The sequence below is a fragment of the Streptomyces sp. NPDC004838 genome (assembly GCF_053600955.1).
The window spans coordinates 226,614-284,284 of sequence record NZ_JBSGAW010000002.1; the positions used below are offsets into that span (position 1 = coordinate 226,614).

The window sequence follows — 57,671 nt, forward strand, 5'->3', positions numbered from 1 at the left end:
CACCTCCTATCTGGCGGAACTCTTCGAGAAGGCGTTCGGCGACGAGGACTTCGGGCTTGAACTGGTGTACGTCACCGAGAAGGAGCCGCTGGGCACCGGGGGAGCGATCCGCAACGCCGCCGCGCACCTGACCTGTGACCCGGACGAGCCGGTGCTGGTCTTCAACGGCGACATCCTCTCCGGTGTGGACATCGCGGCCCTGCGCGACGGCCACCTCGCCTCCGGGGCCGAAGTCACCCTGCATCTGACACGCGCCCAGGACCCGCGCGCGTTCGGTCTCGTGCCGACCGACCCCGATGGCCGTGTGACGGCCTTCCTGGAGAAGCCGGAGAGGCCGGAGCAGATCGTCACCGACCAGATCAACGCGGGCTGTTATGTCTTCACCCGCTCGGTCATCGACCGGATTCCGGCCGGTCGCGTCGTCTCCGTGGAGCGTGAGACCTTCCCCGGACTGCTCGCGGACGACGCCCTGGTCAGGGGGGTCGTGGACGATTCGTACTGGCTCGATCTCGGCACCCCGGCCGCGTTCGTCAAGGGCTCCGCCGACCTCGTACGGGGCCGGATCGGCTCCCCCGCGCTGCCCGGCCCGACCGGTGAAGCCCTCGTGCTGCCCGGCGCCCTGGTCGACCCGGCGGCCGTCCTGCGCGGCGGCACCGTCGTCGGCGAGGGCGCGCGGATCTCCTCGGGGGCGGTCGTCGAGGGCACGGTCGTCCTGCCCGGCGCGCGCATCGCCGAAGGCGTCTCCGTCCGCCACTCGGTGATCGGCCGCGACGCCGAGATCGGCGCGGGGACCGTTCTGGACGCCGTGGTCGTCGGCGACGGCGCCCGCGTGGGCTCCGGCAACGAGCTGCCTCCCGGCGTGCGCGTCGGCTGCGGCGCGACCGTCGACGACGAGAGCGTACGCGTCTCCGCCGCACCCACGACCTGCCCTCCGCACGCTGCCCGGCCGTCAGGAGTACGCCATGCACCGTCAGCCGCCCGCTGACCCCTCGGGGCCGTACGACTACGAGCATCAGTACGGCGGACCGGCGGAGCCCGCCCCACAGCCGTACACCCAGGGAGAGCCCTACCCCGCCGAACCCGACCCGCAGCGGTACGTTCCGGGCGTTCCGGAGCAGCGGTACGGCGATGACCCGCAGGGGTACGGTCCAGCGGCTCAGCAGTACGTCGCGCAGCCGGAGGCGTACCAGCCGCAGCCGCAGCAGTATCAGCCGCCGACGCACGAGCCGTATCCGTATGTTCCGGGCGCTCCGGGCGTTCCGGGCGTTCCGGAGCAGCGGTACGGCGATGACCCGCAGGGGTACGGCCCTGCGGCTCAGCAGTACGTCGCGCAGCCGGAGGTGTACCAGCCGCAGCCGTACGTTCCGGGGGAGCCCTACCTCGTCGCCGAGCCGGAACCGCGGCGCGACGACCCGGAACCGCGGCGCGCACCCGAAGCGGCACCCGTCCCCGCGCCCGTGGCCGCCCTCGCACCCGAAGCGCCGTCCGCGCCCGAGCCGGATCCCGCGCCCGAGCCGGATCCCGCGCCCATGCGGTCCCGCTTCGCGGCCGTCGACGGCCTGCGCGGCGTCGCGATCCTCTCCGTACTGCTGTACCACACCAACTGGTTCACCAACGGCCTGTTCGGCGTGGACGCCTTCTTCGTACTGTCCGGCTTCCTCACCACCCTTCTCCTCATCAGAGAGGTCCAGCGCCACGGGCGGATCCGCGTCGGACGCTTCTACCGCCGCCGTTTCAAGCGGCTGATGCCCGGCCTGACGATCACGCTCGGGGCGGTCGTGGCCATCGCCTACTTCGTCAGCCCGCTCAAGGAAGCCCGTGCCGTCTCCGAGCAGGCGCTCGGCTCTCTGCTCCAGATCGCCAACTGGGCGCAGATCGCCCGCGGAGACGCGTACTGGGAACACTTCGGCAGCATCCGGCCACTGGCCGCCATGTGGTCACTGAGCATCACCGAACAGTTCTACGTGGTGTGGCCGCTGGTCCTGATGGCGGCGTTCGCGATCTGCCGCAGGCGTGTCCTGCCCGTCGCTGTGCTCACCGTTCTTCTCTTCGGCGCGTCCGCCCTGGTGGCTCCGCTGCTGTGGAACGGTGAGAACAGCGACCTGCTCTACCTCGCGACCCACACCCGCGCCGTGGCGTTCATGGCGGGCGCGACCGCGGCGTTCGTCGTCCACCTCGTCCAGGAACGGGCGAGCCGGAGTTCGGGGAAGGGCACTCGGGGCAACGCCGGAACCACTCTCGCCTCCGTCGTCTCCATCCTCTCGCTGGTCGGCATCCTCTACGTCAGCGTCAAGGTCGGCAGTTACCACGAACCGTGGCTCTACGAGGGCGGCCTCGCCGTCGTGGCCCTGCTGGTCGCCGTCCTCGCGGCCACCTTGTGCACGGACCGCGGCCCCCTGGCCAGGCTTCTCTCCTTCAAGCCGCTGATGGAGATCGGCCAGATCTCGTACACCCTGTACCTGCTCCACCTCCCCGTGTACTGGCTCCTGTTGATGGCCTGGCCGGACCTTGAGCCGTACAACCTGTTCATTCTCGGAACCGGCCTCACCTGGCTGCTGTCGATGATCATGCACTACTCGATCGAGCAGGTCCGGATCAAGGACTGGCGTCCGTCCCGCGCCGTTCCGGCGTTCACCGCCGCCGCCCTCGTCGTGGGATTCGGCGCGTACTACCTGCCGACGTACATCGCGGACAGCATGCGCAAGGACGGAGAGCACCTGGTCCTCACGCTCGGCGACTCGATGGCCGAGGACTTCGCCACGGCGATCAGCCGGCACGGGAAGGGCTACGCCGTGATCGACGGCGGCTTGCGCGGCTGCGGAGTCATGTCGCCCGACGCCGTGCGCGACCGGGAGGACAAGGAGCTGAAGAACTGGGACGAGTGCCGCGCCTGGCCCGAGTTCTGGAAGGACCAGCTGGAGAACGCCGAACCGGACGCGGTGCTGATCCACGTCGGCTGGGACGCGGTGGAGCAGCGCATCGACGGCAAGTGGCTGGACGCGTGCGACCCCGCCTACCGCACCCGCTACCTCAAGCAACTCGCCTCCGCGGTGGCGGTCGTCGACAAGGAGGCGCCCGAGGCCAAGGTGCTGCTCATGAACGAGCGCCAGTTCAACGGAGCCATCACCACCGAATGGGGCCAGTGCTTCAACGATGTGGTGGACGACTTCGTGAAGTCCTCCGCCGGCAAGGCGGAACTCGTCGACCTCGACGCGTTCCTCTGCCCGAACGGTGGCTGCCTGAGCGAAACCCCCGACGGCAAGCGCCTGTACCCGGTCGGTGACGGAGTCCACCTCACCGAGGCGGGCATGCGATTCGTGGCCCCTTGGTTGGAGAAGGTGCTCGGCTCTTCCCTGAAGTAGGCGGCTGAAGTGCGCGGCCTTGAGGTGGGGTCCTGAGCGCGGCCTTGATGTGCGCGGCCTGAAGTGCGGGCCTTGAAGTGCGGGCCTTGAAGTGCGACGCGACCCCCCTCGAAGGAAGGCGACGCACCCGCCCACCGGTCGCGACGCCCGGACGCCCCGGTTCCCGGCCGGACGCCCTGTGTGGGCGTCCGGCCGCGGGGATGCCCGGTGCTGTCCGGTGCTATCCGCGGAAGCGCCAGAAGAGCCATATGAGCGTGACGGCCGCCAGATCGAGCCCCAGAGTGATCAGCACGCTCATGCCGTAGCCGAACGCCGGAACGGAGGCCGCCACGCTGTGGACGGCCCCGATGGCGAGCATCACGATCCATGCCTCGAAGGCGAGAAGGGCCGGGACGAGGACCAGTACCGCCCAGCCGGCGACGGTCTCGGCGGCAGCCCTCGCGTCGCCCTGCCGCCCGGTGGTCCGCCCGCGGGTCACCGTCCTGCCCCTATCCGGTCCTGGGACAGGCGGGCTCGGGCGGTCGGCTCGGCGACCCACTCGGACGCTGTTCTCGGAGCGTCTTCACGTGTCACCGGATCTCTCCCCTTGTTCCTGTTCCACCGCTCTTCGGCGGCGTGAGCCGCCGGACGGAGCCGGATGTTCATGCGTTCCATGATCATCTGACCTCATCCTTCGCGGGAGCGAAAGGGGAATTCTGCCATTTTTTCCGCCACTTGCCGACGATACGGACGGACTCGGACTCCCGAGGGCAGCGCTCAGGGCCTGCCGGAGACGGCCCCGTCGGACCGGGGACGCGCCTTCGGCAGGCCCTGCGGAGGCCCTGGTGAACATGGCGTCCAACGCGCCATGCCTGGCCCGTTCACGGATCGCCGGCGGTGCCGAGGGCGACCGCCGACGGCGGTTCGGCCGGTGGCGGGGCCGGGGGTTCTTCCCCCGAGGCCGGAGGCGGGTGTCGATGGTCCGCCCCCGATCGGCGGCGGGGGCGGAGGACCGCCGCGCTCCGGTCCGGCCCGCCGCCGCCGGTGTCGTCGCCGTGCCGTCGCCGGTCAGTTCCCGAGGAGGTGACGCAGCCCCTTCGCGAACGCCCGCCGCCAGCCGGCCTGTTCGTGGCCGCCGGGGAACTCGTCGTACCCCAGGTCGTATCCCTTGGCGATCAGGACGTCGCGCAGATGCCGGTTGGTGCTCAGCATGCTGATGCCACCGGGGAGCGACTGCGTCTCCAGCGTTCCGATGCCGATCCAGAACCGGACCGGGCGCGGCGGCGCGGCGGCGATCTGCCGGGTGAGCCACGCCGGTTCGTCGTCCCGGCCCATGGCGTACCGGCCCTCGGCGCCGCCGAACATCTCCTCCATGCCCCACCAGAAGGAGGCGGACAGCGGCAGGGCGCAGCCGAAGAGGTCCGGCCTCGAGTAGGCCAGCCAGGCGCATCCGAGCCCGCCGTAGCTGACACCCGCGACGACCGTGCGCGCGGGGTCCTCGCCCGCGCCGTACCGGGAACGCAGCCAGGGCAGCAGCTCGTCCCCGTACTGCCGTACGAGATCGGGGTTGCAGCACATCTCCGCCATGCGCGACATCGCGTCCTTGTTGCGGACGAACGCGGCGACGGTCGGCGGGATGGCCCCGGCCTCGATCAGGTTGTCGAGAACGGCCGGGTAGTGATCCACGTGGTACTCGCCGTCCAGCAGCAGTACCAGGGGGTAGCCGCCCCGGCCCGGCTCGTATCCGGCCGGGGTGTAGACGGTCACCGTCCGCTCGTCGCCGAAGGCCGCCGAGCGCATCCGGTGATCGGTGAGGGTGCCGGGGGCGCGGCTCGGCCCGAACCACGTCTCGGGGTCCGCGCCCGGCAGGGTCAGCACGGAGTCGTAGGAGACCTCACCGGACGTGTCGACCGCGGAGTTGAGCAGCGAGGTCAGGCGGTCGGGGTTGAACGGGTCGGCGCGGGAGGCGCGTTCGGACTCTTTCAGGAGTTCGGGGCCCTTGCCCGCCTGCATGATGGCGATGATCTCGCCGACGGGCATCAGGGCGTACTCGTTGTCGACCGCGTAGGTGTACGTCACCGAGAGCCGGTCGTCGGAGACCTGGACGGACAGGTGCCAGACGTCCGTGCCGGCGATCCGCTCCATCGACTGCGCGCGGCCGTCCCCGTCCATGGTGAGCTGCGAGGCGACCTCGACGTGCTCGGCGGGCCCGATACGGACGAAGGTGACGCGACAGCCGCCGCCGGGGAGGCGTTCGAGCAGTGGGCCCCCGGCCGCGCGGAGCGCGTTCTCGAGGGCGTCGAGTGCGCCGTCCCGGTGCGCGGCCACGGCGTCGAGGAGTTCCGCTGCGGGACGGTCGATTGCTGAGGTGTCCACGGTCATGGACGTCTCCTTGGTTCGGTGCGAGGCCCGTTCGGGCCGCACGATCGGGGGCCGGGCCGTGGGCGGTCAGGCCGGGACGCCGGTGGCTCTGTCGGAGGCGGCCGGGGCGGCGGGCCCGGCGGCACGGCGGCCGGGCACGGCCCAGGTGAAGACAATGGCGACCGCGGCGATGGCGGCGGCCACCAGGAAGCTGTTGGTGTAGCCGGCATCGGTGGGCAGTCCGGTCGGTGATCCCTCCGCGGAGCGGGAGAGGACCGCGGCGGAGACCTGGAGGCCGAGGGAGAGGCCGACCGAGCGGGCGACGGTGTTCAGCCCGGTCGCCTTCCCGGTGTCGTCGGGGCGGACGGAGTCCAGGATCCCGTTGTAGAGCGCGGCGAGGCCGACGCCCACGCCGAAGCCGAGGAGCAGGAAGAGCAGAATCAGCTGCCAGGCGGAGTCGTGCGCCCAGGCTCCGACGAGCGACCCGGCCACGGCGATGCCGAGACCGGCGATCAGGACGGCCCGAGGGCCGACGCGGCGGCCGGCCATACCGGCCAGCGGACCGGCGACGGCCGCGATCGCCGCGCCCGGGAACAGATACAGGCCGACGTCGGAGACCGTTCCGCCCAGCCCGAAGCCCGTCTCCTTCGGCATGACGACCAGTTGGGGGATCGCCATGTAGGCGACCGCGTACCCCATGCCGAGCACGATGGCGACCAAGGTGGTGCTGATCATGACCGGGCGGCGCAGCAGCGCGACGTCGATCAGCGGGGCGCTCACCCTGCGCTCGACCAGCACCCACACGGTTCCGAGGACGAGCGCGGCGGCCAGCAGCCCCAGCACCTTCGGGGAGGACCAGCCGTCGGTGGGCAGTTCGGTGAGGGCGAGCATCAGGGAGAACAGGGTGCCGGCGAGCAGGACGAGGCCCGCCCAGTCGATCTTTCCGGAGGTGGCGGCGGCCCGGGGCGCGTTCCTCGGGAGCGCCCAGGCGGACGCGAGGGCGACCAGGGCGATGACCAGGGCGGGCAGCGCGAACATCCACCGCCACGACAGGTTCTCGGTGATCGGCCCGGCCAGCACCACACCGGCGCCGCCGCCGAGGGTGAACATCCCGGCGACGAACCCGACGGCGATGGTGCGCTTCTCCTCGGGGAAACGTTCCCTCACGAGGACCAGGCCCAGCGGCACGAAGGCCGCGCCGATGCCCTGGAGCGCCTGTCCGGCGACGAGGAGGGGGAAGGAGCCGGCCAGCGCGGAGGTGACGGCGCCGGCGACGACGAGCGTGGACACCCCCAGCAGCAGGACCCGGCCGCCGTAACGGTCGGCGAGGGAGCCCACGATCGGCGTTGCCAGGGCGCCGGTGATGACCAGGGTGCTGGGGATCAGCGCCGCTTCCGCGGTGGTGAGGGAGAGATCCGCCCCCAGAACGGGCAGTACGGGGATGGTCATGCTCTCCAGCGCGCCGATGACGACGGTGAGCAGACCGATCAGTCCGATGACCAGTCGGTCGGTTCGTCTTGACGCGACCGGAGATGTCGCGAGTCTGTCGGACATGGGTCCTCCACGGGGTGGGTGAGGGTGGGGCGGCTGGGGGGCGGCTCGGTGGGGCCGGTTCGCGGGGAGCGGCCGGGTTGGGACGTCCCCGTGTGCCGCGGTGGTGCGGAACGGTGGGCTGAATTCGCCCGCGGGAATCGGCGGCGAGGTCCCGCGGTGGAGTCCGGGGCGCCGGGAGGCCGGGTTCGGGAGGCGGGGTCCGGCGGCGGGCGGTCCGGTTGCCCCGGGGCGCCGGAAGTCGGGGCCGGGAGGCCGGGCCCGTCGGGCTCCGGAGCCAGGCCCCGGAGCCGGGCACGCGGCCCGGCCTTCCGGGCCGGACCACGCCGTGCGCCGCCGTAAAAGCCCGGTGGCGTACCCGTGCAGTGTCGTGTGGTGAGAGCGGGGCGCGGCCCCGGCGAACGGGAGGCGGTCGGCGTTCCGCCCCGGTCGCGCGGGCTCCGCGACCGGACGGGTCAGACGGCGGCGGCGACCCAGTCGCTGATCAGCTCGTCGAGGACGGCGAGCGGCAGGCTGCCGTGCCCGATGACCTCGTGGTGGAAGTCGCTGATGTCGAAGCGGTCCCCGAACCGTTCACGGGAGTGTTCCCGCAGCCGGAGGATCTCCCGGCGGCCGATCATGTACGCGGTGGCCTGGCCGGGCCAGGCGATGTAGCGGTCGATCTCGTTGCGGATGTTCGTCTCGGTGGTGGCGGTGTTGTCGCGCATATAGGCGATGGCCTTCTCACGGGACCAGCCGAGGTGGTGCATGCCCGTGTCGACGACCAGTCGGCAGGCGCGTACGGCGTCGAGGGAGAGCATCCCGAAGCGGGCGATGTCCGAGCTGTACAGGCCCATCTCGTCCGCGAGGCGTTCGGTGTACAGCCCCCATCCCTCCAGATGCGCGGTCGTGTTGCTGACCGTCTTCCGCCGGAACTCGGGGAGTTCGCTCAGCGTCTGCGCCACGGCGATCTGGAGGTGGTGGCCGGGAATGCTCTCGTGGAAGGCGAGCGCCTCGTACTCGTACCGGAACCGGGTCTCGGGACGGATGGTGTTGATCCAGTGTGTGCCGGGCAGCCCGCCCGGTCCGGGCGGCTGGTAGTAGGCGAGCGGTGCGGTCTCGGCCTCCAGGGGGTCGATCTCGCGCGTCACGCAGTCGGCGATGTCGTACGCGTGGAAGTAGCGCGGAACCGCCTCGCGGGCCCGCTCCAGCGCCTCCTCGACCAGGGCGACGATCTCCTGCGACCGCGAGAACCGCAGCGCCGGGTCCTCGCGGAGCGCGGTCAGCGTCTCGTCGGCGGTACGGACCCCCAGCACCCGGCCGCCCAGTTCGGCGAACTCCTCGCGGAGCGCCCGTACCGACTCCAGACCGTACGCGTGGATCTCCTCCGCGCCCAGGCCCGGCCGGGTGTGGCGGGCCAGCGCGTCCGCGTACCCCTCGGTCCCGCCCGGAACATGGCACACCCCGGCCTCCGAGTCCGGCCGGCCGTCCGCCGCGAGCCCGGCGACGCCGTCACGGAACCGGACCAGGGCCGGACGGACGAGGTTCCGTACGATCTCGCGTGCCCGGTCCGCCTCCGGCAGACCCTCCAGCGGGCGCAGCAGGGGATCGGCGTCCGGACCGGCGGCGAGATAGGCGTCGAGCTGCGCGACGGCGCCGTCCACGCCGCCGCGCAGCGGACGGCGGCCCTCCCCGGCGGCGTCGAGATTCCGCGCCAGCCACGCGTCGAAGAACCGGGGGAGCGCGGACAGCCGCTCCAGAAAGGCCGCGGGGCCCTCCTGGTCGACCGGAGTCATGGCGAGGGACTGGAACACCTGGTTCTGCGGTGCCGCGATGCTCGCCGAGACGACGAAGTCGTCGAGGCCGTGCGCGATCTCGCTCGCCCCGCTCTCGATCAGCCGGGCCAGCACACGGTGGGTGATCCGGTCCTCCCCCTCCAGCCCCTCCGCGGGCACGGCGGCCAGCCGGGCGCCGAGGGCCGACAGATCCGACCGGTGCTTCTCGGCCGCCTCGCGGGACGGGTCGGGGACCTCATGGGCATGGCCGGTGACACCGACGAGTGTCGCGGTGAACGGGTCGTACGCCATCTCTCCGGCGAAGTACTCCCCGGCCAGGGTGTCGAGTTCCGCCTGATGGTGCTGCTGAGCCACGGTCGCTCCTGGTGTCCGACGATGCGGTGCGGTGATTATTGAAGAGTGAGCATCGTTTGGTCAATAGAAAATGTAATTCAGTATTGATTGAACGACACTCATTGGTATGGTCCCGTCATGGCTCAAGATGATCGGAAGGCGCAGGGGGAACTGGAGTTCGCCGACGCACTGGCCGAACTCTTCTCCGGCCAGGTGCCCCGGATGGCGGGCAGGATGCTCGGCGTCCTGCTCATCGCCGACGAACCCCGGCTCTCCAGCAAGGACCTCGTCACCCGGCTCGGCGCCAGCTCGGCGACGGTGTCCACCATGGGCAGGCTGCTGATCCGTCTCGGCCTGGTCGAGCGAACGGTCTCGCCCGAGACCCGCCGCGACCTGTTCGTCCTGGCGGACAACGCCTGGGTGGGCGTCTACCGCGACGGCGAACGGTATCTCTCCAGCGTGCTGGAACTGCTCAAGGAAAGGCTCGCCGACCCCGATCTCGGCGACGCGCCCAGGGCCAGGATCCGCGAGATGCACAATCTGTACGCCTTCCTGTGGGCGGAGATCCCCGAGCTGGTCAACCGCTACGAGGAGTGGCGGGCCGCGCAGGGGCCGGACGCGATCTACCGGCAGGAGAAGGAGAAGGGCGCGACGGCGACGGAGTGACCCGTCGAGGGCCCCTGTCGGGTGCCCCTCGGCGCGTACGGGGACTCCTGCCGAGGAGCCGGCCCGAGCGGCGGGCGGCCCCGAGCCTTGCGCGTGCATGGCGGAGGCGGCCCGGCTGCCTCGCCCCCGACCAACCCGCCCGCTCCCGACTGCCCCCGCCCGCCCCCGCCGGTCCACTCGACCGGACCGCCGCGACCCGGCCCGTGCCCGACAGGGGCCTGCGCCCGACAGGTCCTGCGCCGTGCCTCGACACGCCTCCCACCGGGCCGATCGGATGTGACCGGTGCTGCTCCTGATGCCGGTGAGAGGCGTGATGTGATGTCAGGAGATTCCCGGACATGCGGGATGTCCCAAACCGGTTGAGCCCGGCACGATCACCGTGAATGCTGTCCGCCATGAACGTGGTATCCGCCCTCGACGGCCGTTCCTCCTCATCCCCGGCGCACGACGAATGGGCCGTCGTCGACGTCGAGACGACCGGGCTGAGGCCGCATCAGCACCGGGTGCTGTCGGTCGCGGTGCTGACGCTGAACGCGGCGGGCGAGCCGACGGGCGAGTACTCCACGCTCCTCGATCCCGGCGTCGACCCCGGACCGGTCCACATCCACGGGCTCACGCCCCAGCGGCTGCGCGGCGCACCCACCTTCGAGCAGGTCGCGGACCGGGTCGGCGAACTGCTCAGAGACCGCGTGATGGTCGCTCACAACGCGCAGTTCGACTACGACTTCCTGGCCCACGAGTTCGCCCGCGCCCGCTCCTGGCTCCCCGTCTCCCAGCGCCTGTGCACCCTGACGCTGAACCGCCGGGTCTCACCTCCCACCGGCGATCTGAAACTGGCCTCCCTGGCCGCCCACTACGGCGTGCCCCAGCAACGGGCGCACGACGCGCTGGACGACGCCCGCGTGCTGGCCGGGGTGCTGCGCCGCTCCCTGGACGCGGCGGAGGAACTCGGCATCGACCTGCCCCTGGTGGCCTGTCCGCCCAAGCAGGGCTCCGGCTTCCCGCCGCGCATCCCGAAGACGCCCTGTGCCTTCCGCAACCCCGGACGTCTCGCCCCCGGCGCACCTCTCGTCCAGGGCATGAAGATCGCCTTCACCGGCGAGATGCGGCTCTCGCGCGAGGAACTGGTCGCCCGCTCCGTCGCCGAGGGGCTGAACGTCATGAGCACGGTCAGCCGGCACACCAGCGTCCTGATCGCCGACGACCGGGACTCCGGCACCGCCAAGGCATCCGACGCACGGGCCGTCGGCACCCCCTGCATCACCGAGGACGTCTTCCTCGCGCTGCTCGCGGCCGTACGTCCGGGCGTACGGCACGAGGACCGCACCCCCTCGGTTCCCGCCCCCGGCCGGGCCGACGCGCGCCCGCACTCGGACGCCGAGGGACCGCTGTCCCGGCGGCGCGTCCTCGTCCTGGGCGGGCCGCACGACCACGCCTCCTCCCTGCGCTCCCGAGTGGTCGAACTGGGCGGCGCGGCGGCGGTCAACCTCTCCGCGGGCGTCACGGACGTGGTGCTGCTGCCCGGAGGCGAGGAGGACCGCAGGCTGCCCCGGATCACCGCCCGCCGCCTGCCCGTTCACGACGCCTCCTGGCTCGACGGTCCCGCCCGCTCGCCGCAGCGGCCCGTGCCCGGCGCCGTACCACCGGACCCCGCGTCCGGACGGGTCCTGCCGCGCGGCGGTGTCGCCGATCTGCCGGAGGACGACTCCGCGTGGACCGTGGGGGCGAGCTGGAGCCACCACACCGCCGGCGAGGTCGATGTCGTCGCCTTCACCGTCGACGACGAGGAACAGGTCCTCTGCGACGAGGACTTCGTCTTCTACGGAGCCCCGCAGAGCCCGGACGGCACGGTCCGCCTGGCCACCGACGGCCCCACCGAACAGGCCGTCACCGTCGATCTGGCGGCGCTGCCCGACGCGGCCCGCAAGGTCGTCATCGCCGCCGCGATCGACGGAACGGCGACCTTCGCCGACGTCGGCGCCGTCGAGATCACCGTCTCTCCCGGCACCGGCGAGAAGGTCCTGGCCCAGGCCACGCTGGACGCCGCCACCACCGAACGCACCCTGCTCCTGGCCGAGATCTACCGGCGCGGCGCGCAGTGGCGGGTCCGGGCCGTCGGCCAGGGATACGACCACGGTCTGGCGACGCTGGCGCGCGGTTACGGCGTCGACGTCACCGACTGAACAGGTTGGGGAGGCTCTTCCCTCGGCGGGGGCCGTTCGGGGCCCGGCGTGCGGCGTACGCCCGTTCACGCCGGGCCGGGGAACAGCGTGCCGGTAACGGGAAGGACATCGGACGGCGGAAGCCCGACTCTGTCGCGCGCGGGCTCGCGGCAATCGTCGGATCGGGCCAACTCCACTCCCTTTTTCTCTGAGTTGGTTCGATCGGGGGTTTCGGTGGGCTGGATTCAGTACGCTCGGCTCAGGTACGGGGATGGGGGACGCATGCCGTCACAAGTGGTGTCGTACGCGCTGGACGAGGGCGCCGTGGTCCGGTTCGAGGTCGACTCGCCGGAGGACTGGCAGCAGGCGAGCGCGGACGGAGCCGTGGGCCGGGTCCGTGAGGCTGTGGGGCCGGCGGTGGAGGCGGCGCGGACAGTGCTGGACCGCGTGTCCGAACTGGCTCCCGCCGCGGTGGAGGTGAAGTTCGGCGTCAAGGTGAACGGAACCGCGAACTGGCTGGTCGCGAAGACCGCGGCGGAGGCCAACTTCGAGATCACGTTGACCTGGCACCCCTCCGAAGCCGCCGGGGGACCAAACCGAGAGTGAACGACGCAGCGACCGGACGAGGGGCACGACCGGGCTCCGACGTCTGGGTGACGGCCATTCACCCGAGCGGTCGCGACGGGAAGCCCCTGGGCTCGGGATTCCTGGTCGATTCCCGCCGGGTCCTCACATGCGCCCACGTGGCCTGCCCGAGATGGGACCGGAACGAAGAACTGTGGGTCGCCTTCCCCAAGGCGGAGGAACTGTTCCACCGCCGCGTCCGGGTACGCGAGGTGATCGCGCCTCCGGATGAGCAGCGCGAGGTCCAGGACGTGGCCCTGCTGGTGCTGGAAGAGGACGTCCCCCACGAACTGGCCGCCCGGCTGCGTCAGCCGTCCCCGGACGACCTCGTCGGCCGGTCGTGGTGGTCGTTCGGGTTCCCCGACGGGATGCTGGGGAACTCTTCGGACGGCATCGTCGGGGAGGCGTTGGGCTATGGCTGGATACGCTTGGACACCGGATCTCGGTACCCCGTCCAGGCCGGCTACAGCGGCGCGGCCGTGTGGTCGCCGCGATACGAGGCCGTGGTCGGCATGGTCGGCCAGGCTCGGGGACAGACCGGCGACGCGCGCGCTCTGACCCTGCGGTGGATCAACCGGTACCTCGCGGAGCAGAAGCTGCACCAGCTCGCAGACTGGTCGGTGGAAGCTGCCGGAGAGAGCGCCTTGGCCGCCTGGGGGTGGTCACTGGAGACGGATCCGGAAGCGGATCGGCACTGGAGGCCACGGGCCCGCGGGGTGAGCGTGGACACGCAAGGCGGCTTCCGCTTCCGGGGCCGCACCGTCGCCCTCGCCGCCATCGTCTCGTGGATCACCGGTGATGTCCCCCGGCCGCGGGTTCTCGTGGTCACCGGCTCTCCGGGGGCGGGTAAGTCCGCGGTGCTCGGACGGATTGTCACCACCGCCGACCCGCACATCTCGGCGGCTCTTCCGCCGGAGGACACCGCGGAGCGGGCGCCTGTGCACTCCGTGTCCTGCGCGGTGCATGCCAAGGGTAAAACGGCTCTGGAGGTCGCCCGGGAGATCGCCCGTGCCGCTTCCGCCGCTCTGCCGGACGACGTCGGCGACCTGGTTCCCGCGCTGCGCGCGTCACTCGCCGACTCACCGGGACGAGGATTCAGGGTGGTGATCGACGCGCTGGACGAGGCCACCACCCCGGCACAGGCCCGCGTGATCATCAGGAAGATCGCGCTGCCCCTGGTGAAGACCTGCGCGGATCTGGACGTGCGCATCGTCGTGGGCAGCAGGGCCACGGACGACGACGGTGACCTGCTGGCGGTCTTCGGGGCCGGGGCGGAGATCCTGGATCTGGACGCTCCCGATTACTTCGCGCAGGATGATCTCACCGCGTACGCCTTGGCGACCCTGCAACTGACAGGGAACGAACGTCCCGGCAACCCCTATGCCGACCGGCATGTCGCAGTCCCGGTGGCGGAGGCGATCGCAGCGCGGGCGGACGGCAATTTCCTGATCGCCGGTCTGATCGCCCACTCCCACGGCCTGCACGACCGTCAACCGATCGCCCCCGCCCGCATCTCGTCCGCGCCCGCACCCACCGTGGACACGGCCCTGCGCGACTACCTCACGCGGCTGCCGCCGATCTGCGGTGTCTCCGCCGTCGACGTCCTCACGTCCCTGGCCTACGCCGAGGCGCCAGGTCTTTCCCCGGACCTCTGGCGCACCGCCATCGCCTCTCTGACCGGCACCGCGTTGCCCCAGGACCACCTGGTGGCTTTCGCCCGCTCCTCCGCGGCCAACTTCCTCGTGGAGGCCAGTGCCCCCGATAGCGCGTCCGGGGTCTACCGGCTCTTCCACCAGGCCCTGAACGACACGCTTCTGCATGCCAGGACCGAAGCCGGATCAATCCGGACCGATGAGCGTTCCCTTGCCCGAGGCTTCCTCTCCCACGGCCTGGCCGGAGGCTGGCACAGCGCACCGGACTACCTCCTGCGCTCCCTGCCACGGCATGCCGCCCGCGGGGGCGTCATCGACGAACTGCTGGCCGACGACGTCTATCCCCTCCACGCCGACCTGCGCCGCCTGATACCCGCAGCCGCCGTGGCCTCCTCACCCGACGCCCTCGTCCGTGCGCGTCTGCTCCGCAAGACTCCCCGTGCCATCGATGCGACCCCATCTGTTCGCGCGGCCCTGTTCAGCGTCACCGAGGCACAGGAGCACCTCGGCTCGACGTACCGGGAGAACAGATTCTCCGCGCCCTATCAGGCGATGTGGGCAGAGGTGACTCCCCGCTTCGAGGAGGTGGTTCTGGAAGGCCACACGGGGGCCGTCAGGGCGCTGTGTGCCGTGGCGGCGGGCGATCGCACCCTCCTGGCCACCGCGGGCGACGACGGCACCGTGCGATTCTGGGATCCCGCCAGCGGAGAGCATGTACGCACGCTGGTAGGCCACACCGACCGGGTGAAGGCGCTGTGTGTTCTACCGGCGGGCGACCGTACTCTCCTCGCCACCGCCAGTGCGGACAGAACAGTGCGCCTGTGGGACCCCGCCAGCGGAGAGCATGTGCGCACGTTGGGGCATGGCGACCGGGTGGAAGCGCTGTGTGCCGTACCAGTGGGTGACCGCGATCTTCTCGCCACCGCCGGCGGAGACGACACCGTCCGGGTCTGGGATCCGGCTGGTGGCGAGCTTGTACGCACGCTGGATGGCCACACCGACGGGGTGAGCGCCCTGCGCGCCGTGGCAGTGGGTGACCGCACTCTCCTCGCCGTCGGCTGCGGAGACGGCACCGTGCGAGTCCGGGATCCGGCTGGTGGCGAGCTTGTACGCACGCTGAAAGGCCATAACGACCGGGTGGAAGCGCTGTGTGCCGTATCAGCGGACGACAACGCTCTCCTCGCCATCGTCGACGGCTGGGGGAGGGTACGGCTGTGGAATCCGGCCACGGGCAGGCGGACACGCCCCCTGAGGAACTACGGCGAGTTTCTCGTTCAGCTCATGAGAAGTGGCTCCGTGGTGTCCAGCGAGCTTCCCCTGGTGGTCACCAGCGGCGACGACGGCACGGTACGTATGGTGGATCCCGTCACCGGCAGGAACGCAGGCACGCTGAGAGGCCACACCGAACGGGTCAATGCGCTGTGCGCTGTACCGGGCGACCACCCCGTCGTCGCCACCGCCAGCGACGACGGCACCGTACGCCTCTGGGATCCCGACGCCAGAGGGATTCCCGTCAGGGGGAAAGACCACACCGACCGGGTGAACGTGCTGTGTGCCGTAGCGGCGGGCGACCGCGCCCTCCTCGCCGGAGGCCGCAACGACGGCACGGTCCGTTTGTGGGATCCCGCCACCGGCAAGCAGACACGCTCACTGCACCGGGGCCCCACAACGCTCAACAGGCTCGCGAACACAATCCCGCCTGTCGTCCAACTCGCCGTGTTCAACTTGCAGATCGTTCCCGGCGTTTTCGGGGTGTGCGCCGTGGCAGCGGGCGGTCGCGATCTGCTGGCCACCACCTATTGGGACACAGTGCGTCTGTGGGATCCCGCCAGGGGTAAACACATACGGGGGCTGAAAGGTCACGCCGGCTCTGTCGAACTGTGTGCCGTACCGGCGGGCGACCGCACTCTCCTCGCCGTCGCGGGCCTCGACACCACAGTGCGCCTGCAGAATCCCGTCAGCGGCAAACACGTGTGCACCTTGGAAGGCCACACCGACCAGGTCACGGCCCTTTGTGCGGTTCCGGCGGGCGACCGCACTCTCCTCGCCACCGCCAGCGCAGACAGGACAGTGCGTCTGTGGGATCCCGTCAGCGGCGAGCATGTGCGCACGTTGGAGCATGGCGACCGGGTGGGAGCGCTGTGTGCCGTACCGGCCAGCGACCGCTCGCTCCTCGCCACGGCGGGAGACGACGGCGTAGTGCGCCTGTGGAACCCCGAGACCGGCGGGCAGACACGCACACTGAGAGGCCATTCCCGCCGCGTCAAGGCCTTGTGTGCCGTCCCGGCGGGTGACCGCACTCTTCTCGCCACGGCGGGCGATGACGCCACAGTGCGTCTGTGGAACCCCGAGACTTATCGTCCCGTCGAAGAGATCCCGGTTCGCTACCCGGTTACAGCTCTCGCCGAGGCAGACGGCTTCCTCGCCGTCGGACTGGGCGATGGGGTTCTGGTGCTGCGACTGTCGGTGAACTCGCCCGCGGAGCCCTGATCTCAGGGTGACGGCCTGACGGCGCGGCGGAGTCCGGACGACCCTCGGTGAGGCCGTATCCGTTCCCCCGGTGAACGGGTCCGGCGCTCGCACCGGTCTCGGCCATGCCCACGGCTGTTCGTCGATGAGGAACAAGCTCGGGTGTGAGGGGCCTCCAGCGGTGCGGTGTTCGCGGGCCGGGTGCGCCCGGGGAGGCGTCGGGCTCCCCGGCCGCCGATCCTGAACCATTGGTGCGTACTGTCAGGGTGTACTGGCAGTACACTCGCCGATATGGCAATCTTCGTCAGAACCGCTGGCACTGTTCTCGTCACGGTCCTCCTCAGCTATCCGATATGGGCGCCCGATTGGGGACTGGGTATCCTCGGCGAGGTCGCCGCGCTGGGGATCGCGGGCGCTCTCGCCGCGGTCGCCGTGTTCTTCGGTCTCGTCGCCCTGTACTGCCGCGCCCTGCAACGCACACTGCGCCTGATACCTCCCCAGTACAGGACGGCGAGACCGGTGTCGGTGTGGTGGATGTTCGCGATCCCCTACAACTTCACCGAGGACTTCTTCATCGTCCGCAATGTGGCCGCCTCCCTCGCGGTCGACGCCCGGCTGCCCGGAGTGTCCGTCCGGCGGTGGGCGGCGCTGGGGTACGGCTGGTGCGCCTTCCAGATCCTGTCGCTGTTCCCGGGCGTTCCGGGATACGTGGGAGGCGGGGTCGCCATTCCCCTCTGGGCGGCACACTGGATCACGACGGTCCGCGTGAACCGCGCGCTCGCCACCCGGCCGACGGCTGTACCGGTCGTCTCCAGCATCCCCTGACGAGGACCCCATGGCCCTGCCCCGCTTCCACCGGCTGCCCGACGACACGAAGGCGGCCATCCTCGCCATCGCCCGTACGCACTTCGCACGCGACGGCAAGGACGCCGCCTCGTTCAACCGGATCATCGCCGAAGCCGGGATCTCCAAGACCTCCGCCTACCACTACTTCGACGGCAAGGACGACCTCTTCGCCGAGGTGGCCGCCGACACCGCCGCCCGCACGCTCGCCGCCCTGGGCCCCTGGACGGAGGCGGCGACCCCCGACGAGCTGTGGGGGCAGATGCGAGCGGGCACCGTCCGGCTCCTGGAGCACCTGCGCACCCACCCGGAGGACCGCGCCGTACTCGCCACGCGGCCCCCGGGAGCCGAGGACGGCGACGCCTGGATCGCCCAGGCCGTCGCCAACGCCCGCGGTATCGGCCTCATCGGCCCCGACCCCGGCCCCGAACTGATCACCCTGGCCACCGGCGCGCTGCTGGGCACCCTCGACGGCTGGGCACTCCATCACCCCGACACCCCCGACGCCACCGTCGCCGACACCCTGGTGCTGCTCCTCGCGCGCCTGTGGAAGTGACGGCACACGGGATCGCGTTCCCGCCGCCGGGCCGCGTGCGCTTGGGCCTGGGCACATGCTCCGATTCCGGCCGGTGGCGGCGGAGGCGTACCGGTTCACCTCATACCGCGTGGCACGCCCGGCGTGGACATCGTGCGGTCGGCCCACTGCGCGCGGGCGCGCGTCAACTCGGCGAGGTAGCGCTCGTACCCGTCCTCGTACCGTGAGCGCACATCCGTGTGGGGGTCGACGACCTCGTGTCGGCCCAGGCACGAGGGCGGCGAGTGGCCCAGGGAGTCTCTGGCGACGGACACCACGCCCAGTGCGCCGACCTGCTGTTCCGCGGGGATGCGGACCGGCCGGCCGAGAATGTCGGCGATCAGCTGAGCCCACATCACCGAGCGTGCGCCTCCGCCGGACAGGGACAGTGCGCCGGTCAGTCCGGCGGATTCCAGGCAGTGCCGGGCCGCGTAACCGACGGCCTCGCACATCGCGCGGACGGCGTCCGACCTGCCGGTGCCGAGGCTCAGCCCGTCGAACCGTCCCGATGCCGACGGCTCGACGAACGGGGCCCGTTCGCCGGCCTCGGAGAGAAAGGGGAAGGCGGAGACGCCCCGTGCTCCGGGCGGGCTCTCGCGGAGCAGGGCGTCCAGGTCGTCGGTGTTCGCGCCGACGAGGCCGAGCACCCACTCCAGTGCCGCCGTTCCCACCATCGCGGGCATCGCGCGCAGCCACCGGTCCGGCCTGGGGGTGCACAGCCACATCCCGGCCGGTTCGGCGGTGGCGTCCATCTCGACGCGGTCGGTGAGGACTTGGCCGGCGAGGGTGGTGCCGAGGACGAGCAGGCCGTCTCCGGTCTCCCGTACTCCGCTTCCGATCGCAGCGGCGGGGAGGTCGTACGGGCCGGCCACGAGCGGCAGCCCCAGAGGAAGGTTCAGCAGCCCCGCGCCCAGTCTGTTGAGCCGGAGTACGGTGCCGGGGTCGGCGGGCGGCGGAAGGAGCCGCGACCGGCTCTCGATCCCGCACGCGGCCAGCGCTTTTTGGGAGTAGGAACGGGTCACGGGATCGAGGAACGGCAGTGTCGCGTCCGAGGCGTCGACGCAGATCTCTCCGGTGAACCGTTCGGCGACGGCGTCGACGCAGTACCCGGCGACCGCGGCCCGGTCCAGTGACTCCGGTTCGTATTCGTGGAGCCAGGCCAGCAGCGGTCCGTGGCATCCCGGGAACATGCCGGATCCGGTCTGCGCGTATGCCTTCCCGATCGTGCCGTCCATGAGCCAGCGGGCGACCAGGTCCGCGGCGCGGGCGTCCATCCACGAGATCGCCGAGCGCACGGCCCGGCCGTCGGAGTCCCGCAGCCAGAGCCCGTCGCCCTGGCCGGTGAGTGCCACGGCGTCCGGGGGCCGGGAGACGGCGGAGGTGACCTCGCGCACCACGTCGCAGACATCGGCGACGACGGTGTCGAGATCCTGCTCCACCCGCCCGCCGGACAGCCGGTCGAGCGGGGAGCGCCGGGAGGCCGAGGCCAGCGGCCTGCCCTTGTCGTCGAACATGACGGCCTTGGTGACCGACGTCCCGATGTCGACGCCGACGACGGTGCTCAACTCCGCTTCCTCTCCTGGTGCGGCGCGTCTCCCGTGCGGGTTCCCATGCGGGGGACGGTCATGCTCGCCCGGCCAGCAGCACGTCCGGATTGGCCGGGTGCGCGAGCGTCTCGCCCCGGACGAACCGGCCGACCTCGGCGGCCGTGATCGACGCCGCGCGGTGGGCGGTCTGCTTGGTCGCGCCCGCCAGGTGCGGGGTGGTGAGGACGTTCGGCACGTTCCGCAGGGCCCAGTCGTCCGGAATCGGCTCGATGTCGTACACATCGAGGGCGAGCGCGCCGAGCCTGCCGCTGCGGAGCATGTCCGGCAGGGGGGCGTGGTCGAGGAGGCCGCCACGGGCGGAGTTGACCAGGACCGCGCCGTGCGGCAGCAGGCCGAGCCGGCGGGCGTCGAGAAGGTGACGGGTCTGCGGGGTGAGGCGGGCGTGCAGGCTCACCACCACGCTCCGGCGCAGCAGGTCGTCCACTCCGATGAGTTCGACGCCGTCCGCCGCCGTCGCGATCGGATCCGCGTACGGGTCGGCCACCAGGACCCTGGCGCCGAAGGCCAGCAGCACCCGGGCGACGATACGGCCGATCGCTCCGTAGCCGATCAGCCCGACGGTCGCCCCGCTGAACTCCATGCCGCCCTCCTCGTAGGAGTAGAGATCGCCCCGCCAGGAGCCGTGTTGGAGATCCGAGTCGGCGGAGCTGATACGTCTCATCGCGGCGAGCATCAGGCCCACGGTGAACTCGGCGACGGCCGGGGCGTTGCGGCCGGGGGCGAAGCTCACCGCGACGCCGTGCCGGGTGGCGGCGTCGAGGTCCACATTGACCGGTCCGCCGCGGGAGACGGCGACGAAGCGGAGATCGGGCGCCGCCTCGAACACCCGCTCGGTGAAGGGGGCCATCTGCGTGACGCAGACGGTCGCTTCGGCGAGCGCCTCGATGAGCTGGTCCTCGGTGCCGCTCGCCTCGCGCACCTGGGCGACCGGGCCGAACGGCTCGTACGGCCAGGGCAGGGTCAGTTCGGTGAACTCGGGGGATTCGGCGAACCCGGTGAAACCGGCGAGTGCGGTGGGCGCACTGGAATCACCCGGTTCACGGGAGTTCCGGCCGGTGCGCGACAGTTCCTGGACCAGGGCCGTACGAATCAGTTCAGGGCGGACGAAATGGTCGCCTGCGGCGAGGATGCGCATAAGGACTAGTCCTTCTTGCGGGAAGAGCCGACGAAGCCGTGCCCCTCGGCCATCCAGGGCGCAGGCTGCGGATTGTCTGTTAAATTTAACAGCGGGAACGTGAAGATCAAAGCTCATCACACATTCGGCCTGTCATTCGCGCGGCCTGCCGGTCGTCCCTCGCGCACCACGCCTTCGCCACGCACGCATCGCCTCGGAACTGTCTCCCGCAAGCCGTGTCTCCCGTCACCAGGAGGGCCCTCCATGACTTCTCGGACCTCCCCGACCTCCCCGAACCCCCTGACCTCCCCGAACCCCCTGACTCCTCGGCTCTCTCGTCCTTCTAGGCCGTCGCGGCTCCTGCTCGTACGGCACGGCGAGACCGAGTGGCACGCGGAGAACCGCTACGCCGGCGTCACGGACGTCGCGTTGACGGAGAAGGGCCGGGCCCAGGCGGTCACCCTCGGGACCTGGGCCGCCCGGTCCGGAGTGGACGCGATCGCCTGCTCACCGCTCAGCCGCGCCCGGCTGACGGCCGGGCCCGCGGCGACGGCCCTCGGCCTGGCGCCGGAAGTGGTCGACGCGCTGCGCGAAGTGGACTTCGGCTGGGGCGAGGGCCGGACCGTCGAGGAGATGGCCCGCGAGGACCCCGACGCGGTACGGCGCTTTCGCGAGGACGCCGAGACCGGCGCGTTCCCCGGCTCCGAGCCGCCGTCCCACGCCGCCGCACGGGCGAGCGCCGCCCTGCGTGAGCTGACACATCGACATCAGGGGGCCCGGGTCCTGGTCGTCGCCCACAACACCCTGCTGCGCATCGCCCTCTGCGACCTGCTCGGGCTGCCGCTCGGGCGGTACCGGCGGATCTTCCCGCGGCTCGACGACTGCGCGGTCACGGAGATCGAGATCTCCGGCTCCGGCACGGCGCTGCGCGCGCTCAACGTGCCCACGCGCGTGCCCGCCGACGCTCCATCCGACGCTTCCGCCCACATGCCCGCCGGGGTTCCCTCCCGCGGGACGCGATCCCATGGTGCGGGACACTGATGTCCATGACCAAGACATCCGCCGAAGAGCGCAGACGGCTGATCGCCGACCATGTGGTGGAGCACGGCACGGCTACAGGCGTCGACCTCGCGCAGCTCACCGGCGTGAGCTTGATGACCGTCCACCGAGACCTGGACGACCTCGAACGCCGTGGTGTGCTGAGGCGGTTCCGGGGCGGCGCGTCCGCCCTGCCGTCCACCGTGCTCGAATCGAGCCTCGACTACCGGCTGGGGGTGAACGCGGCGGAGAAGAACGCCATAGCACGCGCCGCGGCCGGGCTGGTGGAGCCGGGCATGTCGGTGATGCTGGACGACTCCACCACGGTCCTGGCGATGGCCGAACTCCTCGTCGACACGGTGCCGCTCACGGTGGTCACCAACGCCCGGCGCGTCGTCGACGTCTTCGCCGAGCGGGAGGGGATCCGCCTGATCGCACTGGGCGGCGAGTACTCCCGTACGCATGACGCGTTCCTCGGAGTGTCCTGCGTCGAGGCCGTCGAGGCGCTCTCCGTGGACCTGGTGGCGGTCTCCACCTCGGCGCTCGACTCGCGGATGGCGTACCACCAGGAACAGGACGTCGTGCTGGTCAAACGGGCCATGCTCAAGTCGGCCGCGAAGAAGGTCATGCTCATGGACCACACCAAACTCGCCCGCACCGCCCTCCACCGGGTGGGTCCGGTCGGCGATCTCGACCACCTCGTCGTGGACGCCGGCGTGGGGGAGGACCTCCTCACGCGGCTGCGCGAACAGACCGCCGTGAGCGTGGCCTCCGCCGCCCGGTGAGCGCGCTCTTCCGCGATGTTGGATCGCATGTGGATTTAACGCGCATGGGTGCGGCCCGGTCGTGGACGCGTGACGCAGCGTGTGAAGCCGTTCCGACCGCCCTCGGCTGACGTCCGAACCCCCCGTACGGACACGCCGCACCTCCGGCTCTGTACGGGAGACATGAAAGGACGTCACTCTCACCCATGAGCAGCGGACCCCATCGGCCCACCCTCCACCGCCCGGCCGTGATCGGCGTCGACGTGGCCACCGCCTCGGTACGGGCGATGTGCGTGGACGCGGACGGCCGGGTGCTCGCTCAGGCACAGGCCCCACTGCCCGCCCCTCTGCGCGGCGCCGGAGGCACCAGCGAGCAGGACTCCCGCCTGTGGTGGCCCGCCGCACGGTCCGCGCTGCGCCGCACCACGTACGCGCTGCCGTGCGGTGGGCGGGAGGTGGTGGCCGTGGCCGTGTCCGCCACCTCCGGCACGATCGTCGCGGTCGGCGCGGACGGGGAACCGCTCGGTCCGGCCCTCATGTACGACGACCGGCGCGCAGCCGCCCTCAACGCGCGGGCCCGGGAACTGGGCGACGCCCGCTGGAACGCGCTCGGCCTCTCCATCGGACCGACGGCCGCGCTGGGCCGGGCGGTGTGGTGCCGGCGCTCCTACGGCTCTGCCATGCGGCACCTCCTGCACACACCGGAGGTGCTCGGCCGCATGCTGACGGGCCATCCGGTGGCGGCGGACTGGAGCCACACGCTCAAGTCCGGCTACGACGCGCGTACGGGGGAGTGGGCGGGCGAGGTCTTCGACGCACTCGACTTCCCCGCAGGGCTGCTGCCCGACGTACAGGCCCCCACGACTCAGGCGGGCGTCGTCGGCCCCGAGGCTTCCGAGGCGACCGGGCTCCCCGAAGGGTGTTCCGTCCGGCTCGGGATGACGGACGGCTGCGCCGCGCAGATGGCCACCGGAGCGGTCACGCCCGGCCGGTTCGTCGGGGTGCTCGGGACCACCTATGTGCTCAAGGGCGTGTCCGAGGAGCTGGTGCGGGACCCGGCGGGAGCCCTGTACAGCCATCGGCACCCGCACGGCTGGTGGCTGCCGGGCGGCGCGTCCAGCACCGGCGGCGAGGCCCTGGCCGCCGTCGATCCCGTGCGCCTGCCCGCGCTGGACAGCGCGGCGGCGGCCAGGGGCCCCGCCTCCTGTGTGCGGTATCCGCTCCTCCGCGAGGGCGAGCGGTTCCCCTTCGTCTCCGGCGAGGCGCGGGGATTCCGCCTCGGTGACCCGGCCGACGAGGCGGACGCGCACCGGGCGGCGCTCGAAGGCGTCGCCTTCCTCGAACGGCTGGCCCTCGACCGCGTCCAGGAGCTGGGCATCGAGGTGTCCGGCCCGCTGCACGCCGCGGGCGGCGGCAGCCGCAGCGCGGTCTGGACGGCGATCAGGGCCACCGTCCTCGACCGGCCGATCCGTGTCGCCGACAGGGCTGAGACGGCGTTCGGCGCGGCGGTCCTCGCGGCGACCGGCACGCTTCATCCCCATGTGTCGGCCGCGGCCGAGGCGATGACCGGGGCCGGGGCGGGGGCTCTGGTCGAGCCGGTGAGCGGAGAACGGACGGCTCTGGAGGACGCCTACGGACGGTTCCGGGACGAACTGCGGCTCAGGGGCTGGCTCCCCGAGAGTTGAGGGCCCCACGGGTACGGTCCGCATGGTCCGCGTGGCCTGCCTGGTCCGCGTGGCCTGCCTGGTCCGCGTGGCCTGCGCGAGCCGGCCATGCTCCGGGGTGGGACGGCGCGACGGGATGCGGGGCGGCACTCGGGGAGTGCGGTCCGCTGGTCCGTTTCGTGGGCTGCGGCTGCTTCTGCGGCTGCGGCTTCGGCTCCCAGGCGTACGGAGTCGCCGTACCCGCCTCTCCCGTGGCGTCCGGCGCGTTCGCCCTCGCCGTACGGGCAGTCCCCCGCCCCCGACACCGTGGGACGCGACCCCGTGGTCAGGACCGCCGGGTGCTGGCCCGTACGCGCAGCTTGCTAGGTACGACCGACGGCTTCTCCACCGTCTCGCCGTTGAGCCGCTTGAGCAGCATGTCGACCGCCGCGCCCGCCTGGTCGGCGGGGCGCAGATCGATGGCCGTGATGGGAGGGTCGGACTGCTGGGCGAAGCGGTTGTCGATGCCGATCGCGAGCATCAGATCCTCCGGGATCCGCACACCCCGCTCCCGGCAGGCGCGGGTCGCGCCCTCGCTGTACTGCTCGGCGGAGGCGATCAGCGCGTCCGGTGGCTCGTCCGCGTCGAGCAGGGCGCAGGCGGCGCGGTAGGAGTCGGCTTCGAAGCGGTCGACGGAGACATGGGCGACGAAGGGTCTCAGGCCGCGCTCGGCGCACCAGGACTCGTACGCGTGCTCGCCCTCCAGCGTCCATGCCCAGGAGGAGCGGGCGGAGAGCAGGGCTATCCGGCGCGCGCCCTCCCGGTGCAGATGGTCGAGCAGGTCGCGCATGTTCTGCTCGTTGTCGCCGGAGACGTAGAAGGGACGCTCGGGGCGGTCCGGGTCCCGTTCGATGGAGACGACGGGGATGCCCATGTTCTCCAGCATGTCGATACGGGGGTCGCCGGCGGCCGGGTCGCAGAGCACGACACCGTCCGGGCCGATGAGCCGCCACTCGTCCTCGGTGCTGATCCTCGGCGTCAGCATCAGGGCGTACCCCTCGCTGAACGCGGCGCGGGCGGATCCCGACGCGATCGTCATGTAGTAGTCGAGGCCGATCATCTCGTACTCGTTGCCGCTGACGTCCCGGTGCGGCAGGACCAGGGCGATGGTGCCCGTACGGCCCTGCCGGAACGCCTGCGCCACCCGGCTGGGGCGGTAGCCGAGGGAGGTCGCGGTGGCCCTGATGCGCTCGCGGGTCTCCTGGCGGAGTTTGCCCTTGCCGTTGAGGGCGTCGGAGACGGTCGTCACCGAGACCCCGGCGGCCGCGGCGACATCGCGGATCGTCACCCGCCCGCCTGCGGACTTGGACACCTTCACCACGGAACCACCAGATTCACTCGTAGCCCTGCTCGACATCAACACGGATCAACATGAACCAACGCGGGTGGGTGCTGAGCGAGAGCCCGCGTCTGCCTACGGTACGACGGGGGATGGGTGGATGCCGACAGTCCGGATTCACTCGGTCGACGTTCCCGGTTCTCCGGGCGTTCCCGACGTCCACGCCGTTCGCGGCCCGCTCCCCGCCGTGCGGAGGCTGTACGGAGACCGTACGGCGGACGCACGAAGGCCGTACGGACGCCGCACGGATCCGGGCCGTACCCCGCCGTACCCCGCCGTACCCCGTCGTACGGAACTCAGCGCGCCCCCGCCGGCTCGGGCGCGGTCCACAGCTCGCCCATACGGCTGGCGGCGATCCGGCCGCCGCGGACGAACCAGCGCGGACCGGGCTCGTTGCGCAGGGCGTCCGTGACCGTGGTCGCCGCGAGGACGACGAAGTCGGCCCGCCCGCCCGTGCGCAGCTCGCCGTACGGCACCCCGGCGGCCCTCGCCGCGTGGTCCGACACCAGCCGCCACGCCGTCTCGATGCCCTTGTCGTCCTCGTCGGCGAGCGGGAACGCGTGCCAGGCCAGCCGGGCCGTGTCCATCGGGTCGAGATTGCCGAAGGGCTCCCAGTTGTCCTGGAAGTTCCCGGTTCCGGCCGCGACCGTCACCCCGGCGGCGAGGAGCTGGTTCGCCCGTGAGACACCCCGGTACGGATAGGAGCCGCCGAGGTTCGACGGGCACACGGTCACCGCGATCCCCGCCTCGGCGACCTTGGCGATCACCCGCCGGGCGTCGTCGTCGGAGTAGGTCTCCAGCGCGCCCACGTGGTTCGCGTTGACCATGCCCTGCATTCCGTGCGCGACGGTGCGCTCGGCCAGCGGTTCCAGCAGCCGCTCGGTGGGGTCGGTGAAGTAGTCGATGTTGATGTCGATGCCGACGCCGAACCGCTCGGCCAGCTCGAAGACCTGGTCCAGATGGGCCAGCTGGTCCTCGAAGGACCGCTCGTTGTTGGGCCAGCCGCCGACCCGGTGGGCGCCCGAGGCGAGCGCGGCGGCCACCAGGTCGTACGCGCCCGGATCCTGGAGCAGACCCTCCTGCGGGAACGCGGTCACCCGCAGATCGACCAGATCGGCGTGCTTCTCCCGCGCGTCCATCACGCCTTCGAACGAGGTCAGCCCGGTCACCGTGTCGATGTCCGCCTGGCCCGCGACCGTGCCGACACCCTGCGCGGCGGCCAGCCGGAGGAACGCGCCCGCCCGCCCGGCGACCTCCTCCCTGGTGAAGGTGGCCTTCAGATCGCGCTGCCGCTGCATCAGCGCCGGCCGCTCCGTCAGCCGCGTCGGCAGCCCCAGCGGGCCGATCGACCGGCGGCTGAGAGCCTTGTCCGGGTGGCTGTGCGGCTCGGTGAACGGAGGTGCGATCAGGCCGCCGTTCGCGGCGATCCGCTCACGGGCGGCGACTCCGGCGGCGGCGCCGGGGCCGAGTGCGGTGATCAGCCCGTCGCGTACGACGACGTCGACCCGCTCGGCACCGGACGTCCCGGACGTCCCGGATGTCCCGGACGTCCCGGCGCCGAGCGTCGCGCCCTCGATGATCAGGTCCGCGGGCGTCCCGGAAGCGCGGGTCCCGGAAGCGGAGGTCTCAGGAGCGGGGGTCTCAGAAGCCGTCACGGTTGATGTCCTTGTAGAGGAGGTACGACGGGCGGGTGGATCCGGTCGCGTAGAAGGACTGCGGGCAGTAGGGGGCCATGTAGATGAAGTCGTCGGCCGACACTTCGAGATGGTCGTCGCCGAGGTAGTAGAGCCCCTGGCCTTCGAGCATGTAGAGACCGTGCTCCTGGTGGTGGACCTCCACCATCTCGAACCGCGAACCGACGTCGAACCGCATGAAGTTCATCGCCATGTCGTAGCGCTCGTCGAGCGGCAGCAGCGGGGCGTAGGTGCCGCCGATGGTCTCGTCGGGGTGGTGGACCACATCGTCGATGTGACCGACGACGGTCTCCGGCCCCTCGACGCCGTCCGCGCGCTCGTAGCGGCGCTTCACCCAGAGCACCCGCGACGCGCCGGGCGTCTCGATCTCGAACTCGACGCCCTCGGGGAAGAAGGCGTATCCGTTCGGCTTCAGGGTGTGCGAGTCCCCGCCGGCCCGCACCAGGGCCTCGCCGTCGAGGACGTACAGGAAGTTCTCGAAGCCCGCGCCGAGCGGGCGCACGCTCCGGCCCCCGGCCTCGAACTCCAGCAGATACTCACCGAAGCGCGCCGGAAGCGAACGCGGCGTCGCCAGCGGCTTGGCGATCACATCCCTCAGATGCGGCAGCGCGTTCTCGACGAGGTTCTCCGGACACATGAGGGTGTACGCGGCACGGACCCGGCCGCGGTTAGCGCTCACATGGTGGATGGCTGGGCTGGACGTCATGTCAACTCCTTGGTGCGCGGCTTCGGATGACTTCGGATGGCTTCGGATGGCTTCAGACGCGGTACTGGCCCGCGGCGAGCACGGCGAGGCCATCGGCGTGGACGGTGGGGCGCTCGACGACCATGTCGACATGGACCGGCGACTCCCAGTCCGCGCCGGTGTATTCGGGGAAGGGGTGGCCGAAGGCGATGTGCACACCGGGGACGTTCTCGTCGAACAGCAGATTCCCGGTGATGGCGGGCAGCTTCCGGTTGGTGCCCAGCGCGAGTTCGCCGAGGCGCAGCCCGTTCGGGGCGTCGCCGAGCCAGTCGCGCAGCCTCGATTCGAGAGCGGTGTCCGGATGGCGCAGGCCCACCGCCGAACCGTCGGCGACCTCGATCAGCAGCGGCTCGGCGAGCAGGCCGGACTCGGCGTTGAACGGGTAGCCGACCACGGAGACCGCGAGGACGCCGTCGGCCGTCAGCGGGGTGCAGAACACCTCGCCCTGCGGCAGCCGTCCGCCCTGGCCACCGCATTGGTAGAGGCCCGTGAACGGGGTCCAGGGACGGGCCGGGTCGCAGGTGAGGGACAGATCCGTGCCGGTGGCGCTGGTGATCCGTATGGACCGGCAGTCGCTCAGCGCATCGCGTACGCCCAGGGTGAACCGGGCGACCTCGGCGTAGTCGACGGCCATGCCGATGCCGAGACAGGCGTCGTCCAGGGCGGGCATATGGGCGTGGCGCGCGCCGAAGCGTTCGAGGTGCGCCCAGAACGTCGGATCCCAGGCGAGCAGATCACCGGGATCGGCCGCCGCGAACACCGTCACGGTCGGCTCGCAGGCGTCCAGGACGCGCCCGATCTCCCGCCGGGCCGCCTCGTAGCCCGCGGCGATGTCGGGGATCTCGGCCACGGTCGCCGTGGTGATGGTCCGCGCCTGCCCGGCGATGACCTCGGCCAGCCGCCGGGTGCGGCGGTCGGTCAGCACCAGCACCCGGTCCGTGCCGGTGACGGCGAGGCACGTCCGTACCAACTCGGCGGCGCCACGGGTGAGATCCGGCGGGGGAGCGATCAGATCCGGCATGCCGTCTCCTCCTCGTCCTGATCGGCTGTCCGTGCCACCGGCCCGACCGGCCCGACCGGCCCGGACAGGGGTAGAAAGCGGCCCGTGCCCTTCGGCGCGACGACGTCGCCGCCGACGGCCACGGTGCGGCCGCGCACGACGGTTCTGACGACCTTCACCGTGCTGGTGCGGCCGTCGTACGGGGACCAGCGCTCCGCCGCGTGCTGCTGCTTCTCGGCGCTGACCGTCCAGGAGGCGTCCAGGTCGAGCAGGGCGAAGTCCGCGTCCATGCCGGGCCGCAGAGCGCCCTTCGCGGCGGCGCCGGCGATCCGCGCGGGGCCGCTCGTCAGCAGGGGGACGATTTCCGCCGGCGACATGCCGCGGCGCAGCGCCTCGCTGATGACCAGCGGGACGTACTCCTGGACGCTCTGGATGCCGAACGGGCAGCCGAAGACGTCGTCGGACGCGGCGAGCTTCTCGGCCCGGCCGTAGGGGCAGTGGTCGGAGACGACCGCCTGCACCCGCCCGGACCGGACCCGGTCCCAGAGCAGCTCCACCCGGTGCGCGTCCCGGAGCGGGGGAGCGCACACCGCGAAGCCGCCCAGTTCGGGCAGTTCGTCGGCGTTCAGCAGCAGATGGTGGGCGGTGACCTCGCAGGTGGCGTCCAGACCGGCCGCCCGCGCCTCGGCGACCAGGTCGATGGCCTCGGGCGTGGACAGATGGACGAGATGGACGGCGCAGCCGGTGCGGCGGGCCAGCCGCAGGACGTCGCGTACGGCGTCGATCTCGGTGGCCGGGGGCCGCGCCTCCAGCAGGGCGGCGAAGTCGGTGCGGCCGTCGGCCCGCAGCCGGGCCTCGCCGCTCGCGAGCGCGTCCCGGTCCTCGGCGTGCACCAGCACCCGGGCCCCGAGCCGGGCGGCGGTCGCCATTCCGGTGAGGAGATCGGACTCGGTCGCGGGCGGGAAGCCCATGTCGTTCTCGGGGAGGAACGCCTTGAAGCCGGGCGCGCCGAGATCGTGCTGGCCCGCCATCTCCGCGAGGGACGGCGCGGTCAGCGCGCCCCAGAGCCCGAAGTCGACCACGGCGCCCGCCTCGGCCCGCCGGACCTTGGCGCGGTAGCGCGCGGCGGTCGTGGTCGGCGGGTCGGAGAAGGGGTGCTCGACGACGAAGGTGACGCCTCCGGCGGCGGCCGACCGGGTCCCGGTGTGGAAGTCGGTTTCGAGGGAGATGCCCGGCACGTCGAAGTGCACATGCAGATCGATCACGCCGGGGGTGATGTGGAGCCCGGTCGCGTCGATGGTCTCCGCCGCGTCGACCGGGGTGTCCGGGGGCACGATCGCCCGGACCCGGCCGGCGTCGACCAGGAGCGTGCCGGCCCGAGGCCCGTCGGGGGTCACCACGGTGCCCCCGACGACGGCGAGGTCGGCGCGCGGCGTCGCCCGGCGGGATCCGTGCTCGTACGCCACGGGTTCGCGCGACGTGCCGGTGCCGGTGACGGTGCTTGTGCCGGTGCTTGTGCCGGTGGCGGCGGTGCGGTGGTCCAAGCCGTACGCGACCGGTCCGGCGCCGGCCCTGGTGCCGGCTTCGGTTTCGCGTCCGACCTCGGTACCCGTTTCGGCCTCGGCGCCGGTGCCGGGTTGGGTGCTCGTGTGGGGGACGGAGGTGTGGTGGCCGGATTCCGGGGTGCGGTGGCTCCCGCCGTACGCGACCGTTCCGGTGTCGGCCCCGATGCCGGTTCCGGCCTCGGTCCCGCCTTCGCCCCCGTTCCCCGCACGCCCCGCCGGCCCGCGCCCCCGCCCCGCCGGCCCGCGCCCGCGCGCCGGTTCGCCCGGCGAACGCGCCGTCACGGCGCCACCGGTTCCGCCGTGCGGCTGCCCGTGTTCCGGCGGCTCACCACCCGCCCGCGCTTCAGCGTGGTGCGGGAGGAGGGCATATTGGCGATCGCGGTCGCCCGGTCCGGCGCCTCGAGGAGGACCAGGTCCGCGTCCTCGCCGACGGCGATGTCACCCGGACGCCCCCCGAGTACGGCGGACGCCTGCCCGCAGACCAGTTCCCAGGCGGTGTCCACCGCGCCCTCGTCGTGGAAACCGGCCCCGAAGAACACCATCTGGGCGCGGTCCAGCGGATCCAGAGTGCCCAGCGGATACCAGCCGTCGTTCATGTTGTCGCTGCCCGCGGCGACGACCGCGCCCGCCGCCATCAGTTCCAGCGGGCGGGAGAGCCCGCGCGGGCCGCCGTCCAGCAGATTCAGCGGGACGACCACGATCCGTACGTCGGCCTCCGCGACCGCCGCGACGACTCGGGCCGCGTCGGCGTCGTCGTACACCTCGAGGCCGCAGCAGTGGCTCGCCACGACACGGCCCTGGTAGCCGCGCCGGATCGTCTCCTCGGCGATGAACTCCAGCATCGTCTCGGCGGGATCGATCATGCAGTCGGCGTGGATGTCCACACCCACGTCGAAACGTTCCGCCAGATCGAAGACCTCGCGGACGCTCGCCCGCTGGGCCTCGATGCCCTCCTCGACGTTGGGCCAGCCGCCGATCAGATCCGCGCCGGACTTCAGCGCCTCGACCAGCAGTGCGCGGGACTCCGGATCGCGTTCGAGCCCCTCCTGGGGGAAGGCCACGATCTCCACGTCCATCAGATGCGCGACCCGCTCGCGGGCCGCCAGCACACCGTGCAGGCCGCGGAGTCCGGCGAAGGAGTCCACGTCGACGTTGGCGCGCAGCCTGGTGACCCCGTTCGCGGACGCCAGCCTCAGCGCGCGGGTCGCCCGCTCGGTCACGTCCTCGACGGTGAAGCCGGCCTTGGTGAGCCGGGCGCGCTCGAAGGAGTCACGGGCGTCGGCGGGCGCGAGGGCGCGGCTGTACGCCTTGTCCGGGTGGTAGTGCGGTTCGGTGAAGGACCGCGAGACCAGGCCGCCGTCGGCCTCCAGGGTTTCGGAGGCCGCGGGGGCGTCCGCGCCGCTCGGTACGACGGCGGTCAGCTTCCCGTCGCGTACATGCAGGTCGACGAGGTCCTCGCGGCCGTGGACGTGGCCGCCCCGGATCAGCAGGTCGAGTTCGGATGGCATGGCGCTTCACCACTCCCATTCATTGGCGGGGACGCGGATGTCGGACGGGTTGGCGACCACCGCCGTCAGACCCGCCCGCAGGGCGGAGATCTGGAGGTCGAGGCCCATGCTCGGCCCGTTGTGCCCGATCCGGGCCACATGCTCGGGGGTGTCCGGCAGATGGACGAATCCGCACCGGGCGGGCAGCCCGCGCAGGGCGGACAGATGCAGTGCGGTGTACATGACGGCGTTGCAGCCGTGGGTCGAGGCGGAGTTCGAGATCAGCGCCGGGACGCCGGCCTCGCGCATCGCCGTGGCCATGGCCTTGATCGGCAGGGTGGACAGATAGGCGGCCGGGCCGTCCGGGTAGAGCGCGTCACCGGCCGGGCGCCGCCCGTCCTCGGCGAACTGGAAGTCCTCGACATTGACCGCGGTGCGCTCGACCGTGACGGTGGTCCGCCCCGAGAACACCCCGCAGGAGACGACCGCCACGGGCGGCTCGCCGTCGCCGAGCAGCGGGAGCAGCGCCTCTTCCGGGCGCTTGTCCCAGATCAGGCTGCGCCCCACCACGCGGTGGCCGCCGATCTCCTCGCCGTTCAGCGCGAGCGCCACGGCGGAGCTGGGGTTGTCGGCGTAGTGCAGCTCGGTCCGGCTCGCCGAGGTGCCGAAGGCGCCGTTCCCGGTCACCAGAATCCAGGGCTGAGTCATCACAAATCTTCCGGTGGATGGAATGCACGGTTCGTCAGGCGGAAGGGTGAGCGACCGCCATGGCTCAGCATCATGACGGATGCCGGACGGAAAAGAAACGTTTCTTTTTCTGAAAGAAACGTTTCTTTCAGAGTCTTGACCCTGGCAATCGGCCGGTGTTAACTGCCGCCATCAAGCCCGAGCACGATGGCTCCGCAGCGCAGCCGAGATGTTGGTGGTACCCCGCCGGGACGGTTCCTCCGCTGCCCGCAACTCCTGTTGATTTCCGCTGATTTCTGCCCTGCGTGACCCCGATCCCTCGCGGAGGTACTTCCTTGAAAGCCATCCCCGTCTCCGTCGGCGCAAGACGGCTCACCGTCACCCTGGTCGCCGGGACGCTGGCCCTCACCGCCTGCTCCGGCGTCAGCCAGGAGAAGAAACCCGCGGGTCGGAAAGGGCTCACCGTCACCGAGCTGACCCCCAAGCCGTCCGGCCCGCTCGACCGGGTCACCTGGGCCGTGTCGTCCGAGCCCTCGTCGTTCGACTGGATCTACAACGCCAGCTTCGAGACCGGCCAGATCATGGCCAACGTGTGCGAGGGGCTCATGCGGCTCGCGCCCGACATGTCGGTCCAGCCCGCGCTGGCCGAGTCCGTCGCGAACCCCACCCCGACCAGCTGGGTCTACAAGGTGCGGCCGGGCGTGACCTTCCACGACGGCACCGCGCTGACCGCCGACGACGTGGCCTTCAGCCTGGGGCGCAACCTCGACGCCAAGGCGGGGTCCTTCTGGTCCGGCGCGTACGAAAACGTTTCTTCAGTGAAGGCCACCGGCCCGCTGGAGGTCACCGTCACGCTCAAGCAGCCGGACGCCCTCTTCAACTCGTATATGAGCAGCCCCGCCGGAATCGTCGACAGCAAGGCGACCGTCACGGCCAAGGGCAAGGCGTACGGCACACCGGACGGCGGAGTGAACTGCGTCGGCCCGTTCTCCCTCGGCAAATGGGAGAAGGGCCAGTCCATGACGCTGACACGCGACGACGAGTACTTCGACCCCGCCCGCAAGGCCAAGGCCGAGGAGGTCGTGTTCCGCTTCGTCCGCGACCCCGCCGCCATGGTCAACGGGCTGCTGTCCGACTCCATCGACGGCAGCTGGTTCCTCCCGCCGTCCGCCCTCAAGCGGCTGTCGACCAGCGGCAAAGGCACCGTCTACTACGGCGAGTCCACCCAGGGCTTCAACGCCATCGTCATGAACACCCAGGGCCCGCTCAAGGACGTACGGATCCGCCAGGCCCTGTCCATGGCGATCGACCGCAAGGGCATCATCGACACCGTCATCAGCGGCGCGGGCGAACCCCAGAAGGCGCCCGCCGTCCCCGGCTCATGGGGCTACGCCCAGAAGACGTACCAGAAGGCGTGGGACGGCCTGACCGTCACCGAACAGGACCTCGAAGCGGCGAAGAAGCTCGTCGCCGACGCCGGAGCGCCCGGCAAGCCGATCGTCGTCGCGACGACCAGCGCCGAGGCGGAGGTCCCGGTGATCGGCGCGGAGATCCAGTCCGCCGCCAAGAAGATCGGCCTCGACGTCCGGATCAAGTCCATCCCCGCAGACCAGTACAACGGCGTCTACACGGACAAGAAGGCCCGTGAGGGGATCGACCTCTATCTGACCGGCTGGGGCACCGACTTCTCCGACCCGCTCCAGATGTACCAGTACTTCCAGACGGGCCACTTCTACAACTTCTCCGGCTTCTCGAACCCGCGGTACGACGACCTCGTCGTCAAGGCGGGCAAGACCCAGGACCCCGAGCAGCGCGCCGACCTGGTCACCGCCGCCCAGAAGATCGTCGTGGACGAACTGGTGTGGATCCCCCTCTACGCCCCGTACAACACGCTCTTCCTCAACAAGCGGCTGACCGGATCCCCCGCCTCCTACGTCCAGATGCACTACCCGTGGGCCGCCGACCTGGGAGCCTCCTCATGAACGAGGCCGTCACCGGCGCGCTCAGGATCCTCGCCAAACGGCTCTGCGCCCTGGTGCTGCTGATGCTCGCCACCTCGTTCATCGTCTTCTCGGCGATGTACCTGGCGCCCGGATCCCCGGAGTCGTTCCTGGCGCGCGGCAACTCCGTCACCGCCGACACCCTCCAGGCCATCCGCGACCAGTACCGGCTGGACGACCCCTTCTTCGAGCGGTATCTGGCCTGGCTCGGCGGCATCGTCACCGGGGACTTCGGGCAGTCGCTCCAGTTCCGCCAGCCCGTCGGGGATCTGATCGGGTCCCGCGTCGCCACGACCGGCGCGCTCGTCGCGTACGCCTCCGTCCTCATCCTCGCCTCCGGCATCGTCATCGGCGTGATCGCCGCCGTGAAGCGCGGCAAGGTCGACAGCGCTGCGATCATCGGCACGACGGTCGCCATGGGAACGCCGTCCTTCGTCGTGGCGATCGGGCTGACCTCGCTCTTCGCGGTCACCCTCGGCTGGTTCCCCGCCTTCGGCGCGGGAGAGGGCTTCCTCGGCCGGATCTGGCATCTCACCCTCCCCGCGGTGGCGCTCGCGCTCTCCTCCGCGGCGCTCGTGGCCCGCTCCACCAGGTCCTCCATGCTCGCCGAGATGAGCAAGGAGTACGTCGAGACCGCCCGCGTCCGCGGCATCCCCCAGCGCCGGATCATCTGGCGGCACGCCTTCCGCAACGCGCTCGTGCCCGTGGTCACCCTCGCCGGCCTGGTCGTCTCCGGGCTGCTGGTGACGACGACGCTGGTCGAGACCGCGTTCGGCCTCAACGGGATGGGCTCGCTGCTGGTGCAGTCCGTCAACGCCAAGGACTTCCCGGTCACCCAGGCGATCGTGCTGATCATCGTCGGCGTGTTCGCGCTCTGCAATCTGCTGGTCGATCTGGTCTACCCGCTGGTCGATCCGCGGGTGCGTGGAAAGGTGGGTGCCTGATGGCGGTCATGACCGAGTCCGCTCTCGTACGCCGCCGGGGCTTCTCCCGCCGGTTCGGCGGCAGCAGGACGATGACCCTGTCGATCGGGGTCCTGGCCCTCTTCGTCCTCGTGGCGGTCTTCGCCCCCTGGCTGGCCCCGCACGACCCCAACGCCGTCTCCCTCGCGGACGCCCTCCAGGGCACCTCCGCCGACCACCTCCTCGGCACCGACCAGTCCGGCCGTGACGTCCTGTCCCGGCTGATCTACGGTGCCCGCACCTCGCTGCTCGGCCCGCTCGGCGTCGTCGTCGGCGCCACCGTCCTCGGCGTCACCATCGGAGTGATCGCCGCCTGGCGCGGAGGCTGGGTCGACACGGTCCTCTCCCGCGTCATCGAGCTGATCTTCGCCTTCCCCGGCGTGCTGCTGGCGATCCTCCTGGTCGCCGTCCTCAGCGCCGGACTGAACGCGACCGTGCTCGCCCTCGCCATCGCCTACACCCCGTACATGGCACGGATGACCCGCAGCGCCGCCCTCAGCGAACGGCACCGCCCCTACATCCGCGCACTGGAGATCCAGGGGTTCGGCTCCGGCTCCATCATCGTGCGGCATCTGCTCCCCAACATCGCGCCGATGGTCCTGGCCCAGGCGTCCCTCTGCTTCGGCTACGCCATGATCGACCTCGCCGGCCTGTCGTTCCTCGGCTTCGGCGTCCAGCCGCCGCAGGCCGACTGGGGCGCGATGATCTCCGAGGGCCAGGTCGCGCTGCTCCAGGGCGCGCCCCTGTCGGCGCTCGCCCCCGGCGTCCTCATCGTGATCGCCGTCGTCGGATTCAGCCTCATCGGCGAAGGCGTCGCCGACCGCATCAGAAGGGCCGACCGATGAGCATCCAGCCCACCACGCCCACCACGCCCACCACGCGTACCGGGCGCACCGCGGACGCCGCCACGGACGCCACCACGGACGGTCCGATGTTCGAGGTCGAGGACCTCTCCATCGCGGTCCGCCGCGGTGAGGACGTCAAACCGATCCTCGCCTCCGTCTCCCTCTCCTGCGCCAGAGGGGAGATCGTCGGACTGGTCGGCGAATCCGGCTCCGGAAAGTCCATGACACTGCGCACGGCCGTCGGGCTCACCCCCGCGAACGCCGACGTCGGCGGACGGGTACGGGTGTCGGGACGCGATGTCCTCGGGGCCTCGGCCAAGGAACTCGTCGCGCTGCGGTCGCGGACCGCGTCCATGATCTTCCAGGACCCGCGCGCCCACATCAATCCGTTCCAGCGCATCGGCGTCTTCCTCTCCGAAGGGCTCCGGATCCACCAGGGCATGTCCAAGCAGGACGCGGCCCGCACGGCGACCGGGCTCCTCGAAGAGGTCGGCCTGCCCGACCCGGCCCGCCATATGCGCCAGTACCCGCACGAACTGTCCGGCGGAATGCTCCAGCGGGTGATGATCGCCGCCGCGCTGGCGAGCGAACCGGAACTGCTCCTCGCCGACGAGCCGACGACCGCGCTCGACGTCACCACCCAGGCCGAGATCATGTCGATCCTGCTGCGGCTCCGCCGCGAACGCGGGCTCTCCATCGTCCTGGTGACCCACGACCTCGATCTCGCCGCCTCCTGCTGCGACCGCATCCATGTGATGTACGCGGGCTCCATCGTCGAGGTCGCCTCCGCCACCGAGCTGGCGCACCGGCCCCGGCACCCCTACACGGCCGCGCTGTTCGCCGCCCGGCCCGCGCCCGACCGCACGGAACTCCAGGCGGTGTCCGGCCGGCCGCTCGGTCTGTACGAGGTCGAGGGCGGCTGCGCCTTCGCGCCGAGGTGCCCCAAGGCGGGTGACGACTGCCGGGAGACCGCGCCCGAACCGAGGCTGGTCGGCGGGCACCAGGACGGGCACCAGGTGGCCTGCCATCTGGCGGAGGCGGGACCGGGGGAGGCCGCGCCGGACCCGCTCGGGAAGCCCGCCCCGTCCGGCGGCGGCCCCAGCGGCTCGGACGGCTCCAGCGGCCCCGGCGGCGCTGCCGACCCCGCCGACCTTGGCAGCCCCAGTGGCCCCGGCGAATCCGCCGACCCCGGCGGCTCCGGCGGCTCCGGCGGCTCCGGTACGTTCCGCCCGCTCACGAAGGGAGAGCGGCCGTGACCGCCACCCACCCCGTCATCAGGGTCGAGGCACTCCGCAGAACCTATGACCACGGCCGGATCGTCGCCGTCGACGACGTCTCCTTCGAGGTCCCCTTCGGCGGATCCCTCGGCATCGTGGGGGAGTCGGGCTCCGGCAAGACCACCACGGCCAAGCTGATCGTCGGACTGGAGGAGCCCGACTCGGGCCGTCTCCACTTCGACGGCCGGGAGATCGGCACCGGCAGCAGCCGCGGGCTCCGCCGGGAGCGCGCCCGTACCGTGCAACTCGTCTTCCAGGACCCGTACCAGAGCCTGGACCCGCGCCAGAGCGTCGGCGACGCCATCGACGAGGTCCTGAAGCTCCACTCCGGCCTCGAACCGGCCGCGTCCGCCGCGCGGCGCGCCGAACTCCTCGACCAGGTCGGGCTCGGCGTCCGGGAGGCCGCCGCCCTGCCGCGCGAACTCTCGGGCGGCCAGCGGCAGCGCGTCGCGATCGCGCGGGCGCTGGCGGCCAACCCCCGGCTGCTCGTGCTGGACGAGGCGGTCGCCGCGCTCGACGTCTCCATCCAGGCCCAGATCCTCAACCTCCTCTCCGAGATCCGCCGGGACACCGGGGTCGCGCTGATCTTCGTCAGCCATGACCTGGAGGTCGTGCGCTGGGTCGCGGACGACGTGATCGTCATGTTCCGCGGCTCGGTCGTCGAGAGCGGCCCCACGGCCGACGTACTCGAGAACCCGGAGCACCCCTACACCCGACTCCTGCTGTCCAGCGTCCCGCGTCTGGGCTGGGACCCCGCCGACGTGTCGCGGGCGCGACGCGACTTTCTCGCCGCCAAGTGACGTCCGCCGCCTCGTGGAGGAATGCCATGTCCCGCTACACCAAGCGACGCCGGACCACGGTCCTCGTCTCGCTGACCGCCTGCACGGCCCTCGCCCTCTCCGCCTGCGGCGGCGTCGACAGCGCCGGGAAGAAGGGCGCGAGCACCCCGAAGCTCACCGAGTCCCTTCCTGCCGCGAAGGGTGACGTCGACGCCCTCCGGTGGGCGCTGTACGCGGAGCCCTCGTCGCTCGACCCCATCTACAGCAACGACTTCCCGCCGATGGAGGTCCTCGCCAACGTCTGCGAGAGCCTGCTGAGGATCAACCCCGACTTCACCTTCCAGCCGTCGCTCGCCGCCTCCTGGACCAACCCCGACTCGCTGACCTGGGTGTACAAGCTGCGCGACGGGGTGACCTTCCACAGCGGCGCGAAGATGACCGCCGAGGACGTCGCGTACAGCCTCGGCCGCAACCTCGACAAGTCGCTCGGCTCCTACCACGACGCCGTCTACAAGAACGTCGAGTCGATCAAGGCGAGCGGCGAGAACGAGATCACCGTACGGCTGAAGAAGCCGGACGCCCAGTTCAACCAGGCGATGGCCACACCGGCCGGGCGCGTCATCGGCAAGGCCGCCTCCGAGAAGGCCGGGAAGAAGCTCGGCCGCCCGGACGGCGGGGTCGACTGCACCGGCCCGTTCAAGCTGGCGGACTGGTCCGCCGGAAAGTCCATCACCATCGACCGTTTCGACGGCTACTGGGACAAGGAGCGCACGGCCAAGCCCGCGAAGGTGGACTTCGAGTTCATCCGCGACCCCGCCGCCCGCACCACCGCCATGCTCTCCGGCGAACTCGACGGCTCCTGGTTCGTCCCCGCGTCCGGCTACGCCAAGCTGCTGAACACGGACAAGGGCTCGCTCTACTTCGGCCGTACTTCCGGGAGCTACGTCGGGATGGTGACCGACCTCAAGGGCCCGCTCGCCGACGTCAGGATCCGCAAGGCGCTCTCCATGGCCGTCGACCGCGAGGGCATCATCAGCGCGGCCGTGTCCGGCGCCGCCGAACCGCTCAAGGCGCCCGCCGCGCCCGGCACCTGGGGTTACGCCCAGAAGGAGCTGAAGGCCGCCTACGACGCCCTGCCCGACCCGAGCGGCCCGCTGGAGGCGGCGAAGAAGCTCGTCAAGGAGGCGGGAGCGCCCGCCGAGGCCATCACCATCGCCGTCACCGGCTCCCAGTCCGAGATGCCGATCATCGGCACGGAGGTCAAGCGCGCGGGGGAGTCGATCGGCCTCAAGGTCGACATCAAGACCCTCCCGGCCGACAACTACAACGCCCTGTACAGCGACGCCAAGGCACGCGAGGGCATCGACATGCTCTTCTCGCTCTGGCAGGCGGACTACCCGGACCCGACCGCGATCTACCAGTACCTCCAGACGGGCGACACCTTCAACTTCGCCCAGTGGTCGAACCCGGAGTTCGACCGGCTCATCAACGAGGCCAAGGCGACCGCCGACACCGCCGCGCGCGCGAAGCTGATCGCCCAGGCCCAGGAGACCGCCGTCGACGAGGTCGTCTGGATGCCGCTGTACACACCGTTCAACCCGCTCTTCCTCAAGAAGGGGCTGACCGGGGCGCCCATCTCCTCGGTCCAGCTCACCTACCCCTGGGCCGCCGACATCGGCAGCGCCCAGTAGAGCCACGCCAGGGGGCGTGGGAGCGAGAGGGGAAGGGTGAGGCGAGCGGCCGAAGCGACCGCTCCCGAGCCCGCCTCGCTCAGGGGTGAGGCCCCCCGGCCCGGACACATCCGGGCCGGGGGGCCTCTTCGCGTCGCGGACGCACGCCCGCGAGGACACGGCTGCGGAAGCGGCGTACGACGGATCCGTTACGGTCCGGGGCCGGACGCCGACCGCCTCCCCGTCGACCTTCCGGCGGGGAACAGGATCCCCAAACCTTCCGCATCAGGCTTCTGACCTGCGGATCCGTCTGCCGTAGGCTGTCGGAGGACAAGCCTGGCCTGAGCGGGATTGGCAGTTTATCGTTCGTTACGCAAGGATTCTGTCGCGCGGACGAGGGGGAAGTCGCGAACCGGTCCGACGAATGGAGGAGTCGCCGTGCGATCACTTCACCCTCTCACCGCTGCCACGGGGGGACCGGACAGCGCCCCCGTCCGGGGCATGGACGCCGAGAAGTCCTGGAACATCGGCATCAGCCCCACCGCCGTCGGCCCGCCGCGCGGCCCCGCCGCGACGACCGGGACCAGCGGGACCCGTACCGGCGATTCCGTCGACGCCCCCGCGACCCGTACCGACGACCCCGCCGACCCCGCCGACGCCACCGCGATCGCGACCGACGGCCTCAGCCCGGCCCTGCTGCGCCGCGTCGCCGGATTCCACGAGTCCGGACTGCGTTCCGCCCGCTTCCTCTGGCACGAGGACGGCCGCTGGGCCCGGTGCGGACTCGAACTCCGCCCGGCGTCCCCGGACACCGTCACCCTCACTCTGAGCCCGCTGCCCGGCCCGCCGTCCGGACTGACCTCCCGCGAGATCGACATCATCTCCCTCGTCGCACTCGGACTGTCGAACCGGGAGATCTCCAGCCGTCTCGGCACCAGCGTCCGCACGGTCACGACCCAGGTAGAACGGCTGCTGAAGAAGCTCGGCCAGGACTCGCGGGCCGGGGTGAGCGCCCTCGCCGTCGACCGCGACCTCATCCGGCTGCCGATCCCCGGCGGCGTCGAGCACCGCTCCGGCGTCCGCGTGCTCGACGTCGAACGCCATGCCGCCACGGCGACCGCCGTCGCCGTGCCCACCCGCCGAAGGGCGCGGGCCGGCAACCGCGACATCCTGCGGATCGGCACGATCGCCGTCGCGGGAGCCTTCGCCGCCGACGGCCTCGAAACCACCCAGGGCGCGGCCCTCGCCGTCAGCGACATCAACACACTCCGCCACGACTACGGCCGGTCGATCGAGCATGTCACCGTCCGGATCGACCCCCTCGACGAGGACTCGGTACGGACCGGGCTCGCCACGCTCGCCGAGGCCGACGTCGACGCCATCACCAGCAGCTACGCCAGCGCGCTGAGCCCCGCCGTCTTCGAGTTCGCCGCCGACTTCGGCCGTACGTTCCTGCACACCAACACCTGGACGCGCAGTGTGGACGCCGTGCGCGAGGACCCGCGCCGGTACGGGCACGTCTTCCAGACCTGCCCCTCGGAGACCACCTACCAGGCGGCGCTCCTGTCCTATCTGCGCACCCGCCCGGCCCCCGGCGACCACGCCCACCGGCTGGCCGTGGTCGAACTCGACGGGTACGGCTGCGCCGTCACCGACCAGAGCTTCGAGGCCCGCGTACGGAAGGTGGGGTGGAAGGTCACCTCGACCCACCGCGTCGGGCTGACCGTCGGGGACGTCGACGCCCTCATCGCAGGAGTCCTGGACGACCGGCCCGATGTGGTCGTGCTCTCGCATCTCTCGGTGGAGACGGCCGCCGAACTGCAGAACGCGATCACCCGGCACAGCCCGAACCAGCTCACGTACCACATCTACACCCCGTCCGTGCCGGGGTTCGCGAGCCGGATCGAGCACGGCGGCGGGCAGGTCGTCTGGTCCACCGTGACGGGCCGCCCGGACGATCCGCTGGGCCGACGCTTCTCGGAGGCGTATGAGCGGACGTTCGGCGCGTCGCCGGGCCGGAGCCAGGCCAGCGCGGCCTACGACCAGATCAGGATGCTGCACGCGGCCTTCTCGATCACGGGATCGTTCTCGCCGGAGGCCGTCGGCGGCTATCTGCGGGAGTCCGCGTACCGGGGAGTGAACGGCACGTATCTCTTCGCGGACCCCGGACAGTCGGTGACGGGCTACCCGTACGACTCGGGCGACCAGAGCCTGTCGCAGCCCACGCTCACGTACCGCCTGTCCGGCGGCGGACAGGAGATCCTCTCCGTCGCCTGACGGACCGGAACACCGGCCGAGCACACCGCGCAGCCGGAGCCACACCCTGCCGAGTGACACCACAGCGGCGACACAACACACGGCCGCGACACAGCACACGGCCGGGACATAACACACGGCCGGGACACAACACACAGCCGCGACACAACACGGCCGGGCCCCGGTCGAAACCGGGCCCGGCCGTGTCTCCGCGCCGTCTCCGCGCCCGTTCCCTGGGCCGTGCCCGCCCTGGGCCGCGCGTCCGTCCTACGACTTCCCGGCGAAGAAGCCCGTGAAGTCGTACGACACCCTCGGCACCTCGCACGGATGCCCCAGCACCAGATGCATGGTCCGCCGATCCGGCTCGATCACCGCGCTCGCGACCGTCGAACCCTGCGCCAGCTCGTGCTCCTCGGGGTTCGGATGGCAGCACAGCGCGTCCGGGTAGTTCTCGTGGTCGCTGAGCACCTCGTGCCATCCGGCGACCGACGGCCTCGGCATCAGGTCCGCCATCGCCATCGCCCGCTCCTGTCGGAAGAGGGTGTCCGGCATGACGCGCGGCCCGTGGTCGGTGCCGTTCGACGCGAACGCCCCGTCGTCACTGATGAAGTGGTTGGCGTGAACGAGATAGCCGCCGGGGCCCACCGGCAGCCGGCTGACGTCCCGGGCGGAGCCGGGACGGGTCTCCATGTCCACGGCCCGCCCGTCACCGACGATCAGATAGTTCGCCGAGGAGGCACGGTCGACGGAGAGCAGTACATCCTCGGCCGCGTCCACCGACTCCGTCTCCAGCAGGGCCCGCAGCAGCAGGTGGTACGGCATGCCCGGAGCGCCCACGTCCAATGAGGTCACCAGGGCGTTCGTCAGTACGGTCAGGCCCGCCGAGTTCATGCCGAACTTCGCCAGCAGCCCGGCCTCGACGACCGACACCCACCGGGGGCCGTGGGTCGGCTCGGTCTCCAGCACCACCACGGTCCGGTGCGAGAAGGGGATCCAGTCCCAGTTCTGGCCCACGATCGGGGCGGGCCCGCGCAGATCGGCGAAGGAGGTGCACTCGGCGGGCGGCCCGCCCGCGGCGATCTTGCGCGCCTTGCCCGAGAACAGGATCTCGGTCCGCAGATTCAGGGCGAGGATGTCGGCGAAGGACACTCCCGCGCCCTCGGCTATGCCCTGGATCTCCTCCAGATAGTCGGCCTCGAACGTTTCGATGACGGGGACGAACGTCTCGGCCAGCTCGGTCGCCGCATCCCAGTTCATATCGGCGAACTTCGCGTAGACGCGCTCGTAGTTCTCCAGGGAGATCAGGATCCGGTCGCGGGCGGCGGCCCCGTACTGCCGGCCGCGACCGCGCGCTCCACCGCTCGCACGGATCACCAGAGGGACGTCGCCCGCACCGGCCGCCGCCGTCTCTCTCAGAGCCCCTGTCCGCGGAGTCGTCCGCGGAGCCGCGTGCGGTGTGGACCGCGGTGCCGAAGAAGGTGTCGTACTCATGAGGCGCTCTGCCCTCCGTCCACGGCGATCACAGTGCCGCTGACATACGCGGACTCGTTCGAGGCGAGGAACACGCAGACCTGCGCGACCTCGTCGGCCGTGCCCAGCCTGCGGGCCGGAATGCGCTGGAGGACCTGCCGATACGCCTCGGGGTCGCGCGACACGGTCGTCATCGGGGTGTCGATCACTCCGGGCGCGACGACATTGCACCGGATCCCGTCGGGTCCCCACTCCACGGCCAGCTGACGCGCCAGGGACACCACGGCGCCCTTGCTGGCGCTGTACGCGGCACTGGGCTCGCCCGCGTCGCCGCGCACGGCCGCGATGCTCGAAAGCAGCGTGACGCTGCCGCCCTCGCCGGCCCGCTGCATACGCTCGGCGGCAGCGGCGGCGACCAGCAGCGACCCGCGGGCGTTGATGTTCACGACCGTGTCCCACTCCGCCGCGGTCGTCCGCGTCGCGGGACCGAACCGGTAGATCCCGGCGCAGTGGACCAGCGCGTGCGGCGCGAGGCCGCCCCACGACCGGTCCACCGTGTCGAAGGCGTCCCGCACGGACCGCTCGTCGGTGATGTCGCAGTGGTGGGTGACCAGGCCGTCGTCCTCACGCGTCCCCTCCTCGACCAGGTCCAGCCCGATGACGGACCAGCCGAGCCCGGAGGCGATGGACGCGGTCGCGCGCCCGATGCCCGACAGGGAGCCGGTGACGACGAGCCGTCGCTGCGTGTTCATGAGGTGAGAACCCCTCCGTTGACGTTGATGGTCTGCCCGGTGACGTACTCCGCGCCCGACAGCAGATAGTGGACGGCGTCGGCCACGTCCGCGCCGGTGCCGTGCCGGGCGAGCGGCACCTCGGCGACCACCAGGGACCGCTCCTGTTCGAAGGAACGGCCGCTGCGCCGGGCGCGCGAGGCGAGTTCCTCGCTGTGCATCTCGGTCATCACATAGCCGGGCGCGACCGCGTTGACCGTGCAGGCCGGGGCCAGTTCGACGGCGAGTGTCCGCATCAGCGACTGCACCGCCGCCTTGGAGGCGCTGTAAGCGCCCGCGCCGGGGGTGGGCTGCTGGGCGAAGAGCGAGCCGATGACGACGATCCGCCCCTTGCGACCAACCTCCTCCCCGTGCCCGTCCGTGCCCTCCGTGCCCTTCGAACCTTTGTGTTCGCTCGACCGCTCCAGCAGTGGCCGTACGGCCCTGATGCCGTGCAGCACCCCGAAGAAGTTGATGTCGAACACCCGGCGGATCTCGTCGTCGGGCGTGTCGAGCAGCGGGGTCTCGGGCCCGCCGACGGCCGCGTTCGCCACCAGCGCGTCGACGCCGCCGAACGCCTCCACCGCGGTCCGCGCCATCGCGGTCGCGTCCTCGGCACGGGACACATCGGCGACCAGACCGACCGCGCGCCGCCCGGTGGCGTCGAGGTCGCGGGCGGCGGCCTCCACCTCGGGGTGGACGTCGGTGAGGAGTACGTTCCAGCCCTCCGCCAGCAGCCGCTCGGCGACCGCGCGCCCGATCCCGCGCGCGGCGCCGGTGACCACGGCGGTACGCCGTGCCGTCTCCGCGTCACGCCCGGTCACGACAGCGCCCCCGCGGCGGCGACTGCCGGGGCGCTGTCCCCGGATGCCGCGCGGACGGCCGCGGACACCTCGCGGCACCGGGCGAACCAGACGCCGTCGCCGTTGTCCGCCCTGACGGCGGTCAGGAACCTCTCCAGCATCGCCAGCCGTCCGGGACGCCCGATGATCTGCGGGTGGACGGTCAGGGTGACCAGCCCGCCCGTCTCGTGGATGGCGGACGTCTCCTCGCTCCACAGCTCGGCCACCTCGCGCGACGACCTGATCGTCCGGTCCCAGCTCGACGCGTCGAACCAGAAGTGGGGAGCGTCGTCCAGGGACCAGTGCACCGGCACCTCGACGAGGTCATGGCCGCGGTGGGCGTACGGCATGATCGCGTCCATCATGTTGGACGAGTAGGTGAAGCCGTTCTCGACCAGAAGATCCAGGGTGCTGGGGCTGATGTCCCAGGACGGCGACCGATACCCCTCGATCCGGTCCGTGAAGCGGCGCAGTACCGTCAGCCCGCGCTCCAGCTCGTCGGCCTCCTCGTCCCGCTCCATGAGGTGCGGGGAGCGGTGCGTGAATCCGTGGTGCCCGATTTCATGACCGTGCTCGGCCACCGATTCGACGATCTCGGGATATCTTTCCGCGTCTCCGCCGCAGACGAAGAACGTGGCCGGGATTTCGAGCCGGTCGAGCATATCCAGGAGTCGGGGAACCGCGATGTGCGCGCCGTACCGGGCCTGGGAGAGAACTCCGGGGCGTGCGGCGTTCGCGGGATCCTCGGCGAGCCACAATTCATCGGCGTCGAAGTCGACCGTGAGCGCCATTGCCGCCCGATAGCCAGCAGGCCACATACGAGGTCCTCTCTCCAAAAAGGGATCAAGGAACACGTTAACCGCGGGGGCACGCTTCGCGAACTCCGTAAGATTACGTACGGAGTCCCAGGTCACGGCTGTATTGGGGGCCTGGCGCTCGTGATTCGCGGCTGTACGTACAGTTGCGTATATCGGTCACCGCCGTGGTTTGCCACCCTTCGGGAATCGATTGAACCCCCGTTGAACCGACGGGCGCGGAGAGGAACCAAGCCGGTGACGAGTCCCACCACGCACAAACCACCTCAGCTGACCAGAGTGCTGCGGTTGCCCGCGATCGTGCTGTTCGGCCTCACCTATATGTCGCCCGTCGCCGTCTTCACGACGTACGGCATCGTCAATGACGAGACCGGTGGACATCTGCCCGCGGCCTACGTTCTGGCACTCGGCGTCATGCTGCTGACCGCGCACAGTTACGGGCGAATGGTCCGCAGCTATCCGACGGCGGGTTCCGCGTACAAGTACGCGCAGAAATCCTTCGGCGGCCATGTCGGGTTCCTCACCGGCTGGACGCTCATGCTCGACTACCTGTTCCTCCCGATGGTCTCGTTCCTGCTGGCGGGCATCTATCTGCACGCGCAGTTCCCGGGGGTTCCGCAGGGTGTCTGGAGCGTGCTCGCCCTCCTCGTCGTGCTGCTGTTCAACGTCCTCGGCGTGAAGTTCGTCAGCCGGATCACCGCGATCATCATGGGGGTGACCGGTGTTCTCCTGGTCGTCTTCGTGGCGCTGTCGGCCGTGAAGTCCGAGGTCCCGGCCGGTGACGCTCTGCAGTCCTTCGTCCCGGAGTCCGGCCAGTGGTCCCTGCTGGCGGGCGGCGCGGCGATCCTGGCGCTGAGCTTCCTCGGCTTCGACGCGGTCTCCACGCTCGCGGAGGAGGCCCACAACCCCCGGCGTACCGTGCCGCTGGGCATCATCCTCACGACCGCGATCGGCGGCGGGCTCTTCATCCTGGTGGCGTGGGTCGGCTCGCTGGTCCGCCCCGACAACGACTTCACCAACCCCGACTCCGCGGGGGCCGAGCTGATGCGGACCGTCGGCGGCGGCGCGCTGAGCGGGGCGTTCACCGCGGTCTATGTGCTGGGCTGCTTCGGCTCCGCGATGGTCTCCCAGGCCAGCGTCTCCCGCATCATCTTCTCCATGGGCCGTGACGGCCTGCTGCCCAACCGCCTCTTCGGCCGGCTCCACCCGAAGTTCGGCACCCCCGTGGGCGCGCTGATCGCGGTCTCGGCCGTGGCGTTCCTCTCCGTGGTCCTGACCCTCGACCAGGCCGTCGTGATGATCAACTTCGGTGCGCTGGCCGCGTTCTCGATGGTCAACCTCAGCGTCATCAAGCACTACCTCTTCGGCGCGAACCGCTCCACCGGCCTGAAGTCGCTGCTGACCAACGGCCTCCTCCCCGGTCTCGGCTTCGCCAGCACGGTCTGGCTCTGGACCAGCCTCACCGGGACGACCTTCGTCGTCGGTCTGGTGTGGATGGGCGCGGGGCTCGTCATCCTCGCGGTGACCACCCGGTTCTTCACCCGGCAGCCTCCCGAGCTGCACATGGACGGCTCGGAGGGCGCGGAGCCGACGGAGAAGCCGTCGGCGGGCCCGTCCGACGGGTCCCGGACCGTACCGGTGCGATAGCCCCCGGGGACCGGGGGACCGGGCCAGGGGACCGCAGGGTCTGCGGGACCTCTGGCCGGCCTCCGGCCCCTGCTCCTCTCCGGAGGCCGGGTGGTCCCCCCGGCCTCCGGTTCCCCCGGCCCCCGTGGACCCTTCAGCCCCTTCAGCCCCCTTCAGGGCTCCAGGGCCCACGGGGGCCGCTCGCCTCCCGGCTGCCGCAGTACCCGTAGGACGTCCGCCGCCGGGAGGTCCTCGATGTCCGGCTCCGGCGGTGGCGGCGGCTCACCGGCGTCGATCCTCTCCCGGTACCGGCCGACCACCGCCCTCAGATCCGCGATGACCTGGTCCATCGGGTCCATCGGGTCCATCGGGTCGGCCGGGTCGAACGAGTCTGCCGGGTCGAACGAGTCGGCCGGCGCGCGGGAGCGGTCCGTCCGCTCGGCAGGCGGGATCAGGGTCGCGGTGTGGACGTCCTCGCCCCAGACGCTGATCGTGTACTGCCGGGATTCGAAGTCCTCCGCGTCCTGAATGCTCACCGACGGCAGCCGCCACTGCTCCTCGGCCAGCAGTTCGCCACGGAGCGTCTCGATCCGGCGCAGGCTGGTCGAGCCCTCGTCCGGGTCGAAGTACTCGACCACGTCGGAGGCCATCTGAACGCGCACCGCGGCCCCTCGGTGGAAGGCCCGCCGCCCCGCCTCCCGCCAGCGCACGGCCTCCGGAGTGGACTCGGCTCCGTCGTTCTCCGCGACGGCCAGATCCTCCAGGGTGGCCAGATCCTCCAGGATCAGGCTCTCGGTGTACCCGGAGGGCACCAGACGGCACAGCGAGCGAGCGGCGAGAAGTGTCCACCGTGTCGCCTCGGACGCCAGCGACAGCCGGACCGAGGCGAGTTGGCGCAGCACCAGGGTGGCGCCGGGATACTCGCCCAGTTCCAGCCACTGACAGACGCTGCGGCGGAAGTGCTCCTCGGCGACGTCGAGTTCCCGCGTCCCGCGGGCCGAGATTCCCAGCAGTTCGTGGAGTCTCGCCGACGCGTAGCGGTCCCGCGTCTCCTCGGCGAGTGCCATCGCCTCCAGCAGGTGCGGACGGGCTTCGGGGAACCGCTCGGCGGCCAGCAGCGCCTCGCCCAGCCTCCGCAGGGTCGCCGCCACCCCTGCTCGGTCCTCGGCCGTACGTCGGTCCTCGGCCGTACGCTGGAGTTCCAGCAGCCGCTCCAGCGCCGGGACCAGCTCCGGAACGAGCGAATCCGACGCCTCGGCCTCATCGGCGAAGAGGCCCCACGCGCGGATCTCCGCATGCCGCAGACCGGTCTCGCGGGCGAGCGAGGCGGCCTCCCGGGCGCGCTCCAGCACATAGGTCATGTCATGGCCGGGGTCCTGGCGATCCTGTTCGACGGAGGCCAGCAGCAGGTCGATCCGGTGATCGGGCAGACTGAACGTCGCCGTCAGCGCGTCGGCCTCCCGCAGCCGGCTCTGCGCCGCCTCCCAGCCGTCGGACTGCACATGGAGATGGAACAGGCGCATCAGGCACGCCAGCTCCAGCAACTGATCGCCGATGGCGCGGCTCACATCCCGCGCGGCGGAGTAGTGGCTCCTCGCCGTGTCGTAGTCCTCGCGGACCATGGCGATGTCCCCGAGGATGAACTCGGCCCCCGACTCGACCCGTACGGAGCGCAGCCGCTGATTGAGCTTGATCGCGTCCCGGACCAGCCGGGTCGCCTCGTCCGGGTCCGGAGGGTCCTGGCTCAGCCGGACCGAGGCCAGCTCCTGCAAGGCCATCGACAGGTGGAGCGGCAGATCGAGCCGGCGGAAATCGTGCTGGACGGCCCGCATCTCACTGTTGGCGGTGTCGACGTCGTTCTCGCGCAGATACTGGATGAGCGCCCGGTCGTACCGGACCTCGGCCACCGCGACGCCCCGGTCCCTCACCTTCCGGGCCGCCGCCATGGCCTCGGTGTACAGCCCGGGGATGCCCGCCCGCTCCCGGGCGTCCCCGTGGGTCGCGTAGTACCGGGCCAGGACCGACAGCGCGTGCGCCAGGGTGGAGTCACGGCCGTGCAGCCGTGACAGCGCGACGGCCTCGTTGATCTGCCGGTAGCACTTCTCGGGCGCGCGGCGCAGCGCCTCGGCCGCCGACGAGCCGAGGATCGCGGCCCGGTCCCGCGGGTTGTCGGGCGGACACAGCTCCAGCGCCCGTTCGAAGTACAGATCGGCGTCCGCGGCATGGCCCAGTTCGCTCTCCGCGTTGGCGAGCACATGGAACAGCCGGTGCACCCGCGCGCGCTGGAGCGTTTCCCGGCAGATCGCGGCCGACTTGCCGAAGCGCATCCAGTTGTACTCCACCGACGCCAGCACCACGGCGGTGTCCACGGTCAGCTCCGGCACCTCGCCCTCCGCGGACAGCCGGTGCACCTCCCGCAGGATGCCGTGGTCCAGCAGCCGGGCGTCGGGCTCCTCAAGGAAGTCGCCCAGCTCCAGCGCCAGGGACCGGGCGCTCCGGGCCGCCCTCCGCCGCCGCTCCTCCGGGTCCGTCCGCGCGAACATCGGCCCGAGCACCAGCGGCAGCCGGAACCGCGTTCCGCCGCCCTCGGACCGGGTGCGCTCCAGCAGGCTCAGCCCCGCCAGCTCATGCGCCCTCCGCCCGGTCTCCTCGGGATCGGCGGCGGTGAGCCGGGCGAGGGTGGCGGCCGGCACCGGCAGCAGAAACGGGGCCGCCGCCTCCAGCAGCTTCCGACCCTCGGCGTCGATCCGGTCCAGCAGCATCGGCGCGAAGATGTTCTTCTCCAGGAACTCCCCGCGCACGTCCCGGAACTGGGACCGCAGCGCCTGCTCGTCGATGCCGACGTCGAGATGGCTGCGGGCGACGTTGAACAGCCACTCCAGCAGCCGCGGATTCTGCCCGGCCAACTGCCGGGCCCAGCCCACCACGGCCGGGTCCAGCGGGCCCGGCCGCTGTAACCGCTCCACCAGCCGGTCGAAGTCGGGTTCGAGCAGCGGATGCAGCTCCATCGGCCGCAGATGCCGTACGCAGTCCAGCGCGGGCAGATACCGGCTGGTGACGACGATCCGGTGCGCGGTGTCCGATCGGCGGACCGCGTCGATGAGATCGGAGAGCACCGACGCCGCGTCCGGCTGGGTCACCGGACGGCCGTCCACCAGCCGCAGATGGTCCGTGCTCAGCCGGTCCCGGCGGAAGTTGAACTCGAACTCGTCCAGCACGATCAGCAGATTGGGCGCGCGGTCCAGGAACGAGTCGAGCTGCCGCCGCAGCGATCTGCCCGGCACGGGATCGTCCAGCGCGGGAGCGAGCCGGGGATCGTCCTTCACGGCGCCCAGCACCGCGCCCTCGTCGAGATAGCCGTGCAGCCACAGGGTGTGCCGCGCGCCGTCGAACAGCCGCTCCCGGATCCGGTGCACCAGCGTGGTCTTGCCGACCCCGCCCATGCCGTGGACGATCAGCCCGGCCGACGCCGAGTCGTCGTTGAAGTCCAGCAGCCGCAGCGCCCGCTGGATCTCACGCCGCCGCCCGACGAACTGTCCGGGGTCCAGCGGCTGCCCGGCGAACCCGGCGCGCGCCCTGCGGACCACCCGGTCCCGGCCCGGCGCTCTGGCCGGGGTCACCAGCGGCCCCGGCAGGCCGCCGCGTACGAACATCCGCAGCAGATGCCAGTACGGCACCGAGTCCCGCACCAGCCGCCGATAGGTGCCCGCCAGTGCGACGGCGGGCGAGAGCCCCTCCGCCAGCTGCTGATAGAAGACCGCGGCGGCCCCGGTCGCGGCGGTGTCCGGCACCGGCCGCCCCCAGCCCAGCACCAGCGGGGCCGAGTTCCCGGCCAGCGACTCGGCGAGCGAGGCGACGGCCCCCGCCTCCGGGGACTCGGCCGTACGGCAGCCGGAGAGAAAGACCACGGACGGGGACCGGCCCAGGCCGTCGTGGATGTCCTCGGCGCTCGCCGCGACCTCCTCGCCGTGCGGCCCCTCGGCCAGAAAGCGGGGACCGTCCTCGGTCAGCACGGCGTGCCCCGTCAGATGGACGACGTCGACGTCACCGCGCGAGGACTCCAGCACCCGGTGGCGCAGCTGCTCCAGCTCCCCGCTCTCCTCCACCTCCAGCTCGATCCGGAAGCGCCGGGTGGCCTCCCAGATCCGCGCCTGCTCGGCGTCGTAGTCCAGCGCCCCGGCCGCGGACTCCGGCGCACAGGCCATGAAGGCGAGATGCAGGGGACGGCTCTGCGGGGTCCGTTCCGTCGCCGCGCCCTCCACCTTCCGCACGGGGACGACCGGGTTGGCGGACGCGACCAGGAACCCGCTGCCGTCGTGGAGCAGTTCCCACGGCAGATGCGCGAACCCCGCGCCCGTACTGACGGCCAGCACCAGCACATCCCAGGATCCGCGGGTCCGCCCGATGAAGCCGGAGAGTCGGCGCTCCGGGGTGTCGAGGAAGGTGAACAGCTTGGTTCCGTAGGACTCCAGCAGGGTGCGCGCCTCCTCCGGGTCGACCGGAAGGGCGGCGTAGTAGTCGGTTTCGGCACGCTCCAGCATGTCCGCGATCGCGGACAGCGGTACGGGCGCTTCGGCGGGCTCGGTGCCGGGCCCGTAGTCGAAGCGCAGCACGGCCTGATCGGTGCCGAGCCGCTCGATGGAGATGGTGATGCTGCGTTCGCGCTGTTCCATGGCTCTGCCGCCCCCGGTCGCCGGGCCAGTCAGTCGTCCAGCTCCGGCGGTGGCGCCAGCAGCCGGGCCAAGGCGGCCTCGTCGAGCGAGTCCAGAGAGGTCCGCCGTCCGTCGATGATCACCACCACCCGATCGGGCCGGTCGGGCCGGCCCTTCCAGCGCTTCCACCACCTCATGATCTGCTCGGCCAGCGCCGCGGACCCGGCGGTGATCCCGACGATCGCCGCGACCGTGACGAGCACCGGCTCCTTGACCGTCGGATCGCCCGGCACCGGCTCCACGTCGTCGTGGACGCCGTCCAACGCGGCGAGTTCGGCCGCGGCGCTCTGGAACCCGTTGCCCTCGACCAGTATCCGAACCGTCACCAAACCCCCAAGACGCGCCTGATCGCTGGTCATATCGTGCCCCAGCAGACCCGGTTGGGGGAAGCGAAACGGCCTACGGCGATGTCCGGGGCGGCACCACGGCTCCAGGTGAAGCGCGGGACGTCAGCCTGTGCGGCCGATGCGGATGATCACGACGGTGACGGTCGCGTCGGTGATCTTGTACAGCACCCGGTACCGGCCGACGTGCATGCGGCGCAGGTCCGCCGAGCCGTACTCGGCGCTGCCGTTGGGCCGGGGCTGGTCGGCGAGGAGGTCGACGGCGTCCATCAGCAGGCTCAGCCCGCCGGGGTCGTCCTTGAGGAACAGGGCGGCCGTGTCGATGGCGGCCTCGTCCCAGATGACCGTGTACGTCAAGAGGCCGGGTCCAGTCCGAGCCGGGCGCGCACGTCCGCGTGCGGTACACCCGCCGTCGTGCCGGATGCCTGCCGCTCCCGGTAGAGGGCGAGCGCGAGCGCGTCTTCGAGATCGGCGAGTTCCTGCGGGTTGATGAGGACCGCGGCGGGCTGCCCGTGGTCCGTGATCGTGATCCGCTCACGGGCATGGGAGGCCCGCCGGACCAGCGCCCCGAACCTGGCCCGCGCCTCAGTGATCGGAAAAGTGTCACTCATGTACGGAACTGTACACTTCCCGCATCAGTCGCCGCAGGGATCCCGGGGGCATCGACGGAGGTGCAGCGGCAGCCGCGTCCCGCGCGGCAGCGCGGCGGGTCTGCGCCGGTGCACGAGGGGGCCGCCATACGCAGACTGGTGCGGGGGCGGGGACGACGCCGTGACCGTTCGGCCCCGGCTGTCCCTACGGCGACCGCATACCCCACCGCCGCTCCAGAGGCGATCGCAGTACCTGGTGCGACTGGCGGCGGCCCATTGGGATGGAGTCCCGCCCGAACCCGGCCGCCACCACGGCAGGTCGTGGCCGATCCGATCTTCATTTGATTGTCTCGTCCCCATGCCGACCCCCACCAGGCTCCGCGCTCTGACCGCCACCGTCGTCGCCCTGATCACGGCCGCCGTCCCCCTCGCCGCGACCGCTTCCGCGACCCCCGCCCCGGCCACGGCTCCGGCCACGGGATCGTCCGCCGCCGCGGGCGCGCCCCGCAGCGAACCGGCCCCGCTGCGCCGCACGGCCTCGCCCATTCCGGGCCAGTACATCGTCACCGTCAAGAAGGGCGTCAGCCCCGAGTCGGCGGCGAAGGAAGCCGGACCCGCGGTGAAGCCGCTGTTCACCTACACCTCCGTTCTCAACGGCTTCGCCGCGAAGCTGTCGCCGCTCCAGTTGGAGGCCGTACGGGCCCTGCCGGGCGTCGAGGCGGTCGAGGAGGACGGCACCGCCTCCGCGAGCGCCCTGTCCGCACGCCGAGCCCCGGTCCCGGCCGCCAGTTGGGGGCTCGACCGGATCGATCAGCCGTACTTGCCCTTGAACCAGCAGTTCAACGTCAACCGCACCGGTTCGGGCACCACGGTGTACATCGTCGACACCGGGATCGACTACCGGCACCCCGAGTTCCAGGGCCGCGCGGTGCCCGGCTTCGACGCGATGGGCGACGGCCGGAACGGCGCGGACTGCAACGGCCACGGCACCCATGTCGCCGGAACCGTCGGCGGCGCCGACTACGGCGTGGCCCGCCAGGTGACCCTCGTCAGCGTCCGCGTCCTCGGCTGCGACAGCCGGGGCTCCTGGTCGGGGATCATCGCGGGCTTCGACTGGGTCGCGCGCAACGCCAGGCAGCCCGCCGTCCTCAACGCCTCCCTCGGCGGGGACCGCAGCGTCGCCGTCAACAACGCGGTCACCAACGTCGAGGCCCAGGGCATCCTCCCCGTCGTCGCCGCGGGCAACGACGGCAAGGACGCCTGCACCGTCTCGCCCGCGAGCGCGAACCGTGTGGTGACCGTCGGCGCGAGTGACGTGAAGGACGTGGAGACCGACTTCAGCAACTACGGCCCCTGCCTGTGGATCTACGCCCCCGGCCGCGCGATCATCTCGGCGAGGCTGGGCGGCGGCAGCGTCGCCCTCGACGGCACGTCGATGGCCAGCCCCCATGTCGCGGGCGTCGCGGCCCTCTACAAGTCGGCCATCCCGTCGGCGTCCCCCGAGCAGACCGCGATCTGGCTGGCCGACCAGTCCACGAAGAACACCCTGACCGTCTCGAAGAACTCACCCAACCGCCTTCTCTACACCGGCGGCATCTGACCCGGAGGCCCTCGCGCCTCTCCTTGCCCGGCTCGAATCCCCCCACCCGAGCCGGGCTCAGATATGGGTGAACCCCGAATCCCGCAGCGCACGGTCGAGATACCAGAACGCCTTGTCGACGGCGTGCCGGGGAAACGTCGCCGTACGGGCCGTGGTCGAGTCCGGCAGCGAGAGGCAGCCTTCCTCGGCGAGCACCATGACCCGGTCGAAGCCGTGGCGGCCCTGGAACAGACCGATCTCGTGGATCACGTTCTGGCGGGCGATCCGGGTGCCTTCGCCCGTGGTGTCCTCGGCGGTGAGCACACAGATCGCGAACGCACAGCGCTGGAGATAGTCCTGGAGGGCCTCGGTGACCGGGCGGCTGCCCCACGAGTTCGACTCGAAGGAGTAGACGGGCAGACCGAAGCGCTGCTCGACGAAGGTCTTCACCGCGAGCCAGTCCGGATTGCGCCCATGGGCGATGAAGACGCCTTCGGGTTCGGTCCCCGGCCGTCGGCCCCCGGTGAGAGAACCGATGAAGTCGGCCGTCACCTTGGCGAGTTGGGAGTGACCGTGGCTGCCGACGTACCGCAGTTTGTGACGGGCGAGCGTCATGCCCAGCAGGGACCCCAGCTCGATCTGGAGCCGGTCGCCCGCCAGTACGGCGAGCAGTCCGGCGGCGAACACATCGCCCGCGCCCGTCGCGTCCTCGATCTCGTCGTCGGCGAGGATGAGCTGCGGATAGAAGTCGTCCAGCATCTTGGTGCCGTCGTGACGCCACACATGGATGCCGGAGCGGCGCTTGACCACCACCTGCGCGCGGTCGCTGTCCAGCAGAGCGAGGACACGCGCCGCGACATTCTCGTCCGCGTCGCCCGCCGGGCCTTCCGCGCCCGCGGTCTCGTCGGCAGGCGGCAAGCCTTCCACGCCCGGCGCGTTTCCGGCATCCGGCACCTCTTCCCCCTCCGTGCTCCGCGAGCCGAGTTCGCGGAACTCCCGGTGGTTCAACAGGAGATAGTCGGCCATGGCCACGATGCCCCCGACGGGCCCGGTCGCGCCGCTGCTCCACACATGGCCCGGATCGACGCTGATCAGCGTCGCCGGGTTGGCCCGTTTGACCGCCTGGAGCAGGGCCAGGAGCTGATACGGGGTGTCCGGGTCGAGGAAACTCGTCACATGGACGATCCGGGCGCGGGACAGATACTCGACGAGCGGAGTGAACGACCGCTCCAGGAAGGCGGCCATGGTGGTGTTGGCGCCCGCGTGCGTCAGCAGGGTCCGTTCACCGTTCTCCGTGAAGGAGAAGCACACCCCGCACAGCCGCCGGGGGTGCTCGCCGACGAAGGCGTGCTCGATGCCGTCGGCACGTAACTGCTGCACCGCGCTGAGACCGGGACCGGGCACGCGGCCCGCCACCCCGACGTATCCCAGCCGTAAATCGAGCTGGAGTCGCGAGAGGGTGTGCAGTGCGTTGTACGCGGAGCCGCCGAGCGACGTCCGCAGCCGGGTCGTGTCGGCGGCCTCGAGCGCCGCGTACACGATGTCCTCGTCCACGGCAGTCTCGGTTCCCCACTCGGGGACCGGCTGCCCCTCCGGCACGAGATTCGCTATCCGGCTCGTCAGCGGCCTCCGGCCCGGCTCGCCGGAGCGGTGGTCGGCGCTGTGGATGTAGTCGAGGTTCAGGGCCCCGATACCGACGACGTCCAGGGCGAACCCGGAACCGTCGTACGGCGAGCGCGACCCCACGCCCTCCGGGCCGCCGGGCACGCTGTCCGACCCCTCTGGACCGTCCACCTGGTCCGACTCCTCCGGGCCGCGAGAGCCGCCGGGGTACGGGGGAGGAGGGCCGAGGCCGCCGGGATCTCGCGCCTCCCCGGGGGGAACGCCGGGATCTCCCGCCTCCCCGGGGGGAACGCCGGGATCTCCCGTCTCCCCGAGCGGGGTGCCGGGGCCGTGCGGGCCCGCCGTGTCCCGCAGCGCGCGCGGGTCGCGCGGATCACCGGTCATATCGACGCCTCTCCTCGAGGAAGCCTTCCCTGG

General features: G+C 71.3%; 42 protein-coding genes and 1 pseudogene (2 of these 43 cut by a window edge). 20 read left to right on the plus strand and 23 right to left on the minus strand.

The window, feature by feature from the left end; translation table 11 throughout:
* Together ACWEFL_RS03375 and ACWEFL_RS03380 are read left to right on the plus strand one after the other, a co-directional pair.
* A pseudogene (locus tag ACWEFL_RS03375) lies at nucleotides 1-913 on the plus strand (sugar phosphate nucleotidyltransferase); its annotated part reaches 158 nt to the left of the window's first position; the annotation flags it as partial.
* Between the two features lie 49 nt (nucleotides 914-962).
* Nucleotides 963-3,362 carry a DUF459 domain-containing protein gene (locus ACWEFL_RS03380; protein ID WP_451706710.1) on the plus strand — a complete coding sequence of 800 codons (2,400 nt, stop codon included), beginning with the start codon at nucleotides 963-965 and terminating at the stop codon, nucleotides 3,360-3,362.
* Nucleotides 3,363-3,582: 220 nt separating this feature from the next.
* Here the strand turns inward: ACWEFL_RS03380 and ACWEFL_RS03385 are convergent, their stop codons facing one another.
* The 4 genes from ACWEFL_RS03385 to ACWEFL_RS03400 form a co-directional block, all read right to left on the minus strand.
* Nucleotides 3,583-3,840 carry a hypothetical protein gene (locus ACWEFL_RS03385; protein ID WP_451706713.1) on the minus strand — a complete coding sequence of 86 codons (258 nt, stop codon included), beginning with the start codon at nucleotides 3,838-3,840 and terminating at the stop codon, nucleotides 3,583-3,585.
* A gap of 569 nt (nucleotides 3,841-4,409) precedes the next feature.
* Nucleotides 4,410-5,723, minus strand: coding sequence for an alpha/beta hydrolase-fold protein (locus ACWEFL_RS03390; protein ID WP_451706715.1), 1,314 nt, complete (start codon nucleotides 5,721-5,723; stop codon nucleotides 4,410-4,412).
* Between the two features lie 66 nt (nucleotides 5,724-5,789).
* Nucleotides 5,790-7,256 carry an MFS transporter gene (locus ACWEFL_RS03395; RefSeq protein ID WP_451706717.1) on the minus strand — a complete coding sequence of 489 codons (1,467 nt, stop codon included), beginning with the start codon at nucleotides 7,254-7,256 and terminating at the stop codon, nucleotides 5,790-5,792.
* Between the two features lie 452 nt (nucleotides 7,257-7,708).
* On the minus strand, nucleotides 7,709-9,382 hold the full coding sequence (locus tag ACWEFL_RS03400) for a DUF885 domain-containing protein (protein ID WP_451706719.1): 1,674 nt from the start codon (nucleotides 9,380-9,382) through the stop codon (nucleotides 7,709-7,711).
* Nucleotides 9,383-9,499: 117 nt separating this feature from the next.
* On the opposite strand from ACWEFL_RS03400, the gene ACWEFL_RS03405 reads away from it, so the two are divergent.
* The 6 genes from ACWEFL_RS03405 to ACWEFL_RS03430 all read left to right on the plus strand — a co-directional run bounded on the left by ACWEFL_RS03405 (nucleotide 9,500) and on the right by ACWEFL_RS03430 (nucleotide 18,333).
* Complete coding sequence (locus ACWEFL_RS03405) at nucleotides 9,500-10,027, plus strand: GbsR/MarR family transcriptional regulator (protein WP_451706722.1); 528 nt, start codon at nucleotides 9,500-9,502, stop codon at nucleotides 10,025-10,027.
* A gap of 395 nt (nucleotides 10,028-10,422) precedes the next feature.
* Nucleotides 10,423-12,210 carry a DEDDh family exonuclease gene (locus ACWEFL_RS03410; protein ID WP_451706725.1) on the plus strand — a complete coding sequence of 596 codons (1,788 nt, stop codon included), beginning with the start codon at nucleotides 10,423-10,425 and terminating at the stop codon, nucleotides 12,208-12,210.
* A 261-nt stretch (nucleotides 12,211-12,471) separates the two neighbouring features.
* Complete coding sequence (locus tag ACWEFL_RS03415; protein WP_451706728.1) at nucleotides 12,472-12,795, plus strand: CU044_2847 family protein; 324 nt, start codon at nucleotides 12,472-12,474, stop codon at nucleotides 12,793-12,795.
* Between the two features lie 137 nt (nucleotides 12,796-12,932).
* Nucleotides 12,933-16,955, plus strand: a complete 4,023-nt coding sequence (locus ACWEFL_RS03420; RefSeq protein WP_451706731.1) for a WD40 repeat domain-containing protein — start codon at nucleotides 12,933-12,935, stop codon at nucleotides 16,953-16,955.
* Nucleotides 16,956-17,225: 270 nt separating this feature from the next.
* The gene (locus ACWEFL_RS03425; RefSeq protein ID WP_451706734.1) at nucleotides 17,226-17,759 is read left to right on the plus strand and encodes a hypothetical protein; all 534 of its coding nucleotides are present in this window, start codon (nucleotides 17,226-17,228) and stop codon (nucleotides 17,757-17,759) included.
* A gap of 10 nt (nucleotides 17,760-17,769) precedes the next feature.
* Nucleotides 17,770-18,333 carry a TetR/AcrR family transcriptional regulator gene (locus ACWEFL_RS03430; protein ID WP_451706738.1) on the plus strand — a complete coding sequence of 188 codons (564 nt, stop codon included), beginning with the start codon at nucleotides 17,770-17,772 and terminating at the stop codon, nucleotides 18,331-18,333.
* A gap of 95 nt (nucleotides 18,334-18,428) precedes the next feature.
* On the opposite strand, the gene ACWEFL_RS03435 is transcribed toward ACWEFL_RS03430, so the two are convergent.
* On the minus strand, nucleotides 18,429-19,916 hold the full coding sequence (locus ACWEFL_RS03435; RefSeq protein ID WP_451706739.1) for an FGGY family carbohydrate kinase: 1,488 nt from the start codon (nucleotides 19,914-19,916) through the stop codon (nucleotides 18,429-18,431).
* Nucleotides 19,917-19,974: 58 nt separating this feature from the next.
* The gene (locus ACWEFL_RS03440) at nucleotides 19,975-21,093 is read right to left on the minus strand and encodes a 2-hydroxyacid dehydrogenase (RefSeq protein WP_451706742.1); all 1,119 of its coding nucleotides are present in this window, start codon (nucleotides 21,091-21,093) and stop codon (nucleotides 19,975-19,977) included.
* Nucleotides 21,094-21,336: 243 nt separating this feature from the next.
* On the opposite strand from ACWEFL_RS03440, the gene ACWEFL_RS03445 reads away from it, so the two are divergent.
* From ACWEFL_RS03445 to ACWEFL_RS03455, 3 genes are all read left to right on the plus strand, one after another.
* Nucleotides 21,337-22,113: a histidine phosphatase family protein gene (locus tag ACWEFL_RS03445; RefSeq protein WP_451706744.1), complete on the plus strand. Its 777-nt coding sequence runs from the start codon at nucleotides 21,337-21,339 to the stop codon at nucleotides 22,111-22,113.
* Nucleotides 22,114-22,118: 5 nt separating this feature from the next.
* On the plus strand, nucleotides 22,119-22,895 hold the full coding sequence (locus ACWEFL_RS03450) for a DeoR/GlpR family DNA-binding transcription regulator (RefSeq protein ID WP_451706747.1): 777 nt from the start codon (nucleotides 22,119-22,121) through the stop codon (nucleotides 22,893-22,895).
* Between the two features lie 185 nt (nucleotides 22,896-23,080).
* Nucleotides 23,081-24,559 carry an FGGY-family carbohydrate kinase gene (locus ACWEFL_RS03455; RefSeq protein ID WP_451706750.1) on the plus strand — a complete coding sequence of 493 codons (1,479 nt, stop codon included), beginning with the start codon at nucleotides 23,081-23,083 and terminating at the stop codon, nucleotides 24,557-24,559.
* 304 nt (nucleotides 24,560-24,863) lie between these two features.
* Here ACWEFL_RS03455 and ACWEFL_RS03460 read toward each other — a convergent pair whose 3' ends face one another.
* From ACWEFL_RS03460 to ACWEFL_RS03490, 7 genes are all read right to left on the minus strand, one after another.
* On the minus strand, nucleotides 24,864-25,889 hold the full coding sequence (locus tag ACWEFL_RS03460; protein WP_451706753.1) for a LacI family DNA-binding transcriptional regulator: 1,026 nt from the start codon (nucleotides 25,887-25,889) through the stop codon (nucleotides 24,864-24,866).
* Nucleotides 25,890-26,212: 323 nt separating this feature from the next.
* On the minus strand, nucleotides 26,213-27,571 hold the full coding sequence (locus ACWEFL_RS03465) for an amidohydrolase family protein (protein WP_451706755.1): 1,359 nt from the start codon (nucleotides 27,569-27,571) through the stop codon (nucleotides 26,213-26,215).
* Entirely contained in the window at nucleotides 27,558-28,316 is a 759-nt protein-coding gene (allE, locus tag ACWEFL_RS03470) for a (S)-ureidoglycine aminohydrolase (protein WP_451706757.1), read from the minus strand. Before allE ends, ACWEFL_RS03465 begins: the two co-directional genes overlap by 14 nt.
* Nucleotides 28,317-28,368: 52 nt before the next feature.
* A complete protein-coding gene (locus ACWEFL_RS03475; protein ID WP_451706760.1) occupies nucleotides 28,369-29,376 on the minus strand; it encodes an aminopeptidase in 1,008 nt (335 codons plus the stop codon).
* Nucleotides 29,364-30,899, minus strand: coding sequence for an allantoinase AllB (gene allB / locus ACWEFL_RS03480; RefSeq protein WP_451706762.1), 1,536 nt, complete (start codon nucleotides 30,897-30,899; stop codon nucleotides 29,364-29,366). The genes ACWEFL_RS03475 and allB overlap by 13 nt, the downstream gene beginning before the upstream one ends.
* Nucleotides 30,900-31,198: 299 nt before the next feature.
* The gene (locus ACWEFL_RS03485; RefSeq protein ID WP_451706765.1) at nucleotides 31,199-32,428 is read right to left on the minus strand and encodes an amidohydrolase family protein; all 1,230 of its coding nucleotides are present in this window, start codon (nucleotides 32,426-32,428) and stop codon (nucleotides 31,199-31,201) included.
* 6 nt (nucleotides 32,429-32,434) lie between these two features.
* Entirely contained in the window at nucleotides 32,435-33,115 is a 681-nt protein-coding gene (locus tag ACWEFL_RS03490) for a pyroglutamyl-peptidase I family protein (protein WP_451706767.1), read from the minus strand.
* Nucleotides 33,116-33,429: 314 nt separating this feature from the next.
* Here ACWEFL_RS03490 and ACWEFL_RS03495 point away from each other — a divergent pair, with 314 nt between their 5' ends.
* From ACWEFL_RS03495 to ACWEFL_RS03525, 7 genes are all read left to right on the plus strand, one after another.
* Nucleotides 33,430-35,076, plus strand: a complete 1,647-nt coding sequence (locus ACWEFL_RS03495; RefSeq protein ID WP_451706770.1) for an ABC transporter substrate-binding protein — start codon at nucleotides 33,430-33,432, stop codon at nucleotides 35,074-35,076.
* Nucleotides 35,073-36,038, plus strand: coding sequence for an ABC transporter permease (locus tag ACWEFL_RS03500; RefSeq protein WP_451706773.1), 966 nt, complete (start codon nucleotides 35,073-35,075; stop codon nucleotides 36,036-36,038). The genes ACWEFL_RS03495 and ACWEFL_RS03500 overlap by 4 nt, the downstream gene beginning before the upstream one ends.
* Nucleotides 36,038-36,901 carry an ABC transporter permease gene (locus ACWEFL_RS03505; RefSeq protein WP_451706775.1) on the plus strand — a complete coding sequence of 288 codons (864 nt, stop codon included), beginning with the start codon at nucleotides 36,038-36,040 and terminating at the stop codon, nucleotides 36,899-36,901. The genes ACWEFL_RS03500 and ACWEFL_RS03505 overlap by 1 nt, the downstream gene beginning before the upstream one ends.
* A complete protein-coding gene (locus ACWEFL_RS03510) occupies nucleotides 36,898-38,157 on the plus strand; it encodes an ABC transporter ATP-binding protein (protein ID WP_451706778.1) in 1,260 nt (419 codons plus the stop codon). The genes ACWEFL_RS03505 and ACWEFL_RS03510 overlap by 4 nt, the downstream gene beginning before the upstream one ends.
* On the plus strand, nucleotides 38,154-38,978 hold the full coding sequence (locus ACWEFL_RS03515; protein ID WP_451706781.1) for an ATP-binding cassette domain-containing protein: 825 nt from the start codon (nucleotides 38,154-38,156) through the stop codon (nucleotides 38,976-38,978). The genes ACWEFL_RS03510 and ACWEFL_RS03515 overlap by 4 nt, the downstream gene beginning before the upstream one ends.
* A 26-nt stretch (nucleotides 38,979-39,004) precedes the next feature.
* Nucleotides 39,005-40,648: an ABC transporter substrate-binding protein gene (locus ACWEFL_RS03520; protein WP_451706784.1), complete on the plus strand. Its 1,644-nt coding sequence runs from the start codon at nucleotides 39,005-39,007 to the stop codon at nucleotides 40,646-40,648.
* A gap of 417 nt (nucleotides 40,649-41,065) precedes the next feature.
* A complete protein-coding gene (locus ACWEFL_RS03525) occupies nucleotides 41,066-42,904 on the plus strand; it encodes an ABC transporter substrate-binding protein (RefSeq protein WP_451706787.1) in 1,839 nt (612 codons plus the stop codon).
* 246 nt (nucleotides 42,905-43,150) lie between these two features.
* Here the strand turns inward: ACWEFL_RS03525 and ACWEFL_RS03530 are convergent, their stop codons facing one another.
* The 4 genes from ACWEFL_RS03530 to ACWEFL_RS03545 form a co-directional block, all read right to left on the minus strand.
* On the minus strand, nucleotides 43,151-44,257 hold the full coding sequence (locus ACWEFL_RS03530) for a C45 family autoproteolytic acyltransferase/hydolase (protein ID WP_451706790.1): 1,107 nt from the start codon (nucleotides 44,255-44,257) through the stop codon (nucleotides 43,151-43,153).
* Nucleotides 44,258-44,370: 113 nt separating this feature from the next.
* Nucleotides 44,371-45,105, minus strand: a complete 735-nt coding sequence (locus tag ACWEFL_RS03535) for an SDR family NAD(P)-dependent oxidoreductase (protein ID WP_451706793.1) — start codon at nucleotides 45,103-45,105, stop codon at nucleotides 44,371-44,373.
* Complete coding sequence (locus ACWEFL_RS03540) at nucleotides 45,102-45,947, minus strand: SDR family NAD(P)-dependent oxidoreductase (RefSeq protein ID WP_451706795.1); 846 nt, start codon at nucleotides 45,945-45,947, stop codon at nucleotides 45,102-45,104. The genes ACWEFL_RS03535 and ACWEFL_RS03540 overlap by 4 nt, the downstream gene beginning before the upstream one ends.
* A complete protein-coding gene (locus ACWEFL_RS03545) occupies nucleotides 45,944-46,756 on the minus strand; it encodes a polysaccharide deacetylase family protein (protein WP_451706798.1) in 813 nt (270 codons plus the stop codon). The genes ACWEFL_RS03540 and ACWEFL_RS03545 overlap by 4 nt, the downstream gene beginning before the upstream one ends.
* Nucleotides 46,757-47,017: 261 nt before the next feature.
* Between ACWEFL_RS03545 and ACWEFL_RS03550 the strand changes: the two genes are divergently transcribed.
* Entirely contained in the window at nucleotides 47,018-48,427 is a 1,410-nt protein-coding gene (locus ACWEFL_RS03550; protein ID WP_451706801.1) for an APC family permease, read from the plus strand.
* Between the two features lie 152 nt (nucleotides 48,428-48,579).
* Here the strand turns inward: ACWEFL_RS03550 and ACWEFL_RS03555 are convergent, their stop codons facing one another.
* The 4 genes from ACWEFL_RS03555 to ACWEFL_RS03570 form a co-directional block, all read right to left on the minus strand.
* A complete protein-coding gene (locus ACWEFL_RS03555) occupies nucleotides 48,580-53,079 on the minus strand; it encodes a CHAT domain-containing protein (protein ID WP_451706804.1) in 4,500 nt (1,499 codons plus the stop codon).
* 29 nt (nucleotides 53,080-53,108) lie between these two features.
* The gene (locus tag ACWEFL_RS03560) at nucleotides 53,109-53,444 is read right to left on the minus strand and encodes a hypothetical protein (protein WP_451706807.1); all 336 of its coding nucleotides are present in this window, start codon (nucleotides 53,442-53,444) and stop codon (nucleotides 53,109-53,111) included.
* Nucleotides 53,445-53,567: 123 nt separating this feature from the next.
* Entirely contained in the window at nucleotides 53,568-53,819 is a 252-nt protein-coding gene (locus ACWEFL_RS03565) for a type II toxin-antitoxin system RelE family toxin (RefSeq protein ID WP_451706810.1), read from the minus strand.
* Nucleotides 53,816-54,073, minus strand: coding sequence for a type II toxin-antitoxin system Phd/YefM family antitoxin (locus ACWEFL_RS03570; RefSeq protein ID WP_451706812.1), 258 nt, complete (start codon nucleotides 54,071-54,073; stop codon nucleotides 53,816-53,818). Before ACWEFL_RS03570 ends, ACWEFL_RS03565 begins: the two co-directional genes overlap by 4 nt.
* Before the next feature lie 337 nt (nucleotides 54,074-54,410).
* On the opposite strand from ACWEFL_RS03570, the gene ACWEFL_RS03575 reads away from it, so the two are divergent.
* Entirely contained in the window at nucleotides 54,411-55,652 is a 1,242-nt protein-coding gene (locus ACWEFL_RS03575; RefSeq protein WP_451706814.1) for a S8 family peptidase, read from the plus strand.
* A gap of 57 nt (nucleotides 55,653-55,709) precedes the next feature.
* Here ACWEFL_RS03575 and ACWEFL_RS03580 read toward each other — a convergent pair whose 3' ends face one another.
* Nucleotides 55,710-57,425 (minus strand): PfkB family carbohydrate kinase, encoded by a 1,716-nt coding sequence (locus ACWEFL_RS03580; protein WP_451706817.1) that lies wholly within the window; start codon nucleotides 57,423-57,425, stop codon nucleotides 55,710-55,712.
* 202 nt (nucleotides 57,426-57,627) lie between these two features.
* Nucleotides 57,628-57,671 carry the 3' end of a PfkB family carbohydrate kinase gene (locus tag ACWEFL_RS03585; protein WP_451706819.1) on the minus strand. 1,510 nt of this gene lie beyond the right edge of the window, so 44 of the gene's 1,554 nt are visible here — the last part of the coding sequence; its start codon lies beyond the right edge, outside the window — the gene reads right to left on this strand; the stop codon is at nucleotides 57,628-57,630.

Excerpts from the sequence above, each read along its gene's own strand:
- ACWEFL_RS03510 (WP_451706778.1), top strand. The coding sequence starts at position 36,898 with ATGAGCATCCAGCCCACCACGCCCACCACGCCCACCACGCGTACCGGG.
- allE (WP_451706757.1), bottom strand. The coding sequence starts at position 28,316 with ATGACGTCCAGCCCAGCCATCCACCATGTGAGCGCTAACCGCGGCCGG.
- ACWEFL_RS03475 (WP_451706760.1), bottom strand. The coding sequence starts at position 29,376 with ATGCCGGATCTGATCGCTCCCCCGCCGGATCTCACCCGTGGCGCCGCC.
- ACWEFL_RS03555 (WP_451706804.1), bottom strand. The coding sequence starts at position 53,079 with ATGGAACAGCGCGAACGCAGCATCACCATCTCCATCGAGCGGCTCGGC.
- ACWEFL_RS03390 (WP_451706715.1), bottom strand. The coding sequence starts at position 5,723 with ATGACCGTGGACACCTCAGCAATCGACCGTCCCGCAGCGGAACTCCTC.
- ACWEFL_RS03395 (WP_451706717.1), bottom strand. The coding sequence starts at position 7,256 with ATGTCCGACAGACTCGCGACATCTCCGGTCGCGTCAAGACGAACCGAC.
- ACWEFL_RS03450 (WP_451706747.1), top strand. The coding sequence starts at position 22,119 with ATGACCAAGACATCCGCCGAAGAGCGCAGACGGCTGATCGCCGACCAT.
- ACWEFL_RS03425 (WP_451706734.1), top strand. The coding sequence starts at position 17,226 with ATGGCAATCTTCGTCAGAACCGCTGGCACTGTTCTCGTCACGGTCCTC.
- ACWEFL_RS03380 (WP_451706710.1), top strand. The coding sequence starts at position 963 with ATGCACCGTCAGCCGCCCGCTGACCCCTCGGGGCCGTACGACTACGAG.
- ACWEFL_RS03440 (WP_451706742.1), bottom strand. The coding sequence starts at position 21,093 with ATGCGCATCCTCGCCGCAGGCGACCATTTCGTCCGCCCTGAACTGATT.
- ACWEFL_RS03545 (WP_451706798.1), bottom strand. The coding sequence starts at position 46,756 with ATGGCGCTCACGGTCGACTTCGACGCCGATGAATTGTGGCTCGCCGAG.
- ACWEFL_RS03430 (WP_451706738.1), top strand. The coding sequence starts at position 17,770 with ATGGCCCTGCCCCGCTTCCACCGGCTGCCCGACGACACGAAGGCGGCC.
- ACWEFL_RS03455 (WP_451706750.1), top strand. The coding sequence starts at position 23,081 with ATGAGCAGCGGACCCCATCGGCCCACCCTCCACCGCCCGGCCGTGATC.
- ACWEFL_RS03505 (WP_451706775.1), top strand. The coding sequence starts at position 36,038 with ATGGCGGTCATGACCGAGTCCGCTCTCGTACGCCGCCGGGGCTTCTCC.
- ACWEFL_RS03405 (WP_451706722.1), top strand. The coding sequence starts at position 9,500 with ATGGCTCAAGATGATCGGAAGGCGCAGGGGGAACTGGAGTTCGCCGAC.
- ACWEFL_RS03490 (WP_451706767.1), bottom strand. The coding sequence starts at position 33,115 with ATGACTCAGCCCTGGATTCTGGTGACCGGGAACGGCGCCTTCGGCACC.
- ACWEFL_RS03570 (WP_451706812.1), bottom strand. The coding sequence starts at position 54,073 with ATGAGTGACACTTTTCCGATCACTGAGGCGCGGGCCAGGTTCGGGGCG.
- ACWEFL_RS03485 (WP_451706765.1), bottom strand. The coding sequence starts at position 32,428 with ATGCCATCCGAACTCGACCTGCTGATCCGGGGCGGCCACGTCCACGGC.
- ACWEFL_RS03520 (WP_451706784.1), top strand. The coding sequence starts at position 39,005 with ATGTCCCGCTACACCAAGCGACGCCGGACCACGGTCCTCGTCTCGCTG.
- ACWEFL_RS03445 (WP_451706744.1), top strand. The coding sequence starts at position 21,337 with ATGACTTCTCGGACCTCCCCGACCTCCCCGAACCCCCTGACCTCCCCG.
- ACWEFL_RS03500 (WP_451706773.1), top strand. The coding sequence starts at position 35,073 with ATGAACGAGGCCGTCACCGGCGCGCTCAGGATCCTCGCCAAACGGCTC.
- ACWEFL_RS03535 (WP_451706793.1), bottom strand. The coding sequence starts at position 45,105 with ATGAACACGCAGCGACGGCTCGTCGTCACCGGCTCCCTGTCGGGCATC.
- ACWEFL_RS03575 (WP_451706814.1), top strand. The coding sequence starts at position 54,411 with ATGCCGACCCCCACCAGGCTCCGCGCTCTGACCGCCACCGTCGTCGCC.
- ACWEFL_RS03410 (WP_451706725.1), top strand. The coding sequence starts at position 10,423 with ATGAACGTGGTATCCGCCCTCGACGGCCGTTCCTCCTCATCCCCGGCG.
- ACWEFL_RS03415 (WP_451706728.1), top strand. The coding sequence starts at position 12,472 with ATGCCGTCACAAGTGGTGTCGTACGCGCTGGACGAGGGCGCCGTGGTC.